General features: G+C 60.5%; 63 protein-coding genes and 1 pseudogene (2 of these 64 only partly in view). 48 read left to right on the forward strand and 16 right to left on the reverse strand.

Annotated elements, in window-relative coordinates:
• A protein-coding gene (locus HWW83_RS04760) for a terminase large subunit domain-containing protein (RefSeq protein ID WP_176589026.1) crosses the window boundary here: on the reverse strand, positions 1-320 show its start. The gene continues 1,480 nt to the left of window position 1, outside the view; only the first 320 of its 1,800 coding nucleotides appear in the window; it begins with the start codon at positions 318-320; its stop codon lies off the left edge, out of view.
• Positions 321-492: 172 nt separating this feature from the next.
• On the opposite strand from HWW83_RS04760, the gene HWW83_RS04765 reads away from it, so the two are divergent.
• The 21 genes from HWW83_RS04765 (at position 493) to HWW83_RS04860 (ending at position 16,726) form a co-directional block, all read left to right on the forward strand.
• Positions 493-1,380: a GPO family capsid scaffolding protein gene (locus tag HWW83_RS04765; protein WP_176589027.1), complete on the forward strand. Its 888-nt coding sequence runs from the start codon at positions 493-495 to the stop codon at positions 1,378-1,380.
• A gap of 58 nt (positions 1,381-1,438) precedes the next feature.
• Positions 1,439-2,491: a phage major capsid protein, P2 family gene (locus HWW83_RS04770; protein WP_141998400.1), complete on the forward strand. Its 1,053-nt coding sequence runs from the start codon at positions 1,439-1,441 to the stop codon at positions 2,489-2,491.
• 2 nt (positions 2,492-2,493) lie between these two features.
• The gene (gene gpM, locus HWW83_RS04775; RefSeq protein WP_176589028.1) at positions 2,494-3,297 is read left to right on the forward strand and encodes a phage terminase small subunit; all 804 of its coding nucleotides are present in this window, start codon (positions 2,494-2,496) and stop codon (positions 3,295-3,297) included.
• Positions 3,294-3,785 (forward strand): head completion/stabilization protein, encoded by a 492-nt coding sequence (locus HWW83_RS04780; protein ID WP_176589029.1) that lies wholly within the window; start codon positions 3,294-3,296, stop codon positions 3,783-3,785. The genes gpM and HWW83_RS04780 overlap by 4 nt, the downstream gene beginning before the upstream one ends.
• Positions 3,782-4,279 carry a phage tail protein gene (locus HWW83_RS04785; protein WP_176589030.1) on the forward strand — a complete coding sequence of 166 codons (498 nt, stop codon included), beginning with the start codon at positions 3,782-3,784 and terminating at the stop codon, positions 4,277-4,279. Before HWW83_RS04780 ends, HWW83_RS04785 begins: the two co-directional genes overlap by 4 nt.
• Positions 4,263-4,976, forward strand: coding sequence for a phage virion morphogenesis family protein (locus HWW83_RS04790; RefSeq protein WP_176589031.1), 714 nt, complete (start codon positions 4,263-4,265; stop codon positions 4,974-4,976). Before HWW83_RS04785 ends, HWW83_RS04790 begins: the two co-directional genes overlap by 17 nt.
• Positions 4,973-6,100: a DUF2586 domain-containing protein gene (locus HWW83_RS04795; protein ID WP_176589032.1), complete on the forward strand. Its 1,128-nt coding sequence runs from the start codon at positions 4,973-4,975 to the stop codon at positions 6,098-6,100. Before HWW83_RS04790 ends, HWW83_RS04795 begins: the two co-directional genes overlap by 4 nt.
• A gap of 6 nt (positions 6,101-6,106) precedes the next feature.
• A complete protein-coding gene (locus HWW83_RS04800; protein WP_060387965.1) occupies positions 6,107-6,562 on the forward strand; it encodes a phage protein in 456 nt (151 codons plus the stop codon).
• Positions 6,563-6,571: 9 nt separating this feature from the next.
• Positions 6,572-6,871: a phage holin family protein gene (locus HWW83_RS04805; RefSeq protein WP_060387966.1), complete on the forward strand. Its 300-nt coding sequence runs from the start codon at positions 6,572-6,574 to the stop codon at positions 6,869-6,871.
• A complete protein-coding gene (locus tag HWW83_RS04810) occupies positions 6,858-7,199 on the forward strand; it encodes a M15 family metallopeptidase (protein WP_060422324.1) in 342 nt (113 codons plus the stop codon). Before HWW83_RS04805 ends, HWW83_RS04810 begins: the two co-directional genes overlap by 14 nt.
• Positions 7,199-7,588: a hypothetical protein gene (locus tag HWW83_RS04815; protein ID WP_176589033.1), complete on the forward strand. Its 390-nt coding sequence runs from the start codon at positions 7,199-7,201 to the stop codon at positions 7,586-7,588. Before HWW83_RS04810 ends, HWW83_RS04815 begins: the two co-directional genes overlap by 1 nt.
• A gap of 116 nt (positions 7,589-7,704) precedes the next feature.
• Entirely contained in the window at positions 7,705-7,971 is a 267-nt protein-coding gene (locus HWW83_RS04820; RefSeq protein ID WP_060422330.1) for a putative phage tail assembly chaperone, read from the forward strand.
• A gap of 50 nt (positions 7,972-8,021) precedes the next feature.
• Positions 8,022-8,159, forward strand: a complete 138-nt coding sequence (locus HWW83_RS25835) for a DUF6890 family protein (protein ID WP_392396786.1) — start codon at positions 8,022-8,024, stop codon at positions 8,157-8,159.
• Positions 8,159-10,072, forward strand: coding sequence for a phage tail tape measure protein (locus HWW83_RS04825; protein ID WP_176589034.1), 1,914 nt, complete (start codon positions 8,159-8,161; stop codon positions 10,070-10,072). Before HWW83_RS25835 ends, HWW83_RS04825 begins: the two co-directional genes overlap by 1 nt.
• Positions 10,065-10,403, forward strand: coding sequence for a DUF2590 family protein (locus tag HWW83_RS04830; protein ID WP_060387971.1), 339 nt, complete (start codon positions 10,065-10,067; stop codon positions 10,401-10,403). Before HWW83_RS04825 ends, HWW83_RS04830 begins: the two co-directional genes overlap by 8 nt.
• Positions 10,393-11,577, forward strand: a complete 1,185-nt coding sequence (locus HWW83_RS04835; protein ID WP_176589035.1) for a baseplate J/gp47 family protein — start codon at positions 10,393-10,395, stop codon at positions 11,575-11,577. Before HWW83_RS04830 ends, HWW83_RS04835 begins: the two co-directional genes overlap by 11 nt.
• Positions 11,570-12,172 carry a hypothetical protein gene (locus HWW83_RS04840; protein ID WP_176589036.1) on the forward strand — a complete coding sequence of 201 codons (603 nt, stop codon included), beginning with the start codon at positions 11,570-11,572 and terminating at the stop codon, positions 12,170-12,172. Before HWW83_RS04835 ends, HWW83_RS04840 begins: the two co-directional genes overlap by 8 nt.
• Positions 12,173-12,262: 90 nt before the next feature.
• Positions 12,263-13,807, forward strand: coding sequence for a phage tail-collar fiber domain-containing protein (locus HWW83_RS04845; RefSeq protein WP_176589037.1), 1,545 nt, complete (start codon positions 12,263-12,265; stop codon positions 13,805-13,807).
• A 2-nt stretch (positions 13,808-13,809) separates the two neighbouring features.
• Positions 13,810-14,511, forward strand: coding sequence for a hypothetical protein (locus HWW83_RS04850; RefSeq protein ID WP_176589038.1), 702 nt, complete (start codon positions 13,810-13,812; stop codon positions 14,509-14,511).
• Positions 14,508-15,062, forward strand: coding sequence for a baseplate complex protein (locus HWW83_RS04855; protein ID WP_176589039.1), 555 nt, complete (start codon positions 14,508-14,510; stop codon positions 15,060-15,062). Before HWW83_RS04850 ends, HWW83_RS04855 begins: the two co-directional genes overlap by 4 nt.
• Entirely contained in the window at positions 15,059-16,726 is a 1,668-nt protein-coding gene (locus tag HWW83_RS04860) for a hypothetical protein (RefSeq protein WP_176589040.1), read from the forward strand. The genes HWW83_RS04855 and HWW83_RS04860 overlap by 4 nt, the downstream gene beginning before the upstream one ends.
• A gap of 558 nt (positions 16,727-17,284) precedes the next feature.
• On the opposite strand, the gene HWW83_RS04865 is transcribed toward HWW83_RS04860, so the two are convergent.
• Positions 17,285-17,800 carry a hypothetical protein gene (locus HWW83_RS04865; protein WP_176589041.1) on the reverse strand — a complete coding sequence of 172 codons (516 nt, stop codon included), beginning with the start codon at positions 17,798-17,800 and terminating at the stop codon, positions 17,285-17,287.
• A 295-nt stretch (positions 17,801-18,095) separates the two neighbouring features.
• Positions 18,096-18,308 (reverse strand): transcription antiterminator/RNA stability regulator CspE, encoded by a 213-nt coding sequence (cspE, locus tag HWW83_RS04870; RefSeq protein ID WP_004935122.1) that lies wholly within the window; start codon positions 18,306-18,308, stop codon positions 18,096-18,098.
• Between the two features lie 375 nt (positions 18,309-18,683).
• Between cspE and HWW83_RS04875 the strand changes: the two genes are divergently transcribed.
• From HWW83_RS04875 to HWW83_RS04885, 3 genes are all read left to right on the forward strand, one after another.
• Positions 18,684-19,061 (forward strand): hypothetical protein, encoded by a 378-nt coding sequence (locus HWW83_RS04875; protein ID WP_033643595.1) that lies wholly within the window; start codon positions 18,684-18,686, stop codon positions 19,059-19,061.
• A 508-nt stretch (positions 19,062-19,569) separates the two neighbouring features.
• Positions 19,570-19,779, forward strand: coding sequence for a hypothetical protein (locus HWW83_RS04880; protein ID WP_004935132.1), 210 nt, complete (start codon positions 19,570-19,572; stop codon positions 19,777-19,779).
• Between the two features lie 157 nt (positions 19,780-19,936).
• Entirely contained in the window at positions 19,937-20,944 is a 1,008-nt protein-coding gene (locus tag HWW83_RS04885; protein WP_033643596.1) for an NAD(P)H-quinone oxidoreductase, read from the forward strand.
• 43 nt (positions 20,945-20,987) lie between these two features.
• On the opposite strand, the gene HWW83_RS04890 is transcribed toward HWW83_RS04885, so the two are convergent.
• Complete coding sequence (locus HWW83_RS04890) at positions 20,988-22,040, reverse strand: SDR family oxidoreductase (protein ID WP_089197188.1); 1,053 nt, start codon at positions 22,038-22,040, stop codon at positions 20,988-20,990.
• Positions 22,041-22,150: 110 nt separating this feature from the next.
• On the opposite strand from HWW83_RS04890, the gene HWW83_RS04895 reads away from it, so the two are divergent.
• Positions 22,151-23,083 (forward strand): LysR family transcriptional regulator, encoded by a 933-nt coding sequence (locus tag HWW83_RS04895; protein ID WP_033650815.1) that lies wholly within the window; start codon positions 22,151-22,153, stop codon positions 23,081-23,083.
• 3 nt (positions 23,084-23,086) lie between these two features.
• Here the strand turns inward: HWW83_RS04895 and HWW83_RS04900 are convergent, their stop codons facing one another.
• The 3 genes from HWW83_RS04900 to HWW83_RS25660 all read right to left on the reverse strand — a co-directional run bounded on the left by HWW83_RS04900 (position 23,087) and on the right by HWW83_RS25660 (position 24,032).
• Complete coding sequence (locus tag HWW83_RS04900) at positions 23,087-23,476, reverse strand: YidB family protein (RefSeq protein WP_019453502.1); 390 nt, start codon at positions 23,474-23,476, stop codon at positions 23,087-23,089.
• 95 nt (positions 23,477-23,571) lie between these two features.
• The gene (locus HWW83_RS04905; RefSeq protein ID WP_004935146.1) at positions 23,572-23,820 is read right to left on the reverse strand and encodes a GlsB/YeaQ/YmgE family stress response membrane protein; all 249 of its coding nucleotides are present in this window, start codon (positions 23,818-23,820) and stop codon (positions 23,572-23,574) included.
• Between the two features lie 11 nt (positions 23,821-23,831).
• Entirely contained in the window at positions 23,832-24,032 is a 201-nt protein-coding gene (locus HWW83_RS25660) for a glycine zipper domain-containing protein (protein WP_033643599.1), read from the reverse strand.
• A 630-nt stretch (positions 24,033-24,662) separates the two neighbouring features.
• Between HWW83_RS25660 and HWW83_RS04910 the strand changes: the two genes are divergently transcribed.
• Complete coding sequence (locus HWW83_RS04910) at positions 24,663-25,583, forward strand: Kdo(2)-lipid IV(A) acyltransferase (protein WP_089194905.1); 921 nt, start codon at positions 24,663-24,665, stop codon at positions 25,581-25,583.
• Positions 25,584-25,759: 176 nt separating this feature from the next.
• The gene (locus HWW83_RS04915; RefSeq protein ID WP_033643601.1) at positions 25,760-26,179 is read left to right on the forward strand and encodes a VOC family protein; all 420 of its coding nucleotides are present in this window, start codon (positions 25,760-25,762) and stop codon (positions 26,177-26,179) included.
• A 15-nt stretch (positions 26,180-26,194) separates the two neighbouring features.
• Here HWW83_RS04915 and HWW83_RS04920 read toward each other — a convergent pair whose 3' ends face one another.
• Positions 26,195-26,389, reverse strand: a complete 195-nt coding sequence (locus HWW83_RS04920) for a hypothetical protein (protein WP_033643602.1) — start codon at positions 26,387-26,389, stop codon at positions 26,195-26,197.
• Positions 26,390-26,549: 160 nt separating this feature from the next.
• Here HWW83_RS04920 and HWW83_RS04925 point away from each other — a divergent pair, with 160 nt between their 5' ends.
• Both HWW83_RS04925 and kdoO read left to right on the forward strand, forming a co-directional pair.
• Positions 26,550-28,103, forward strand: a complete 1,554-nt coding sequence (locus HWW83_RS04925; RefSeq protein ID WP_060660554.1) for a sensor domain-containing diguanylate cyclase — start codon at positions 26,550-26,552, stop codon at positions 28,101-28,103.
• A gap of 494 nt (positions 28,104-28,597) precedes the next feature.
• Complete coding sequence (kdoO, locus tag HWW83_RS04930; protein WP_089194906.1) at positions 28,598-29,491, forward strand: Kdo hydroxylase KdoO; 894 nt, start codon at positions 28,598-28,600, stop codon at positions 29,489-29,491.
• Positions 29,492-29,534: 43 nt separating this feature from the next.
• Here kdoO and paaZ read toward each other — a convergent pair whose 3' ends face one another.
• Positions 29,535-31,601, reverse strand: a complete 2,067-nt coding sequence (gene paaZ / locus HWW83_RS04935; RefSeq protein WP_176589042.1) for a phenylacetic acid degradation bifunctional protein PaaZ — start codon at positions 31,599-31,601, stop codon at positions 29,535-29,537.
• Positions 31,602-31,917: 316 nt separating this feature from the next.
• Between paaZ and paaA the strand changes: the two genes are divergently transcribed.
• The 13 genes and pseudogenes from paaA to paaY all read left to right on the forward strand — a co-directional run bounded on the left by paaA (position 31,918) and on the right by paaY (position 43,211).
• Positions 31,918-32,856 (forward strand): 1,2-phenylacetyl-CoA epoxidase subunit PaaA, encoded by a 939-nt coding sequence (gene paaA / locus HWW83_RS04940; RefSeq protein WP_033643607.1) that lies wholly within the window; start codon positions 31,918-31,920, stop codon positions 32,854-32,856.
• Between the two features lie 21 nt (positions 32,857-32,877).
• The gene (paaB, locus tag HWW83_RS04945) at positions 32,878-33,165 is read left to right on the forward strand and encodes a 1,2-phenylacetyl-CoA epoxidase subunit PaaB (protein WP_004935173.1); all 288 of its coding nucleotides are present in this window, start codon (positions 32,878-32,880) and stop codon (positions 33,163-33,165) included.
• Positions 33,166-33,173: 8 nt separating this feature from the next.
• On the forward strand, positions 33,174-33,932 hold the full coding sequence (paaC, locus tag HWW83_RS04950; RefSeq protein ID WP_089194909.1) for a 1,2-phenylacetyl-CoA epoxidase subunit PaaC: 759 nt from the start codon (positions 33,174-33,176) through the stop codon (positions 33,930-33,932).
• A gap of 9 nt (positions 33,933-33,941) precedes the next feature.
• On the forward strand, positions 33,942-34,439 hold the full coding sequence (gene paaD, locus HWW83_RS04955; RefSeq protein ID WP_033643609.1) for a 1,2-phenylacetyl-CoA epoxidase subunit PaaD: 498 nt from the start codon (positions 33,942-33,944) through the stop codon (positions 34,437-34,439).
• A 13-nt stretch (positions 34,440-34,452) separates the two neighbouring features.
• Positions 34,453-35,511 (forward strand): 1,2-phenylacetyl-CoA epoxidase subunit PaaE, encoded by a 1,059-nt coding sequence (gene paaE / locus HWW83_RS04960; RefSeq protein ID WP_033643610.1) that lies wholly within the window; start codon positions 34,453-34,455, stop codon positions 35,509-35,511.
• 8 nt (positions 35,512-35,519) lie between these two features.
• On the forward strand, positions 35,520-36,293 hold the full coding sequence (paaF, locus tag HWW83_RS04965) for a 2,3-dehydroadipyl-CoA hydratase PaaF (protein WP_033643611.1): 774 nt from the start codon (positions 35,520-35,522) through the stop codon (positions 36,291-36,293).
• A gap of 3 nt (positions 36,294-36,296) precedes the next feature.
• On the forward strand, positions 36,297-37,088 hold the full coding sequence (paaG, locus tag HWW83_RS04970) for a 2-(1,2-epoxy-1,2-dihydrophenyl)acetyl-CoA isomerase PaaG (protein WP_176589043.1): 792 nt from the start codon (positions 36,297-36,299) through the stop codon (positions 37,086-37,088).
• Between the two features lie 2 nt (positions 37,089-37,090).
• Positions 37,091-38,623 (forward strand): 3-hydroxyacyl-CoA dehydrogenase, encoded by a 1,533-nt coding sequence (locus tag HWW83_RS04975; RefSeq protein WP_163965650.1) that lies wholly within the window; start codon positions 37,091-37,093, stop codon positions 38,621-38,623.
• Entirely contained in the window at positions 38,620-39,060 is a 441-nt protein-coding gene (gene paaI, locus HWW83_RS04980; protein WP_033650803.1) for a hydroxyphenylacetyl-CoA thioesterase PaaI, read from the forward strand. Before HWW83_RS04975 ends, paaI begins: the two co-directional genes overlap by 4 nt.
• The gene (gene pcaF, locus HWW83_RS04985) at positions 39,057-40,262 is read left to right on the forward strand and encodes a 3-oxoadipyl-CoA thiolase (protein ID WP_108681033.1); all 1,206 of its coding nucleotides are present in this window, start codon (positions 39,057-39,059) and stop codon (positions 40,260-40,262) included. Before paaI ends, pcaF begins: the two co-directional genes overlap by 4 nt.
• A 15-nt stretch (positions 40,263-40,277) precedes the next feature.
• The gene (paaK, locus tag HWW83_RS04990; RefSeq protein WP_176589044.1) at positions 40,278-41,585 is read left to right on the forward strand and encodes a phenylacetate--CoA ligase PaaK; all 1,308 of its coding nucleotides are present in this window, start codon (positions 40,278-40,280) and stop codon (positions 41,583-41,585) included.
• 78 nt (positions 41,586-41,663) lie between these two features.
• Positions 41,664-42,602 (forward strand): annotated as a pseudogene (paaX, locus tag HWW83_RS04995) (phenylacetic acid degradation operon negative regulatory protein PaaX).
• 12 nt (positions 42,603-42,614) lie between these two features.
• Complete coding sequence (gene paaY, locus HWW83_RS05000) at positions 42,615-43,211, forward strand: phenylacetic acid degradation protein PaaY (protein WP_033643617.1); 597 nt, start codon at positions 42,615-42,617, stop codon at positions 43,209-43,211.
• 38 nt (positions 43,212-43,249) lie between these two features.
• On the opposite strand, the gene HWW83_RS05005 is transcribed toward paaY, so the two are convergent.
• From HWW83_RS05005 to HWW83_RS05025, 5 genes are all read right to left on the reverse strand, one after another.
• Entirely contained in the window at positions 43,250-44,647 is a 1,398-nt protein-coding gene (locus HWW83_RS05005; RefSeq protein WP_122016272.1) for an amino acid permease, read from the reverse strand.
• A gap of 20 nt (positions 44,648-44,667) precedes the next feature.
• On the reverse strand, positions 44,668-45,855 hold the full coding sequence (locus HWW83_RS05010; protein WP_176589045.1) for an amino acid aminotransferase: 1,188 nt from the start codon (positions 45,853-45,855) through the stop codon (positions 44,668-44,670).
• A gap of 58 nt (positions 45,856-45,913) precedes the next feature.
• On the reverse strand, positions 45,914-46,285 hold the full coding sequence (locus HWW83_RS05015; protein ID WP_046687377.1) for a RidA family protein: 372 nt from the start codon (positions 46,283-46,285) through the stop codon (positions 45,914-45,916).
• A gap of 1 nt (position 46,286) precedes the next feature.
• On the reverse strand, positions 46,287-47,084 hold the full coding sequence (locus HWW83_RS05020) for an alpha/beta hydrolase (RefSeq protein WP_047025408.1): 798 nt from the start codon (positions 47,082-47,084) through the stop codon (positions 46,287-46,289).
• A gap of 147 nt (positions 47,085-47,231) precedes the next feature.
• Positions 47,232-48,143 carry a LysR family transcriptional regulator gene (locus HWW83_RS05025; RefSeq protein ID WP_176589046.1) on the reverse strand — a complete coding sequence of 304 codons (912 nt, stop codon included), beginning with the start codon at positions 48,141-48,143 and terminating at the stop codon, positions 47,232-47,234.
• Between the two features lie 98 nt (positions 48,144-48,241).
• On the opposite strand from HWW83_RS05025, the gene HWW83_RS05030 reads away from it, so the two are divergent.
• Both HWW83_RS05030 and HWW83_RS05035 read left to right on the forward strand, forming a co-directional pair.
• The gene (locus tag HWW83_RS05030) at positions 48,242-48,859 is read left to right on the forward strand and encodes a glutathione S-transferase family protein (RefSeq protein ID WP_033643625.1); all 618 of its coding nucleotides are present in this window, start codon (positions 48,242-48,244) and stop codon (positions 48,857-48,859) included.
• A gap of 4 nt (positions 48,860-48,863) precedes the next feature.
• A complete protein-coding gene (locus tag HWW83_RS05035) occupies positions 48,864-49,778 on the forward strand; it encodes a pyridoxamine 5'-phosphate oxidase family protein (protein ID WP_176589047.1) in 915 nt (304 codons plus the stop codon).
• 42 nt (positions 49,779-49,820) lie between these two features.
• Here HWW83_RS05035 and HWW83_RS05040 read toward each other — a convergent pair whose 3' ends face one another.
• Complete coding sequence (locus HWW83_RS05040; RefSeq protein WP_004935234.1) at positions 49,821-50,036, reverse strand: glycogen synthase; 216 nt, start codon at positions 50,034-50,036, stop codon at positions 49,821-49,823.
• Between the two features lie 211 nt (positions 50,037-50,247).
• Between HWW83_RS05040 and gabD the strand changes: the two genes are divergently transcribed.
• From gabD to HWW83_RS05055, 3 genes are all read left to right on the forward strand, one after another.
• Positions 50,248-51,723: an NADP-dependent succinate-semialdehyde dehydrogenase gene (gabD, locus tag HWW83_RS05045; protein WP_176589048.1), complete on the forward strand. Its 1,476-nt coding sequence runs from the start codon at positions 50,248-50,250 to the stop codon at positions 51,721-51,723.
• 97 nt (positions 51,724-51,820) lie between these two features.
• Entirely contained in the window at positions 51,821-52,234 is a 414-nt protein-coding gene (locus HWW83_RS05050) for a GyrI-like domain-containing protein (RefSeq protein ID WP_033643629.1), read from the forward strand.
• A gap of 22 nt (positions 52,235-52,256) precedes the next feature.
• Entirely contained in the window at positions 52,257-52,625 is a 369-nt protein-coding gene (locus HWW83_RS05055) for a glyoxalase superfamily protein (protein WP_033644308.1), read from the forward strand.
• Positions 52,626-52,631: 6 nt separating this feature from the next.
• On the opposite strand, the gene HWW83_RS05060 is transcribed toward HWW83_RS05055, so the two are convergent.
• Positions 52,632-53,027, reverse strand: a complete 396-nt coding sequence (locus HWW83_RS05060; protein ID WP_033643630.1) for a (R)-mandelonitrile lyase — start codon at positions 53,025-53,027, stop codon at positions 52,632-52,634.
• 173 nt (positions 53,028-53,200) lie between these two features.
• Between HWW83_RS05060 and HWW83_RS05065 the strand changes: the two genes are divergently transcribed.
• Positions 53,201-53,827, forward strand: the 5' portion of a protein-coding gene (locus HWW83_RS05065) for a LysR family transcriptional regulator (protein ID WP_101453176.1). Its footprint extends 267 nt past the window's final position; 627 of the gene's 894 nt are visible here — the first part of the coding sequence; it begins with the start codon at positions 53,201-53,203; its stop codon lies beyond the right edge, outside the window.

Raw genomic sequence — 53,827 nt, forward strand, 5'->3', positions numbered from 1 at the left:
GCTGCTTGCGCGGCCGCCAATTTTTCCGCGTGCTTGTTTCGCTGGGCAATTAACTTGACGTGATGCTCTATCAGCCGGTCAAGTTCCTGCATCTCCAGATCGTTTTTTTTATCGCGGTGCGTCAGTGTCCTGATCCGGCGCTGAATGCAATCCTCGACGGTTTCCTCAACTAATAATTGGTTCCAGCCGTATCTCTCCGCCCAATGATAAACAATGCGGGTGGATGTTAATTTCAATTCGGCGGCGATCTCTTTCGGCGTCCAGCTTTTTAAATAAAGCGAACGCGCCACCTTTTTAATCGAGTCGGGGTATATAGCCATATTTGCATTATGCCGGGCAAATTATGGTGCAGTGATAAATAATAATCGGTTGGGTTCGGCTAACGGGTTATATCCGAAATTATCAGAATAAAACCATTCGCAGCATAAAAAAATATTCGCAATACTCAAAATCACTTTATTCGAGCGCAAATATTTAACCGGGATTTACTCCATGAGCGGCAAATCATCGCAATTAATGACTGACTGGATTTGCATTGCAACCGAAGGCGAAACCGTCGACGGTCGCGAGATCCCAGCGTCATGGCTAACCGAAATGGCCGAAACCTATGATACGGCATTATATACCGCATTGATCTGGCCTGAGCATGAACGCTACTGGGGGAATTCCGGCGAAGTGCTGGAGCTGAAAGCGGAAGCCACCGACGCCGGGCTGACAAAACTGTATGCCCGCCTGTGTCCTACCGATGACCTGATTTACTCGAACCGCCGCAATCAATTGCTGTTTGCCTCAATCGAGCCGGTCGAGAACTTCCGCAATTCTGGCAAAACCTACCTGAAAGGGCTGGGCGTGACGAACACCCCGGCCAGTATTGGCACTGACCGCATGCGGTTCGCTGCTGAACAAAACAACGCAATCTACGGTGCTCCGGTGCCGTTTGTAATCGATATGGTCACAAAACGGCCGGGAGATAAAGATATGTCTGACGAAAAGAAACCGCTTTGGCAAAGTATTTTTGGTGCAAAACCACAAGAGCCGGCAACCCCTCCGCCTGCTTCGCAGCAAGAAAATAAAGAATTCACCGAAGCGATGAAAGGCATGGCACAAGCCGTGGTGGATCTGGAACAAAAATATAATGCTCTGAGCGGTGACAAAGAAAAGATCGCCCAATTGGAAAAGACCGTCGGCGATATCAAAGAGCAAATCACCGAAATCACTCAGCTGTTTAATACCGAAAAGGCCAAAGAGCAGGTTAAAGAATTGTTTACTGCCCTGCCTGATCTGCTGCCGAAATTTAAAAAGCTGGATGAGACCTTCAGCAAATTGCCAGACCCGAACCCAGGCGAGAAAGAGAAAACCACCGCCTCAATGATTTGCTAATCGCTTATCGCATCAACTCATAAAGCTGCCGACGGCGGCGGGAAGAAGGAAATAGATTATGTCGCAACAAGTCTCCGTGTTGAGCGATAGCGCCCGCAAGGCGATGGACGCTTATTTCAGCACGCTGTTTAAAAACCTTGGTCAACCGGAAAACTCCGACCGCACCAAGTATTACGCGGTCACGCCGCCGATGGAAACCGCCATCCGCAAAACGCTTCAGGAGTCGCTCGACTTCCTGCAGTTCATCACCATGAAAGACGTGGATCAGATGAGCGGCCAGGTGGTTGATGTGGGCGCGTCGCGTCTGCATACCGGCCGCTCCGCAACCGGGCGATTCCATCGCAACATTGGCGTAAGCGGCAACGTTTACACCCTGGCGAAAACCGACTCAGCGGTCGATCTGGACTGGGAAACCCTGTCGAACTGGGCCAACAGCGGCGACGTCAACGAGTTCATGACCCTGGTGAACGCGTTCACCATGCAGGCGTTTGCCCTCGACATCCTGCGTATTGGCTTCAACGGCATCAGCGTGGCCGCAACCACCGATCCGGATGCTAACCCACTGGGCCAGGACGTTAACAAAGGCTGGCACCAGCTTGCCAAAGAGTTCAACGGCGGTTCTCAGATCATCACTGACCCGGTCACCATCGGGCCGAGCGGCGATTACAAATCGCTGGACGCCGCCGCGGCCGACATCATCAACACCAAGATCCCGCAGGAATTCCGTAATGACCCACGCCTTACGATCATGGTTGGTGCTGACCTGGTGGCTGCTGAGCAATTCCGCCTGTATGGCAAGGCCGACAAGCCGACGGAGAAAATCGCCGCGCAGCTGCTGGCCGATTCTGTCGCCGGCCGCCGCTCTGCCATCCCGCCGTTTATGCCTGGCAAGCGCCTAGCGGTCACCATCCCGGCCAATTTGCAGGTGCTGACCCAACGCAACACCCGTCAGCGCAAGGTTGAGTTTGTGGAAGACCGCGCACAGTACGAAAACAAATACCTGCGCAACGAAGGTTACGCGCTGGGCTATCGCGAGTTGTACGGCGCGATCGATGAATCAGCCGTCACCATCGTGGGCGAAGAAGCCGTCACGCCGCCGGCTGGGGGCTAACGATGAGCATGTCGCCCGGTCTACGGCATAACGCCCGGATTGCCGCACAGCAAACGCTAAGCCAGGGGCAGGCGCTGAGCGCCAACCCTGACAGCTTGCACATCCAGTTGCGCGAGCTGCAGCTTGATGTCGAGCGCCTGCGCCAGCTGCCGACAATCCGCGACCGGGTAGACATGAAACGCCGCAAGCTGCTGCCTAAATGGGCGCCGACCGTCGAGCGCTATCTGAGCAGCGGCGAGCATTACACCAACATGGTGTTTTCGTACTGCGTGATCTGGCTGTTCGACATCGGCGAATTTGATCAGGCGCTAGACTGGGCCGACATCGCCATCGAGCAGCACCAGCCCACGCCGGACAACGTCAAACGCACTTTCTCGGCCTTTGTCGCCGACACCGTGCTGGCCTGGGCAGAAAGTGAAGCCGAAGCCGGTCACAGCGTTGAGCCGTATTTCTCGCGCACCTTTACGAACGTGCGTGAGAAATGGCGACTGCATGAAGAAATTAACGCGAAGTGGTTCAAGTTCGCCGCCCTGCTGCTGCTGCGTGACAGCAACGGCCGGCCGCTGCCGTCAGCGGTCGAGGACGTCAACATCCTGCAGGCCGCCGAAGAACTGCTGGCGCAAGCGCATGCCTATCACGCCCCCGTGGGGGTGAAAACGTTGCGTGAAAAAATTGAGATGCGCATTCGTGCGCTGAACAAACGACTGCCGCACGGCGGAGCGGACGCAGCGGAGGGTGACGCCGATTTGGCTAATCACGCCGTGGATGCTGGCCAGTCCGCTTCTTTAACAGGGGGTGCGCTGTGAGTTCTCTCAGCTTCAGCGGTAAGAGCCTGGACTATCAGGACGAAACCATCACGCAGGAGCCGGGCAGTTTCTGGCCGGATCTGAACCTGGGCGAGTTCCAGCTGCAGCGGAAAGTGCCGCCGCAGCTGCAGGGGGATACCGCTATTCAAGCGCTTCTCACTGCGATCGGCGACATCAACCGCCGCCTGAGCAATTTCGAGGCGACCAAACGGGCCGAAGGGTTCGCCGCCGCCAAAGATTTGCCTGGCGCCCGAGCCGGCAACGAGAACCAGACGACAGCGCAATATAAAAAAGCGGTCTATGCGCTGGCAAAGGCCGATCTGATCGGCGAAGTGACCAGCGTCAGCCGTGTAAGCAAAGCCACTGCGCCGGAGGGAACCGGCAGCGATGCCGCCGAATCCTTTACCCGTAGCGGGTTGCTGGCCGAGGCCAGCCAGGCAGTGCGCGCGATCCTGGGGCTGGGGCGCGCGACGGTTTCCTTGTCATGAGCCAGTTATCGGAATTGACGGCGTTCATGGCCGCGCACCTGCCGCCACGGGTGCCGACCTTCGCCAGCTGGATGGACAACCAGAAGCTGACGCCAGCGCTGAAAAACCTCGGTAAAGGCCAGCGGCGGATCGGGATAACCACCTATGACGGCGTGCTGGAGTGGGACAAGTATCCGTACCGCGAGTTAGATCCGGCCGTTCTGTTCGCCCTGGTGCTGTCCTGGCTGATGGAAGGCGCCAACGAGGCCCGCGGCGATCTGAACCTGAGCGACCCGGATGTCGACATCGAGCTGTACGACGAAGAGTCGGCCCTGGTCACGATCACCATCCCACTGGTCGATGAGATTGTCCTGTTGCCCAACAAGGACGGCGAGATCCCCCTGGACGGGCAAGCGTGGGGCGTGGTCGATGCGGTTTACGACCACGCGCAAGAGGCGGTGATTTTCGGAGCGGACGCCACCGGCGCGCCGGTGAAAGATGGCGACGATCGTTGATGGCGAGCTGAATAGAAACCAGCTGCGCGCGCTAAAGCAGGCGCTGAAAGACAACGAGATGCCCAGAGCGAAGCGCCAGCGGCTGCTATGGCGCATCGCCAAACGCGGGATCATCACGGCATCAAAACGCAATGCCCGCAAACAACAGGCACCTGACGGCACGCCATGGGCACCGCGCAAACGCGGGCGGCGCAAGATGTTGCGCCAGCTGCCGAAGCTGCTGAAGGTGCGGGAAATGCCGGAGATCGAAGCGGTGCGCATCTACCTGCAGGGCGGCAATTATCGCAGTGGTTCGAAGCGTATGCCGGCAGGGACGATCGGCGCCATTCACCACGAAGGCGCGCAGATAACCGCCAGGGCGATCAGCTACCAGGGCCAGCCGAGCCAGGAAGGCAAACCGGCAACCCGGCGGCAGGCCAAGCGCCTGCGCGACCTGGGTTACAAGGTGTGGTGGAACGGGAAGTACGTCAAGCCGGCAGTGAGTTACATCACCGCAGAGCTGTCGATGAAAAAAGCCGGCTTTCTGATTAAGAAACTGGCGCGCAAACCGAGCAAGCAAACGTGGACGATTGACCTACCCGCCCGCGCCTTCCTCGGCGTAAGTGACGATGAATTTAACGTGATCCTGGCCCGCCAGCTGCAAGGCATCGGGTTCGGCTGGGAAGTCAAAGCACAGGATATCAAGGGGAAACTATGACCTGGCCGAGTGTAGATATTAACCAGCTGAACCAGTACCAGGGCACGCCGACCGAAATCGAGCGGGTTGTCCTGTTCGTCGGCATCGGCGCCACCAATGCCGGCACGCTGCAACCGCTGAACAGCAACACCAATCTGGACACCGTGCTGGGCGCCGCCGACAGCGTGCTGAAAAGCAACATTGCGGCCGCCCGCCGGAACGCCGGCAATAACTGGTTTGCCTATGTCGCCATTCTGGCCGCAGATGCAAAAACCGCCGACTGGGTGGCCGCCGTCAAAAGCGCCCAGCAAACCGCCTCAGTGGAGGGGTTTGTCCTGTGCATGGACATTGCCGACAAGGCGGACATCAACGCGGCGATCACCCTGCGCGCCGATCTCATTGCGAAAAACAGTCGCTGGCTGTGGGCGATTTTGTCCGTGGGCGGCCCCGACGAGGCTAAGTCTGAGACGTGGGCGCAATACGGCGCCCGCCTGGCAACCCTGCAAAAAGACATCGCCGGCCCCAGCGTGCAACTGGTGCCGCGCCTGTGGGGGAATGAGCCGGGCGTCCTGGCCGGCCGCCTGTGCAACCGTTCGGTAACCATCGCAGACAGCCCGGCCCGCGTTCGCACGGGCGCGCTTATCGATCTGGGGCGCGACGAGTTGCCAACAGACGGCGCCGACGTACCGCTGGATCTGTCTGTGCTGCAGGCGCTGAACGCCAACCGCTACAGCGTGCCAATGTGGTATGTCGACTACGCGGGCCTGTACTGGTCGGACGGCCGCACGCTTGAAGTTGACGGCGGTGATTACTCGGTGATCGAGTACCTGCGCACGGTAGATAAAGCGGCGCGCCGGGTTCGCCTACTGGCTATCCCGAAAATCGCCGATCGGTCGCTGAACTCGTCGGACAGCAGCATCGCCGCACATGAAACCTATTTCAGCAAGCCGATGCGAGAAATGGCGATTTCATCCCAGATTAACGGGGTGACGTTCCCCGGTGAGGTGAAACCGCCAAAAGACGGCGACGTAACGATCACCTGGCTGAACAGCACCAAGGTGCAAATTTTCATGACCGCGCGGCCGTATGCCAGCCCGAAAGAAATTTCGATCGGCATCCTGCTCGACACCAGCCTGACGGAGTAACGACCCATGAGTAAACGTATTTCAGGCATGAGCTTTGATTTCGATATGGAAGGCGCCGCCATCCATGCCGAAAGCATCTCACTGAATATCACCGACAACACCGCCGTAACCAAAACCCGCGGCGTGCCGGACGGTTACACCGACGGCGATGTCGAGGCGGACGGCGAGATCGAGCTGGACAGCAAAAACCTGATCGTTGCCCAGAACGCCGCACGCAGTGCCGGCAGCTGGCGCGGCATTCCGCCGAAAGATTTCCTGTTCTACGCCAAGGCCGGCGACGAGGAAATGAAGGTCGAGGCGTTCGGCTGCAAGATCATGATCTCCGATCTGCTGAACATCGACCCGACCAGCGCGGACAAAAGTAAGCACAAAATCAAGTACATCGTCACGTCGCCGAACTTTGTGCACATCAACGGCATTCCGTATCTGTCCGCGGACGATACGCGCGATCTGTTGGGCTAAGGGGACGGCATGCAAGACCACGAAAAGAAAATCCTGACCCTGGCCGCCATCGGCGCCGTTATCGCACTGGGGCAGGTGTTGAACAGCAAAGACCCGATCACCCCGCGGCTGATGATTGGCCGCATCATCCTGGGATCTGCTGTCTCGATGGTGGCCGGCGTCGCGTTGGTGCAGTTCCCTGACCTGTCTCCGGTGGCTATCAATGGCATCGGGTGCGCCCTGGGGATTGCCGGTTATCAATTCGTTGAACGCTGGCTACGCCGCCGCGGCAACAAGTGGGTACAAGGGGAAAACAATGACGTTAAGTGAAAAGCAGCAGTTGTTTACCAAACTGATCGCCCAGCTGATTTTATGGGCCGATGAGAAAGGCTATCGCCTGACGTTCGGTGAAGCGTACCGCACGCCGGAACAAGCCGCGCTCAACGCCAAAAAAGGCAGCGGTATCCGCAACAGCCTGCACACCAAGCGCCTGGCCGTCGACCTGAATCTGTTCATCAACGGCCAGTACCAGACCAACAGCGCGGCATACCTGCCCCTGGGGGAATACTGGGAGAGCATCGGCGGCAGTTGGGGCGGGCGTTTCCGCGACCGGCCGGACGGCAATCACTTCAGCCTTGAGCATGAAGGCGTGCGCTGATGAGCCAGGCGAAGCCGTTCATTCTGCTGGCGCTGCTGGCCGCCGTATTTTGGGCGGGCTGGTTCACTGCCGGGCTGTACAGCGACAGCCAGCAGCTGATCATTGAGCGAGCCGCCACCGCCGGCGCCGAAAAATCGCGCCGGTATACCGAACAGATAGCGGGCGAGTCGGCCAGGCTGCTGGAAAGCAAATTAGCGGAGCTAAGCGCAAATGAAACGCACACCGAACGGGTCATTCGCACCGAAGTGGTTAAGCCGGTTTTCAGCAACGTGTGTGCTACTGCTGAGTATGTCCGGCTGTTCAACGCCGCCACCGACCGCGCCGAGCGTACCCTATCAGGCCAATTTGTTGGCCCGCTGCCCGGAAACGCTGCCGAGGCTACGCAGTAACACCGGCGAAGCGTTCGCCGCGGCGCTGGAAGAGTACCGCAAGATTTACCCACCGTGCGCGGCCAGACATAACCAGCTGGCCGCTGAAATAGAGCAGAGAGAAAAAGGATCACCCCATGAGCGATAAAGTAAAAATCGAGATTAAGGTCAACGGTCTGGATCTGGTATTCGAGCCGAATGTCATCGCCTTCAACAAATTTATTAACGAGATGTCGACCGACAACAAAGTCGCGCCGGCGTCCAACTTCCTGCGCCGCATCGTTCACCCTGACAGCAAAGACGCACTGGACAAGATCCTCGCCCTGCCAGGCGGCGCGGTAAAACTGGCCGGCAAGGTCAACGAGATTTACTCGCCAGAGCTGGAATTTGAAGTAAAAAACTAGCGCGCCGCGCGCAGGCGATCGACGACAACCAGCTGGAACAGCTGCTAACCCTGCGCCGGCGATACCTGCCGGGCGAGCCTGACGATGACGAATCGCTCGCCCGCGCACTGTGGCTAGACAATCGATATTGGCAAAACATGGCGATCGCGGTGAATAACGGCATCGCCAAGGCGTTCAAGGGTGCGTGATGAAACAGCTGGAAGTGATGCTATCGCTGGTCGACAAGTTCTCGCGCCCTCTCAAGATGGCCGGCGGCGAGTTGACAAATTTCGCCGGCAAATCACGCGCAGCCTTCGGGCAGATGGTCGCCGGCGGCGCTACCTTATGGGGCGTCGCGCAATCGATCATGGGCATTCTCGGCCCTGCTGACGAACTGCAGCGCGCGCTCGCCGAGGTGAAATCCATCGGCGTGGCCGACACCGCACTGAAGAACCTCAGTAACACCGCGATCCTGTTCAGTATGAAATACGGTGAATCCGCCGCCGGGTTCGTGGCGTCGGCCGCCTCTATCGCAGGTGCGATCGATGGCCTGGCAGATAAAGAGCTGCGCACCTTTACCACCGCGGGATCGATCCTGGCAAAAGGCACCCGTGCCGACGCTGACACCATCACCAACTATATCGGCACCATGTACGGCGTTTTCCAGAAAACGGCCGACGCGATGGGCCGTTCCAGCTGGGTGGAGGTGATGACCGGGCAGACGGCCGAAGCGGTGAAGATTTTTAAATCGGACGGTAAACAGATGTCCGATGCATTCACATCAATCGGCGCCAACGCCACCGCCGCCGGGATCGGCATGGCGGAGCAATTCGCCGTACTCGGCCAGTTACAGGCCACCATGAGCGGCAGCGAAGCCGGGACAAAATACAAAGCCTTCCTGCAGGGCGTCGGCAAAGCCCAGACAGTGCTAGGGCTGAATTTTGTCAAGCAAGACGGCTCAATGAAGGGCATCGCCGACATCATGGGCCTGATCCAGCAAAAATACGGCGATATCAAGAAAGTTGCCGACTCGGATTTGATTAAGAAAGCGTTTGGCTCCGATGAGGCGGTCTCCCTGATTAAGCTGCTGGCGCAGAACGTCGAAGGCCTGAAAAATAACATCGATCAGATCGGCAAAATTAACGGCATGGACAACGCCAAAAAGATGGCCGCCGACATGACAAACCAATTTGACCGGCTGCTGCAGGTCTGGAAAGGCATGCGCATCGCCGTGGGCGGCGCGCTGCTGCCTGTCATCAACCCGCTGATCGAACGCATGTCGGACATGGGAACCCAGGGCGCCGCCTGGCTGCTGAAATTTAAGAATATCGCGCGCTGGATAGGCTACGTCTCTATCGCGCTCACGTCGCTGGTTGCTGTCTTTGCCCTGGCAAACATCGCCGTCGCCGCCGGTAAATTCCTGTGGATGGGCTTCCTGATCATTCTCAAGCTGCTGCGCCCGGTGCTGTTGATGCTGCGCCTGGCCTTCTTCCTGACCGGCCTCGCCGCCAACTTCATGGGCCTGCCGATCACGCTGGTGATCGGACTGATTGCGCTGTTGGTAGCGGCTGTCTGGGCCGTCGTCGCCTATTGGGATGAACTGAAAGCCGCCATCATGGACACCGCCGCATTTCAGTGGTTGATGGGGATCGTGATGGTGGTCGGCGCCATTTTCCGCGTCACCTGGGCGCTGATTAAGGCGGGCTGGCAGGACGTGATCAACTTCTTCACCGGCCTGTCGCCCGTGCAGGCGTTCACCGACTTCAAAAACACCATCACCGACGTATTCAAGGGGCTATGGGACTACCTGAAAAACAGCTTCGCGCAGACCTACAACTGGATCGTGGAAAAACTGAACATGATCCCCGGCGTCGACATCGAGATGAAAAGCGTAGCGCCAGAAGCGAACCCAGCCGGAAGCCAACCCGGCAGCGCCCCGCTACTGACCGGCGCGAATACCGTTTCAACCGGGCGCGGCGGCATCATGGGCCAGGTGAGCCAGTCAACCAACAACAGCAGCAGCGCCAGAACCCAGACGATCGGCACCGTGCAATATAACGTGATGCAGCCGTTAACCCCGCAGCAGCTGCAAGAAAACATGGAGCTATACGGGCATGGCTGACGAAAAACTGTATATCGACCTGCTGATCACAGACCGCGATTTTACGCTGAATGCCGGCTTTGAGCCGGTGCTGTGCGACAACCTGGTCAGTATCGGCCAGGACATCAAGCACGCGATCATGGAAAGCGGCCTCGCCACGTTGCTGGTCGCCGAGCGCAGCCCGACGCTGCGCGCTGACATCCTCTTGCAAATTACGTTGCTGGTCGAGGATGACGTGAGGCTGGTTCCCAGTACCATCTTTGTGGCTGAGGAAACCCGCGGCCGCCTGCTGATCACCGCCGACACCTATGATTTTGGCCCGCTCAACACCGGGGTGACCTATGACCAATAAACCAGCCGTTGATTTTGAGGCCGCACTGCGCGCCGGCGGCATGCCGACCACGGAAGCCGAGGTCAAAGCCGAGTTTCAGAAGGTGGTCGACGCCGAGGGTTTGATCACCAACACCTCGAAAATGTCGCCTTTCTGGCGCCTGATAACGGCTATCGTGACCAAGCCTGTGATCTGGCTGAAAGACATCCTCGTTAACGTCGTGATGGCGAATATGTATCTCGCCACTGCTTCAGGGGCTTATCTGGACTTGTTCGCCTGGGCGGTCAACCTGTCGCGTAAAGATCCAACCTTCACCCAAGGCGCGATCACCTTCTTCAAGACTGACCAGACGCTGCTGATCACCATCCCCGCCGGCACCGTGATCCAAACGGAGCGCATCGACGATAAGGTTTATCGCGTGATGACCGTTGCGGAGGTGGTGATCCCCGCGGGAACGGCCAGCCAGGCAATTGCAGTAAAAGCCGAACAAAGCGGCACCGCCTACAATCTCGCGCCGGGCTACTTCCGCATACTGCCGACGGACATTCCAGGCATTGCGCGCGTTGAGAACCTCGACGACTGGCTGACGCAGCCCGGCGCCGATCGCGAGTCAGACGACGAGCTGCGCGACCGCTGCAGAAATCAATACAACCTCGTCGGCTCATACCATATCGACGCGGTCTATCGCAGCATGATCGCCAGCGTCGCCGGGTTGAGCACCGATCGCGTGTACTTCGAGCACGACGCCCCACGCGGGCCGGGCACCGCTAACGCCTATTTGCTGCTTGATACCGGCATTCCGGCGGACTCGTTCATCGCCGCGGTTAACGATCACATCATGGTGCAGGGCTACCACGGGCACGGCGACGACATGCGATGTTTTGCCATGCCGGAGACGCAGCACGATTTAACGGTCACCGCGTACATGTTCGCTACGCTGAACCTGAGCGACGAAGAACAGGCAGACTTGAAACAGGACATTGAAAACTTTGTCCGCTGCGCCTTCCGCGATAACGCCACCTACACGGTAACCAAAACCTGGCCGCACAGTCGCTTTAGCTTCTCGCGCCTGGCTGAAGAGCTGCACCTGCAGTTTTCGGCGCTGGAATCGGTCACCTTTTCGCTGGATGACATCATCAGCGGATTATCTATCCCGCGCCTGACCTCGTTAAATGTGGTGCTGACCAATGGATAAACCGCTGATCACCCTGCCCAGTTGGATGAACAAAGGCGAGCCGAAGAAACTGGCGGCCGCCTGCGTCAACTTCTGGGAGAAGGTCAAAGGCTGGATCTCGTTTCCACTGGCCCAGAGCGACCCGGAAACCTGCACGGTTCAGATCCTGAACCTGCTGGCGTACCAGCGCGATATCGATCGCTTTGAGGGCGAGCCGCTTTGGTTGTACCGCCTGCGAGTAAAACACGCGTTTGTTAACGCGCAGGACAGCGGCAGCTTTATCGGATTCAAACGCATTTTTGAACGCCTGAAAATCGGCGATATGCAGCAGCTTGAGCGCCAGCCGGGCGTCGATTGGGACGTCATCATTATTCGCGTCAACGACAACCAGCTGGCCGCTAACGCCACGTTGATGAATGAGATCATCAGGAAATACGGCCGCACCTGCCGCCGGTATCGGTTCGAGGTGCTTAACGTCGCACCGCTGGGCATGCGTGCCGGTTGGTTCGACAACGATCACCAGCTGATCGCCGCGCGGCCAGGCAAAGACGCCGCAATTATCACCGAAAGCCGGCTGTATATCATGACCGAAGCCGGCCAGATTTTGACAGTTTAACCAGGTGGCATAGTTGGATTTGTCTGTTATGGCCAAAGTATCGAGCACAGACAATCACAGCGATGCTGCAGCACTCTGAAAGGGGCCGAGATGTCAGCCATTATCACCAGAAAATACGAACAGTGGGCGGCAAGCCAGGCGGCCAATAATCTGCCGGCGCGCCCGGATACATTCGTTTTTGCCTATATTCCAGGGCAAGACCCTGAAGCCGAGATCAGCCGCGACGAGCCATTGCCGGCGCCGGCCAACATCGTGCACACCGCACCGGTTATGCAATACGGCATGCTCAACACTGACGCGGTGGTTTTCTCTGTGGTGCTGGACACCTCAGTCGGCGATTTTGATTACAACTGGATCGGGCTGGTTGACCAGGCCAGCAATACGCTATGCATGATTGTGCACACCCGCACCCAGCGAAAAATCGCAACCAGCGGCCAGGAACAGGGGAACACCCTAACCCGCACGCTGGCGATGGAATTCAACGGCGCCGCCGGCACCACGCAGATCAGCGTGACCCCGCAGACATGGCAAATCGATTTTTCAGCGCGGGTATTCGGCCAGGACGAACAACTCCGCCTGGCTAATTGGGACGTCTACGGCGAAGGCGCCTTCTTCGGCGATGCCTTCCTTGTCGTGCGCAGCGGCGACACGTTCACCGCGACCGCAGGAAACGGATACGTTGGCGGTATTCGGGCTGAGCTTGAGACTGACACCCCCATCGACGTAACCAAATGGACAACCACGGTCTGGGCCGATGTAAGTTGGCAAGGCGCTACAACCAGCCGCTGGTCGGCGCGTATCGCGCTGACCACCGCTGACACTCTGGCCGACTACACCGACGCCCAGGGATTCAGGCATTACGTCACGGCGATCGCGCGTATCGGCGCTGACGGCGCGGTGACTGACCTGCGAAAAAAAGGCTCTCAAGGTGAGCAGGAAGCCAGCCGGCTGTTTCTGCGCAAAGCCGCCAACCTGTCGGACATGACCGACCCCGCCGCCGGACGCGAAAATCTGGGCCTGGGGGAGTTGGCAACAAAAGATGTGCTGTACGCGCACGACGTCGGCGCCTACACCCAAGGCGAAACCGATCAGAAGTTTTTCCCGCGCACAGGCGGAACAATCAGCGGCCCGATCAATGTCATCGGTGACGTTGGCACACAAGGTGGCGTAGTTGTTTTCCGTCACGCGGACGGACATCAAACGGCCGTTATGGCAGCTTACGACGACGGTTCGCTGGCCGTGGGCCGCAGTGACAACGGCCGCGGCTTTGGTATTAACGCAGACGGGAATTTCTACACCTCGAACGGAGTGCCGATTTTCGAGTCGGGGCAGCGAGTCTACAGCCCGAACAACCGGCCGGAAGAACTGCACGTCGATGGCGCTAACTGGTGGTCGCGGGATTCCAGCGGGAAAATAACCCAAGGCGGTATCGTCAACCGGTCAGATAATTCAAACGCCGTATCGTTCAACCTGCCATTTCCTAATGCGGTGCTATCGATCCAGCTGACATTACGCCAGGTCAGCGAAGCCGGATCGGAGCGAAATATTATCGCCCAAGGCGCAACAAATAGCGGCTTTTGGTGTTGGATGAACGAAAACGAGCTTTCAGCCTACTGGATGGCCGTGGGGTATTGATCATGTGGCAACGCGTAACGCTGGGGTTTCCCGACAATCTCGCGCCGATCAGCTGTTCACTGCTGACGGTCAACCCGTGGACGTATGGCGCCGGCCAGGTGACACCATCCGGGAACTACCTCAGCCCGGAGAACGCCGTAAAGTTTTTGGCCGGCAAGTTAAAGGCCGCCGGCGGCCCCCCTGGCGCCGTTGGCTTCCTGATCACTGCAACACAAAGCGACCGTTTTCTGGATGACCTGGCCGGGTTTGCGGCCTTGCTGCCGCTGCCAGATTTGCAAAAGACTGCCCGAAAAGCCGTGGCGCAAGCTGAGCTTGCGGTCAGTAAAATGCAGCTGCCGGGGCTGCAGGGCGTTGGCTTACCTGACGCCGCGCCGCTTTCGCTGAGCACGACCCGCACAGCGCAGAATGCCCAGCGCATCCAGGCGGCCGCCGAATCTGCCGCCGCCGGCCTGTCATTTGACGACATCACCAGCGCGCTGCAGAGCCTTGACGAAGCCGCCAGCCAGGCGCAGCAGGCAGCAGAACAAGCGCTAACTGACCTGAAAGGCCGCCGTGTCGACGCCTGGATGTTCACAGATGAGGGGCATCCCTCCAACATCGCTAACAACATGCTGAACGGCATCCCCGAACCTGACGCGATTTTCACCCTCGGCGCGCTGTTTGTGGGCGATGTCGGCGAGTTATTACGGATGGTAAAACCATGACGATCATCATGCTTGCGCTCGATGGCGAAGGAATCCCGCTCAAGTCAATCAAGGTTTCCCCGAAAATGACTATCGAAACCAAGGACAAATCGGGGCAATCATCCAGCACCACGCAATCAGAAAACGGCATCAAGGCCAAAGAGCTGAGCGTGTCCGGCCTGGTCGACTTCAAGGATAAAGCCCTGCTGTCGCGCATATTCGCGCTGGCTGAAGCCAAGGACAGCGGCGGCGCCGGGCGACGCTATCGCATCGCCAGCCCGGTGGCGCAGGCGATCAACATGAAACAAGGCATATTTACCGGCACGATTGAAGCCACCGAGCAGACCGACAAATTAGCCTGGCAAGTCAGTTTTACGCTGACGGAACAACTCAGCACCGCCGAGAAGGCCAAAGGTCGCAAGGCCGCCAACGCCCCAGCCAGCACCACGAAAACGCAAACGGCCGCCGGCACCGCCGCCGCACCGTCAGATGACGCCGATGAGCAGGAAAAGGAACTGACCGGATTTGAAAAAATCTTGAAACGTGTTGATGACCAGTTGGGGGCGCTATGAAACCCGTCGTTACGCTAAAAATCGGTGCCGTCGATGCCACCGTGTCGGCCTACGAGGTGGTAACCGACCTGAACGATACCGGCCGCGGTTTTGTCACGGCAAAAATTGAGGGCGACGCCACCGGCGCGATCGTCCGTCTCGATCTGGGGTACAACGATAATTCGTATCGCTGGTTTACCGGGTATGTTGAGCGCGATCAGGTATCCGATAACGGATTCCGCCGGCTGTTCGTGCGGGAAATGACAGGGATATTTGAAAAGCGTTGGCCGCTTTCAATGCAGCACCCAACGCTGCGCCAGGTCACGCAGGCGCTAAATCAGGCGAGCGGGATAGAATTTGTCTTACCGGTCGCGGATTATGTCGACACACCGATCCCGCATTTTGTCCATAGCGGCACCGGGTGGCAGTTGCTGAACACCCTGGGCCGCGCCTTTGGGATCGATGATTACATTTGGCAGCAGTTGCCTGACGGTTCGGTCTGGCTGGGCCGCTGGCAAGATTCGCGCTTTGCCGGTTTGCCGGTCGACATCCCGGCCGAGTTTGCATCGAGCACCGGCGCAGGTAACTCGTTGACCGTGCCGCTTATCCCTTCGGTTCGCCCCGGCGTCCTGGTCAACGGCCAGCGTATCACCCGCGTCGCGATCAAAGACGGCGACATGACGCTAACCTGGACACCGCTTGACGCCAGCGGCCAACCTAAAATCAAGCCAGCATTCCAGCGCCAGCTTGAACAGTTGAACCCTGAGATCGCCGCCGGGCTGCACTTGCCGAAGCTGGCGCGCGTGGAAAACTACAGCGAGCCGGCCGCGCTGGGCGACATTGCTGACCCATTCCGGCCAAAGTATGCCGTCGGGGTGCAGCTGCTTGACGAGAACGGCCAGGACAGCAAAGGCACCCCAACCTATCCTGCAGTACAGCTACCGGTGACGATGGGCGGCGACGAAAGCGGCTTCATGCAATACCCACCGCCTGGCACGCTGGTAGAGCTGGCATTCCAGGACGGCAGGCAAGACAAGCCCTTCATTCGCCAAGTGTTGCCCAGCAATGCCAGCCTGCCCGCCATCGCGCCGGGCGAGCAGCTGCAGCAGCAGCGCGCCGAGGTATTCCAGCGCGTAACCGCGCCGGGTGACTGGCATCGTGAAACTGACCAGGCAATCAGGGAAGTCTCAGCGTCACGCACCGTCGAGGCCGACAAAGAAACGCGTAAGGTTATCGATCGCGAGATCACCGTCCAAGCCGACGACAGCAAGACCGTGCTGGGAACGGCGAGAACCACCGCCGGCGCCGTGACGCATATTGCCCGCGGCGACTACACAGTCGGCACCAGCGCAAACTTGAAGACAGCAGCCAAGGCCGCCGACGAGAAGATAGCCCAAAGTAAAAGCGTTGATATCGGTGGCGCGCTGACCGAACGCATCGCCGGTTTACGTCAGAGCATTTCCACCGCGCTGCAGCTGCAGGCCGGTAAAACCACGATCGGCGACGGAACCACAAACCTGTTGACGTTGTTGATGGAAACCCTCGACCTGATCAACACCCTGGCACAGCGCACCGCAGAGCACACCCACAGCAACACCGGCACCCCAACCAACGCCAGCGAGATAGCGCAAGCATCCTCGACCGCCACCGCCCTGAAAGGGAAATACGGTCACCTCATCGGCTAACCCAGCCACCGCCAAAACCAGACCCGCATTTAAACGCAGCCAGCGCCCCACCACGGGGCGCTGATGCTTTTGCGCGTCCGCACCGGCTGAATCTGAGAACGCAGCACGACGCCACGCAGAGCGCACGGAAACCCACGGCACGGAGCCGCAGCGCCACGGAAACGGCGCTACACCGCACCCGCCTGCCCGTTTCGTGTTGAGAAATTTTTGCAAAGGATCTTTTCCGCAATTGTCATTGCCAGCCCGCGCCACGCCTGGGGCTTTGCGCGCAGATCGCCGTTGCACGCATTGCAATGATTTTCAACGATTTGCAAAAGCAAAGACGCGAGAAGCCAACCGGAGAAAAGTTAACTCAATGAATAAAAAGGATCTGTTTTGCTTTCCGTGAGGATCTAAGCGGCAAAGTGCAAGAGAGGCGCAAGGTAGATAAAACGCGGTAAAACTAGACACGGCGCGGCTTTGCGGGTGATGTTGGCAGAGGTAGAAGTTTTGCAAAGTTGCAGAAAAAGGATCTTGCCGGAGATTTGGAAAATGCCCGCCGGACAGCGGGCGAAGAAATCAAAGTTTGCCAGTATCGATTTTAAAATCGACAACCTCTTTTGCCTTCCAGTCGAAGGTACAAAAATAAGTCATCGTCGATTTAGCGTTGAAACCATTGGTAAATTTAACTTTATCGCCTATGTAAGTGATCTGGTTCTTCGACGCATCATTCCGCATATGTGAAAACATTGGCGTCATGATCCCATCCGTCCATTCGAAATCATATTTCGATGATTTTTCCACCAACTCACGACAAGGGATCGCGGCGTCTACCATGTATTTGTCAAATAAGCATTGAGCGTCGGCCGCTGTACACTCTTTCACTTCGGCCGTTTTTTCTGGCTTTGTTTTGTCCTTATCGTCACCACGGCCGAAGATGAAATAGAGAACGCCGACTAAAATCACCAACCCCAAGCACCCCTGCCTGGTTTCTTTACCGAGGTTTCTCGCGGGTTCCTTTACGCCACAATGAGGGCAAACCTTCGCTTTGTCTGATACCTCTTTTTTACACTCTTTGCATGTAGTCATTGCCATGTGAAAAAAACTCCATTTATCCCAAGGGTATTATTATGCGGACAAATATTAGCGGGACTCATGCACGGGAAGGAAGCGCAAAGGCGCTATATTTTTTACTGGTTGTTTTAGGTGTGGTCAATATGTGGGATTGAATAATAAAAAACACAATTAATTCAATCAGTAAAACAACTAAAAAATGTTTAACAAGGAACTTTTGCCCGCAGACTTGCGGGCTTTTTTTTATGCGCCGTCAAATTGCAGGCATAAAAAAACCCGCCTCGGCGGGTTTTATTCAATCAGCGGTAGACGCCAATTAGATAGCGGTAACGTTAGCCGCAGATGGACCTTTCGCACCGTTCTCGATAGAGAACTGTACGTTCTGGCCTTCAGCCAGGGTCTTGAAGCCTTGATCCTGGATAGCAGAGAAGTGTACGAATACGTCTTTGCTGCCGTCTGCTGGGGTGATGAAACCAAAACCTTTAGCTTCGTTGAACCACTTCACTTGACCTTTGATCATGTTGGACATGTCTAATTTCCTTCAATAATAATGTTAGCCGCCATGGGCGAGATAGCCGGTCATCAGTTACTTATGGAGGCACTGGAAAGGAAATTCGTCAGAGAAGGGCTATCCGGGATAACGCTTTAAATTTGAACTACTTTACTCAAAATGTCGTGCATAAATAGGTCTGTACCACAGGCCGACATCATTAACTCACGAGCGAGCGGCAATAGCAACCTTTTTCGCCGTGCAGGGGCGTTAATCTCGGCTAAACGCACAGGATTTGACCCCGTCTGCCTACGGGATCGCCAGCTGAATCCCCATTACGCCGCAGGCAAATGATAGTAATTCTCGTTTTACTGTTTTATAGTTGCCCGGCGTAATCATCCAGGGAGACCCACCATGCCGAGATGGCTCACATTACCGGCCGCCAGCGCCGCCGCCCTGCTGGCCTTTGCCGCTTACAGCGCTCCGCTTGGCGCGCTGGAGCTGAATTATCAAGCCCCCGATCCCAGCGTCGCCCCTGCGCCCAAGCCGCCGACGTCGCCTGGGCCCGCGCCCAAGGCCGAGAAACCGCCGATCACTTGGGCAGAGGCGCGAGATAAAAACGGTTTTCGCGTCGACATCGAGTGCGATCATCCGGGCTGCAGCAAGCCGCGCACCAAACCTTATCCCGCGTATGACGGCCCGGTGAAGAAAACCGATCGCCGCCGCCAATCCGATCCTTATTCCACCAACCAGGATCCCGATTACAACATTCAGTTAGGCTATGAGTGGTAATGACGCTTTCGGAGAATGCCTATACCTCACGCAATCACGGCCGCTTAGAATGGCGTCAGTTCACCACTCCTCCTGGTGTTGAACATGACAAGCTGTGTTGCAAATCTTTATGCGCCTCCCTATAGGCGCTTTTTTTTGCCCTTCTCGCATCTCGCCTTTCCGATTACAGATTGGTCTCATTGCCCTGCAAAGTGATGAATGTCACAAATACGCCTCCTTGCCATTCTTATTCGGAGGTGATGTTCATGGCCACAGGATCTCTTACCCTCCTGGCCGTCTTGGCCGGCATTGCGGGCTATGCGCTCTATAAACACTTCAAATCTCAGAAGAAAAGCGCATTCGTTCGCCCGCACGATCGGTAACCGACAACGCATTTTCACCGCAAAGGCGCGGCACGCCGCACGCCGCGCCTGCGGTTATCGTCATCCTTTCATCACAAAACTGTCACAATATGGCCATATGATGATTAGCGATTATCCGTTCTGGCTTAACACCAAGGATTTCGCCCATGACCATAATTAAAGCTGCAAACCACCAGGAAGCAGAAAAGCTCATCCGCGCCGGCACAGCCAAGAAAATTGAACTGGCTTACGACATCGGCAGCGACGATTTCTTCCAGCTTGCCAGCCTGTGGTGCGATAAAGGCGCCAAGATCTCCAAGGGAAAAGAACACTTTATCGTTTCATTGAAAGGGTTCCGCATCCCCCCTAACGATTGATGCCCAGCCGCCCATCGCGGCGGCGTCTCCTCCTCATTCCTCGCAAAACCGCTCTATTCGACCACGCGCACCTCATTCGATTTCGCTAAGCTAACAGCAGACTTTATTGTGGACGCGCCACCTGATAACCGCGTCCGCCACGATGAGGAGAGTAACCATGTCAACGAATGCACCGCTGCCCGACACGATGAAAGCGATTGAGATCAGCCAACCCGGCGCCCCCGAGGTTCTGGTCGTCGCCGAACGTCCGGTGCCGGTTCCGCAAGCGGGCCAACTTCTGGTGAAAATCGCCGCCGCCGGCGTTAACCGCCCCGACGTGCTGCAACGTCAGGGGAACTATGCGCCACCGCCCGGCGCCTCGGATATTCCCGGCCTCGAAATTGCCGGCGAAGTGGTAGCCATCGGTGAAGGCGTGACCCGCTTCGCAATCGGCGATCGGGTTTGCGCCCTCATCGCCGGTGGTGGCTATGCGCAATACTGCGCCGTGCATGAAAGTAATGCGCTGCCGGTTCCGGCGGGCCTGAGCCTGACCGAGGCCGCCGCGCTGCCGGAAACCTTCTTTACCGTCTGGGTCAACGTGTTCCAACGCGGTCACCTCAAAGCCGGCGAGACCGTGTTGATCCACGGCGGCACCTCGGGTATCGGCACGGTCGCCACCATGCTGGCGAAAGCCTTCTGCGCCCAGGTGATCACCACCGTCGGTTCAGAAGAGAAGCGTCAGGCGAGCCTGGCGCTGGGCGCCGACGTGGCGATTAATTACCGCAACGAAGACTTTGTCGCCCGCACCAAAGACGCCACTAACGGCAAAGGCGCCGACGTGATCGTCGATCTGATCGCCGGCGACTATGTGGCCAAGAACTATCAGGCCGCAGCGATGGAAGGCCGTATCGTGCAAATCGGCACGCAAAACGGCGTGGTAAAAGAGCTCAACCTGATGCCGCTGCTCTTGAAACGCTTGACCCATACCGGTTCGACGCTGCGTTCGCGCAGCGTCGCGGACAAAGCGCAGATTGCCGCCGAGCTGCACGAGAAAGTTTGGCCGCTGCTGGAGCGCGGCGTGCTGAAACCGCAAATCTTTAAAACCTTCCCGCTTGAAGAGGCGGCCGCTGCGCATGCGCTGATGGAATCCAGCGAGCACATCGGCAAAATCATGCTGACGTTCTGAGACCTTTCCCCGCAGCGGGGCTGCGGGGACATTTATGCCGCATTCAGGGAATGATGCGGCGACGACGGAATGCATCGAACAGCGAGAAAAACATGGCTTCGGTTTCGACAAACTGATGGAAACCGAAACGCCGCGCCTTGCTGCCGTCCGCGAACATGTCGTAGTCCCAGGAAAAGACGAAATCGGCGAAACGCCAGCCGGCCACCGCCCGGTAATCGGGCTCGGTCAAGGAGTGCCGTTGCGCCAGCTCGCGCCACAGCGGTGCTTTGTCCGCCATCATGTTTTCCAGCGTCATCGGCAACGGCGACGCACATTCCAGCCCGAAGTACGCGGCGATTTTCGGCCACATTTCGCTCCAGCGAAACAGATCGCCGTTGTTGATGTTAAACGCCTGATTGGCTGCCGCAGGTTCGGTCGCCGCCCAGAGCGTGGCGCGCGCCAGCAGTCCGGCGTCGGTCATTTCCAACAGGCTGTGGTAAGCGCCCGGCTTCCCGGGAAAGCGCAGCGGCAGCCCGAGCGCTTTACTGATCGAGGCGTAAACCGCGATGCTTAACGCCAGATTCATCGGGTTGCCGAGCGAGAAGCCCCCCACGACGCTCGGGCGAATGGCGCTCCAACGCCAGCGCTTGCCTGTTTGGCACTGCTCCAGATACTGCTGCTGCGCCACGTTAAACTCCGGCGGCATATGCCCGGCATCGCTTTCACGCGCCGGCGTTTTAAACGGCCCCAAATGCGCGCCATAAACTTTATAGCCCTGCATCAGGCTGATATGTTCCAACGCCGGCGCAATCGGCTCCAGCCCTTCGACAACGTGTTGCAACATTTGCAGGTTCGGCGCCACCAGCCCCGCCCAATCCGGAGCATCTTGATAGGCGGCATAGAAAACGTGGCTAATCGCGCTCAGCGGACGCAGCGCGTCCCGCGTCGCCGCCGCATCCAGCAGGTCAACCTGCAGGTGGCGCACCCCAGGCGCCGGTTCGCCGCCCCGGCGCGAAACGCCCACCACTTGCCAACCTTGGTCAATCAGCTCCTCAATCAATCGGCGCCCAATCACGCCATTGGCGCCGATCACCAGCGCCTGTCGCTTTGCGTTCATTTTGTCACCCCTCGGATTATCGATACCCTGAGTGTTATTGATTAGCGATACTTGCGGTAGATGAGGGTTTCCACTAACACTAATAAGAAATATCTATAGGCAAAATCGACATGGATAAGCTGAACGCAATGAAAACCTTTATGCGGGTGGCGGAGCTGGGCAGCCTGTCGGCCGCCGCGCGCGATCTGCGTTTGACGCAGCCGGCGGTCAGTCAGCAAATCGCCGGTCTGGAACAGCAGTTGGGGGCGCAGCTGCTGTTTCGCAGCACGCGGGCGGTCACCCTGACGGAGGCCGGCAATGATTACTATCAGCGCCTCAAACCGATTATGGCGGCGGTCGACGAAGCGGAAGAGGCGTTGCACGGCCAGCACCACCAGCTGCAGGGCAATTTGCGCCTGCATGCGCCGACCGGATTCGGACAACGGCATATCACCCCTTTGGCCATCGCGTTCCAAAAACGTCATCCGGATCTCACCATCGAGCTGCTGCTGGACGATCGCCGCGCCGACGTCATCGGCGAAGGCATCGACGTGGCGCTGCGCTTCGGCGAATTGCACGCGCCCGGCATGGTGGCGAAACGGTTGGGTGAGCTGCAACGCCTGCTGGTCGCGTCGCCGGCCTATCTGGCCAGGCATGGCGCCCCTCGTTCGCCGGCGGATCTGGTGAAACATGCGCACATTCGCTACAGCGGCCTAAACGATGGCGATACGCTCACCCTGCTCGGCCCCCACGGCGCCGAGATGGTCGCGCTGCGACCCACGTTTCGCGCCAACAATACCTTATCGCTGCTGGCGGCCATCGAGGCCGGGGCCGGCATCGGTGGCGCTCAGCGGCCGCTGATCGGCGAACAGCTGGCGACGGGGGCGCTGGTTCCCGTCTTGCCGGAATACCGCTACCCGCCCATGGCGCTGCATGCGGTCTATCCCGCTTTACGTTTTATTCCGCAGAAAGTGCGCGCCTGGGTGGCGCATTTGCAACAGGCGTTGACGGCGATCGAGGGAATTAGCGGAGTGAATGCCCCCGGCCAGACGCCGGGAGCATAATCATTATTTGAACAGTTTGCCGACCATGTCACCCAGTTCATTGCTGTCTTGCTGCACTTCACCGTTTGGCGAAGCGGCATCCGCTACCGTCGGCAAGAACTGTGCAATGGTGCTGGACGCCTGGGCCGGATCGACGCCCAGCTTTTCAGCCAATTGATTGATCGCATCGCTGCCCAACGCCTGCTGCACATGATCGCCGGTAATCGGCTGGTTTTCGCCGTTACCGAGCCAGGAACCGACGATATCGCCGAACTGCCCCTGGCGGAACTTGTCCAAAATGGCCTGCAGGCCGCCTTGTTGCTCGACCCACTGCATAATGGCGATGTAGTCGATGCCTTTGCCGTTGGCGCCGCCGCCCAGAATGTTACCCAATACGCTATCGAACAGACCCATGATATTCCCCTTTCAGCCGCTGCGGCCCGTGCCGCACAGCCGGATTGATTTCACGAAAAAGGGCCGCCGCGGCGACCCTGTTGAGCAACGGCTGCTTAGCCTTTGATCTTCCTGTAGACAAAAAGCACCACCAGGGCACCGATGACCGCCACCACGAAGCTGCCCAGGTTAAAACCGTCAACGCGCCCCATACCGAAGAAGGTGCTGATATAGCCGCCGACGACGGCGCCCACGATCCCCAGTATAACGGTAACAATAAAGCCGCCGCCGTCTTTGCCCGGCATAATCCATTTAGCCAGGATACCGGCGATTAAACCAAAAATGATCCAGGAAATGATGCCCATTTTTACTCTCCCTATTGCCTTTTGCCTAACAGAAATCCTATTACCAGGCCCACGACGGCGCCGGCGCCTACCCCTGCCCAAGGGTTATCCTTGATGCAGGCACATGATTGCTCGAGCGCTGCCTTTACGCCGCTGCGCACTTCGCAGGCGGTGGTTTTAACGTAGTCGCTCGGTTGCTCAACACCGCTTAGATCGTCATTTTCATATGACATGTCAAATCCTTACAGACCCGCCCTCTGAGAACTTCGTCACCTGTTTCACGTCCGGCGCTGCCCGTTCCGCGATCTTGCTCTGGACACTCTGCCCACAGCCGTTCAAGACGGGGCGTACGGCGACAAACGCACAACATCACACTATGACTATAGTAAAAAATCAGCGGTTTACCCATTTCCGTCCGTCTGAATTTCACCGCGTCAAAAGCGATCGCATTTCATCCCATTGTCATCTGGGCAGGCTAAACTTTAAACACAGCCTCCTGGAGGAAACGCCGATGTTCAATGCCCCTTTTGTCCTGATTCTCGCGCTGCTGTATGCGCTGGCGGCCGTTTGGGACGGTTCCGCCGCGCTGCTGTTTCTCTAAGGTTACATAGTGGTTGTCACTTTTGCGATGCGCTGAATTGTGTCCTTATTTTTCAATGTCGCCAGCCGGTTGAAATAGCGGTGAATATCCGCCCTTCCCTCGGTAAAAATCTCATTTCGTTCCGTTTTCCGTCTGCGCTTAAATAAAGCGTAAAAAAAAAAGCATGAATGGAAAACCCGGTCTCACAAAAAATGCTCTATCATTTCGCCCATAACAATTTGGGTTAAGGTCCCATTGCGAAATTAAAGGAAGAACAGAAAAAATGATTTTAAACCAACGCTTTGAGCGCGAATTCTTGCGCCCTCGTTATTGGTTGCTGTGGATAGGGCTGGGAATACTCTATCTATTGGTGTTATTGCCCTATCCGCTCATTTATCGGCTTGGACACGGCCTTGGCAGAATCGCCATGCCCCTGATGAAACGCCGGGTAAAAATAGCGCGCCGTAATTTAGAACTCTGTTTCCCTGAGATGCCCGCCGCCGAACGAGAGGCGCTGATTGTCAAAAATTTTGAGTCCGTCGGCATGGGCCTGTTCGAAGTCGGCATGGCCTGGTTCTGGCCTGACTGGCGCATCGCCCGTTGGTTTAAGGTGAGCGGCATGGAAAACATGCAGTTGGCGCGTCAGAACGGGAAAGGCGTGCTGCTGATCGGCCTGCATTTCCTCACTCTGGAGCTGGGCGCGCGCATCTTCGGCATGCAAAACCCCGGCATCGGCGTACACCGCCCGCACAATAACAAGCTGATGGAATGGGTGCAGACCTGGGGCCGGCTGCGCTCGAATAAATTCATGATCGATCGTAAAGATATCAAAGGCATGATCCGCAACCTGAAGCAGGGTGAAATCCTGTGGTACGCGCCGGACCACGATTACGGCCCGCAAAGCAGCGTGTTCGCACCGTTCTTCGCCGTGGAAAACGCCGCCACGACGACCGGCACCTATATCCTGGCGCGTATGGGGCGGCCGTCGATCGTGCCATTCGTGCCGCGCCGCCTGCCGAATGCCTGCGGCTACGAGCTGATCGTGCAGCCGCCGCTGACGGACTTCCCGCTGGACGATGAAACGCGCGCGGCGGCCATGATGAACCGCGTGGTGGAAGAACAGGTGCTGCTGGCGCCCGATCAATACATGTGGTTGCACCGCCGCTTTAAAACCCGCCCACCCGGCGAACCTTCGCTGTATTAACCGCCTTCGCGCCTTCGCCCGCCCTGCCGGCGGCGAAGGCGCTCACCTCGCACGAGCATTCTACGTCAGGGGGACTACACTAATAAGTCACCGACGGCAATTATTGCCGCCAGCAATCATTTCTTCCCGCCCGAGGGCCGGTCGTTGCCTGTCGGGCCACAACCGAGGTCAATGTCATGCTGGTACAACCCTATTTGTTCTTCAGCGGTAACTGTGAGCAAGCGATTAACTTCTATGTACAGCAGTTGAATGCCAAAATTGAAATGGTCATGCGCTTTAAAGACATGCCCGAAGAAGCCCGCCAAGGCGGGCCGCAGGACGTCAATCCTGAAGCGATCATGCATGCGCGTCTGCTGATTGGCGACGGCGTGCTGATGGCCTCCGACGGCTGTCCGCAGGATGACAGCGGCGGCGCTTCCCACAAAGGCTTCTCGCTGTCGCTGAACCCCAGCGACGCGGAACAAGGACGCAAACTGTTCGATAAGCTGGCGCAGGGCGGCCAGGTGACGATGCCTTATCAAGCCACCTTCTGGGCCAAAGGCTTCGGCATGCTGACCGACAAATTCGGCGTCAACTGGATGATCAACGTCGAATAACCCCGCATGGCGCCGCTAGCTGTAGCGGTGCCAGTCATACGCCGCTTTGGCGAACAGCGCGAACAACACCGTCAACAGCGCCAGCCCCAACCGCCAGTAAGGCGACCGTCGCCGCCGCCAGGCGAAGAACATCATCACCGCCAGCGCCCCCAGCGTGAGGGGGTAATACACCGCCAGCGTCAGTAAAGCGATAATGATGTAATCCGACATGGCTCTTTTACTCCTTCGCGTTCATACCGCCGCAAATGCGGGGTGCGAGGCGCCTTTCTCCCTATCGCCACGTTAAGGGCTAGAGGTCTGGCGCATTTATGCATAAAATATAAGATTGCTCTTAACTCAAATTGAATAGTAATCAAACAACAAGGGTGACATGACTCAGCAGCAACCCATACAGGATGCCGCGGCGCCGCGCAGCGTTAAAAGCTCCCCATTATTATTTCAGGCCGGCGTGTTTGTCATCATCGTTGCCGCCACGCTGATCCTCTTTAACAGCTGGCAAATCTGGAACGCGCACCAGCGGGATCTGCGCAGCGCCGAGCATGAATCCGCCAACCTAGCCCGTTCGCTGGCGCAGCATGCCGACGATACCTTCATGCAGGTAGACGGCAATCTGCTCGATCTGACCGAACGTCTCCAGAACGACGGACTGGGGCCCTCGCAATTGACCCGGCTGCAACGGGTGATGCAAACCCAGGTCGGCAACCTGCCGCAGCTGCACGGGATGTTTATCTACGATGCGAGCGGCCGCTGGCTGGCGACCTCCTCGGGCAAATTCATCAAGAACGCCAACAACGCCGATCGCGATTACTTCAAATATCACCAAAACCGCGATGGCGGCGGTCTGTACATCGGCGAGGTGATCCGCAGCCGCACCACCGGCGATCTGATCATCCCCGTTTCGCGGCGCTTCAACAACCCGGACGGCAGCTTTGGCGGCGTGGTGCTGGCGACGTTGTACGTCGATTATTTTCGCCAGTTTTACGACAGTTTCGCCCTCAACACCGACGCCTCGCTAAATCTGCTGCTGGCGGACGGCACCATCCTCTACCGCCGCCCTTACTCGGCGGCCTCGATCGGTAAAAATATCGCCAAGGGCGTGTTGTTCAGCGAAATATTGCCGCATTCGGAATTCGGCAACGCCACCATCACCTCGCTGTACGACAAAGTGGAGCGCATCTACGGCTATTCGCGGGTCAACCGCTTTCCGCTGGTGATCGCCGCCGGGCTGTCGAAACGCGACGCGCTGGCGGACTGGCGCACCGACGCCGGCCTGTTCGCCGCCGGCGGCCTCTCTCTGCTGATGATCCTGCTGGCGATGGGCGCGGTGCTGCTGCGGCAAATCAAGCACAGCATGCAAACCGAAGCCGAGCTGATGCGCACCCGCGATCAGCTGACCAGCATCAACCAGATGCTGGAAGAACTGGCGCTGCTGGACAGCCTGACCGGCCTGGCCAACCGCCGCCAGTTTGACATTGCGCTGAAGAACGAGCTGGCGCGCGCCTCGCGCAACTACCGCAGCGTGGCGCTGCTGATGCTGGATATCGACTACTTCAAGCAGTACAACGACAGCTACGGCCACGTCGCCGGCGACCAGTGCCTGCAGCAGATCGGCCAGACGCTGAAAGGGTTGGCGTGCCGCAGCAACGATATTCTGGCGCGCTACGGCGGTGAAGAGATGGGGATTATCCTGCCGGATACCGACGTGCAGGGCGCGCTGATTTTCGCCGAACGCGTCATCCAGGCGGTGCGCGATCTGAAGATCCCGCATCAGGGCAACCCGCACGGCATCGTCACCATCAGCATCGGCATCTGCGCCAAAGTGCCGCATATGTATAACGATACGCCGATCAGCTTTATCAATGAGGCGGACAGCGCGCTGTATCAGGCCAAGAAAAAAGGCAAAAACTGCATTTACGGCGCTTAATCACTCATCGGGCCACCAAAATTGGGCGGCCCGATTTATTCCCACGACAAAAATGAAATAATTTCCCGCCGAAACATTATTTCCCCAATTTGCCCCGCTCTCGGAATGAAATAACGCCAATAAATAAGCAGCATATTTATTTCCATTACAATTCAATAAGATAAAAAATGCGCTATTCCGCGGACAATTCGTGCCATTTTTGATTATTCGTGCCTACGCCGAGCCTCGTTTAGCCTCCGTTTACTTTTCATTGGCATTGCCGGTGATACCCTTAGCAGGACTATTCTATATATCAGGAAGCCATCGCACGCTTCGGCGCACTGCGCCCTGCTGATACATCCATAATAGAACCCATAAATTTCACGTTGCATTTGGGCGACCGACGCAAAGACTTTTGGCGTCGCTCCAGCCAGCCACGGCGCAAGCCAGTGCAGCCAACCACGCGGCAACCTGAAAGGCGGGAATAAAGCGATATAGATTTGCGAGGAGATCTCATGCCTACTGGCGATATTATGCGTGAACAGGCCGTCCTGACGCTGCCGTTGCGACAATGGGCGGCAGCGGAAGCATCCAGCGCGGTCAGCGAACTGGAACAGGGCAAGGTGCTGTTTCTGCCCGAACTGGCCTTCACCCTGTCTGAGCAGGAAATGCCGCTGCTGGATCCGGCGCTGGTCGATCCGAAGCGCAAAAACATCAGCTATCAACCGCTGTCCGGCAAGCTGACCGGCGTCGCCGTCGCGGAGCGCCGGCAGCAGGTTCAGCAACTGCTGGAACGTTATTACCAATCTTGCCGCCAGCTGATCGCCGGGCTGTTGCCCGAGTATCAGGAGGCGCTGCACCATCCGACCGGCAGCCTGCGTTTGCATCCGGTTTCGGCCTGGCGCGCAAGCAGCTCCTGGCGCAAAGACGACAGCCGGCTGCACGTCGACGCTTTCCCGTCGCGCCCGAACTACGGCGAACGCATTCTGCGCATTTTCACCAACATCAATCCGCACGGTGAACATCGCCAATGGCGCGTCGGCGAACCGTTCCCTGAGCTGGCGCAACGCTTTATGCCGCGTCTGGCGCGCTACTCCGCCTTCAGCAGCTGGCTGCAGCACCGGGTACGCATCACCAAAACCCGCCGCAGCCATTATGACCACCTGATGCTGCAGTTGCATGACGCCATGAAGGCCGACGGCGATTATCAACAACAGGGGCCGCAGCTGGCGCTGACGTTTCCGCCGGGCAGCAGCTGGATTTGCTTCTCGGATCAAACGCCGCACGCCGCGATGGGCGGCCAGTTTATGCTGGAACAGACCTTCTTGCTGCCGGTGAACAAGATGCAGGATCCGCAGCGCTCGCCGCTGAAAGTGCTGGAACAGCTGCGCGGTCAGCCGCTGATCTGAATAGATTGCCGCCGCCGGCAGCTCCGGCGGCGGCAAGCGCGCATCACGCCTCGAAGTCCCCCTGTTGGCGCGCCACCAACGTCAGGATGCTGTACAGCGCCACCGGCTGCTGTTCCTGATTCAATACTTGCACATCCCACACCACCACGCCGTGCGGCCGATCTTCGGCGGTTTTCTGCGGCTTGCGGATCTTCTTCTTGCAGGTCAACCGCACCTGAATGGTGTCGCCGATCTTCACCGGTTCGATAAAGCGCAGATTCTCCATGCCGTAGTTGGCGATCACCGGCCCGACGGCGGCATCGACAAACAGCCCGGCCGCGGCGGACACCACAAAGTAACCGTGCGCCACCCGCTCGCCGAACAGCGAATCGGCGGCGCCGATCTTGTCCATGTGCGCGTAGAAATGATCGCCGCTCAGGCAGGCGAAGTTGACGATATCCGCTTCGGTCACGGTACGGCGCGCGGTCAACAGGCTGTCGCCCAGCTGCAGCTGCTCGAAGTATTTCCGGAACGGATGTACCGGGTGCTCGGCGACCGGCGCGCCGCGCACCCATTCACCGCCGATGGCCGCCAGCATCGCCGGGCTGCCCTGGATCGCCGTGCGCTGCATATAGTGCTTCACCGCACGCAATCCGCCCAGCTCCTCCCCGCCGCCGGCGCGCCCCGGGCCGCCGTGCACCAGCATCGGCAGCGGCGACCCGTGGCCGGTGGACTCCGCCGCCGCCTGTTCATCCAAAATCAACATGCGGCCATGGGCGCACGCCGCCGCGCGAATGAAGCGCTTGGCCAGCGTCGGGTCGGCGGTCACCAGCGAGCCCGCCAGGCTGCCTTGCCCCAGCAACGCCAGCGCGATCGCCTGCTCGGTATCCGCATACGGCATCAGCGTCGCCACCGGGCCGAAGGCCTCGGTGCCGTGCACCGCCTGATGGGTGAACGGATCGGCGCAATACAGCAGGGTCGGCGGATAAAACGCCCCGCCGCGCGCGCCGTCGCCCAGGATTTCCAGCTTATCCAGCGACGCGCCGCACAGCGGTTCGCAGCCGTTGCGCAGCAGGAACTCCACCTTGCTTTGCACATCATCACGCTGCTCGTGGCTGACCAACGCCCCCATGCGCACCTGCTCCAGCTGCGGGTCGCCCACCGTCACCCCAGCCAGGCGCTGCAACAAGGCCTGACGCACCGCAACCACCTGCGCCGCCGGCACGATGATGCGGCGGATCGCCGTGCATTTCTGCCCCGCCTTGGCGGTCATTTCACGGCACACCTCTTTGATAAACAGCGCAAACTCCGGCATCTCCGGCGTTACGTCTTCCGCCAGCACGCAGCAGTTGAGCGAATCCGCCTCCATGGTGAAGGCGATCGATTTCTCCAACAGCCGCGGGTGCGCGCGCAGCCGCTGCCCGGTCTGCGCCGAACCGGTGAACGTCACCGCATCCTGATAATCCAGGTGCGCAAACATGTCGCCGACGCCACCGCATACCAACTGCAGCGCCCCTTCCGGCACCAGCCCGCTGTCGACGATCAGCCTGACCATCGCCTGCGTCAGCTGCGCGGTGGCGGTGGCCGGCTTGATGATGGCCGGCATGCCCGCCAGCCAGGTCGGCGCCAGTTTTTCCAGCATGCCCCAGCAAGGGAAGTTGAAGGCGTTGATATGCAGCGCCACGCCCGGGCGCGAGGTCAATACGTGGCGAGCGGCGAACTGCGCCTGTTTCGACAACGGGATCAGCTCATCCTCCGGCCACAGGGTATCATCCGGCAGATCGCGGCCGGCCATGCCGGCATAGGCGAACAGCGTGGCGATGCCGCCTTCGATATCGACCCAGCCGTCGCTGCGCGTCGCCCCGGTTTGATAGGAAATCTGATACAGCGCCTCTTTGTGCGCCTGCAGGTGTTTCGCCACCGCTTTGAGCATCTGGGCGCGCTGCTGGAACGTCATTTGCGCCAGCGCCGGCCCCCCGTGGCGGCGGGCATAGCTCAGGCTCGCCGCTAACGGCAGGCCGTCGGAGCAGACCTGGTACAGCGCCTCGCCGGTCACGGCGTGGCGGATCTCGCGGCTCTCTCCCTGCCCATACACCCAGGCGCCAGAAAGATAACTGTGTAACTGCTGCATGTGCCCTCCAAAATTCATAAATTTTCACCCTACAGCTTAATTACGTATCACATAAATGCCAGTTTACGCCAAACCAATTTTAACAAAAAGAGAACAAGAAGCGCGTTCAAGCCGCTTTCCCTGTCGTTAACACAGAGTCATTGATTTTATTTATCGAATTAAATCAATAATATAAACAATTCACTTGTGAGTGCGCTCGCAAAACCACATGAATCTCGTTTGATCTTTTTGTTATCAGTTTGTAGCCTTATGGTTAGTTAAAGTGATTCACATTTTTATATTCAATGTGAAAAATACGAATCACCAAGAGGCGAGCATGACAACTGAAGCACAGTATCAGCAGCATTTCGACGCCAAGATCGCGGCGGATATCGCTATCGAAGCCAAAGACTGGATGCCGGACGCTTACCGTCAGAACCTGATTCGGCAGATCGGCCAACACGCCCATTCGGAAGTCATCGGCATGCTGCCGGAAGCCAACTGGTTGACGCGCGCCCCCACGCTGCGCCGCAAAGCGGTGCTGCTGGCCAAAGTGCAGGATGAGGCCGGCCACGGCCTGTACCTCTACAGCGCCGCCGAAACCCTCGGCTGTTCGCGCCAGGACATCTACCAAAAGATGCTCGACGGCAAAATGAAGTACTCCTCGATCTTCAATTACCCCACGCTCAACTGGGCGGATATCGGCGTGATCGGCTGGCTGGTCGACGGCGCCGCCATCGTCAACCAGGTGGCGCTGTGCCGCGCGTCCTTCGGCCCCTACGCGCGGGCGATGGTGAAAATCTGCAAAGAGGAAAGCTTCCACCAGCGCCAGGGCTACGAGGCGGTGATGGCGATGGCCCACGGCAGCGATGCGCAGCGCGCGATGTTGCAGGACGCCATCGATCGCTTCTGGTGGCCGGTGCTGATGATGTTCGGCCCGAGCGACGCCGACTCCCCCCACAGCGCCCAGAGCATGGCCTGGAAAATCAAACGCCACAGCAACGATGAACTGCGGCAAAAGTTCGTCGACAACACCGTGCCGCAACTTGCGGCGCTGGGCATGACGGCGCCGGACCCGAGTCTTACCTGGGACGAGGCCGCCGGCCACTATCGCTTCGGCGAGATCGACTGGAGCGAACTGCATGAAGTGATCAAAGGACGCGGCCAATGCAACCACGAACGCCTGCAGGCCAAACGCCGCGCCTGGGAAGACGGCGCCTGGGTACGCGACGGCGCCATGGCCCACGCCGCGAAAAACGCCGCTTCCGCCGCATAGCCAACATAAGGAACCGAGATCATGAGCCACGTTGAATGGCCGCTGTATGAAGTGTTTATCCGCAGCAAACAAGGGTTGGCGCATCGCCACGTCGGCAGCCTGCACGCCGCAGACGACCAAATGGCGCTGGAAAACGCCCGCGACGCCTACACGCGCCGCAACGAAGGCTGCTCGATTTGGGTGGTGCAATCCCGCCATCTGATCGCCTCGCAGCCGGAAGATCGCGGCGCGTTCTTCGATCCGTCCGAAGACAAGATCTACCGTCATCCGACGTTTTACACCATTCCCGACGGCATCAAGAACATGTAGAGGCGACCATGACGGTTAACGATCCGCGCATCAGCTATTTGCTCCGCCAGGGCGACACGCCTTTGATCCTCGCCCAGCGTCTGTGCGCCTGGTGCGGCCACGCGCCCGAGCTGGAAATCGATCTGGCGTTGGCCAACATCGGGCTCGATCTGCTCGGCCAGGCGCGCAACTTCCTGAGCTACGCCGCCGAACTGGCCGGGCCGCCCTGCAGCGAAGACAGCCTGGCCTTCGGCCGCGACGAACGCCAGTTTCATAACCTGTTGCTGGCGGAACAGCCGAACGGCGGTTTCAACGACACGTTGGTGCGCCAGTTCCTGCTCGACGTCTACCACGTGCAGCTGCATCAGGCGTTGAGCCGCAGCCGCGATGCGCAGATCGCCGCCATCGCCGCCAAGTCATTGAAGGAGGCCGATTACCACCTGCGCTTCAGCCGCGGCTGGATGATCCGCCTCGGCGACGGCAACGACATCAGCCACCGCAAGATCCAGCAGTCGCTGGATAACCTGTGGCGCTTCACCGCTGAGCTGTTCCACGCCGACGCGCTGGAGCTTGAGCTGGCGGAACAGGGCATCGCCGTCGATCCGCGCCAGCTGCAGGCTCCCTGGCAAGCGCAGGTGGAGGAGACGCTGCGCCAGGCGACGTTGACGCTGCCCGCCGAGCAGGCGTTCCGGCACGGCGGCAAACAAGGCCGACACAGTGAACACCTCGGCCCGCTGCTGGCGGAGATGCAGTTCCTGCAGCGCGCCTATCCAAACAGTCAGTGGTAGGAGGCCGCGATGAACGTCACTCGTTTGCAACCCGCCGAAATCCCGCAGATTTGGCACTGCCTGCAGCAGATCAGCGATCCCGAACTGCCGGTGCTGTCGATCACCGATTTGGGCATGGTGCGCGACGTGGTGCGCGACGGCAGCGGCTGGCGCGTGACCTTCACCCCAACCTATTCCGGCTGCCCGGCCACCGAATTTTTACTCAACGCCATCGAGCAGCGGCTGACGGCCGCCGGCTTCAGCCCGGTGCGGGTGGACATTCGCCTCAGCCCGGCCTGGACCACCGACTGGATGAACGCCGACGCCCGCGAGCGGCTGCGGCAATACGGCGTAGCGCCCCCGCAGGGCCACACCTGCGATCGGCCGCACGCCCACGGCCCGGTCGCCTGCCCGCGCTGCGGCAGCACCCACAGCGAGAAGATCAGCGAGTTCGGCTCCACCGCCTGTAAAGCGCTGTACCGCTGCTGCGACTGCCGGGAACCGTTCGACTACTTCAAATGCATATAGGAGCGCTGACACCATGACGGTCTTTCATCGCCTGAACGTCGCCGCCATCGAGCGCGAAACGCCGGACGCCGTAGCCATCACCCTGCGGGTGCCCGAAGAGCTGCAAAACCAATACCGCTACACCCCCGGCCAGCACCTGACGCTCAAGGCGCGGGTCAACGGCGAAGAGCTGCGGCGTTGCTATTCCATCTGCAGTTCACCGCAGGAAGGCCTGCTGCAGATCGGCGTAAAAGCGATTGATCAGGGCCGTTTCTCCGGCTTCGTCAACCGTATGCTGAAAGTCGGCGATGCGCTGGAAGTGATGGTGCCGCAGGGGCGCTTCGGCTATCAGCCGCAGGCGGAGCGCCGCGGCAATTACCTGGCGATCGCCGCCGGCTCCGGCATCACGCCGATGCTGTCGATCATCAAAGCGACGCTGCAGCTCGAACCGGGCAGCAGTTTTACCCTGATCTACGGCAACCGCAACAGCCGTTCGATGATGTTCAAAGAAGCGCTGTCGGATCTGAAAAACCGCTACCCGCAGCGTTTTCAGCCGCTGTACCTGTTCAGCCAGGAGAGCCTCGACAGCCCGCTGCTCAGCGGCCGCATCGATCGTGAACGCCTGACGGCGATCGGCGGCGCGCTGCTGGATTTCCGCGACTATGACCACGCCTTCATCTGCGGGCCGGAATCGATGATGGACGACGCGCAGACCGTGCTGGAACAGGCCGGCGTCCCGGCCAACCACATCCACAGCGAACGTTTCAACACCAGCGGCCTGGTCGCCCGACCGCGCCACAGCGGCGATCGCAACGCCGCCAGGGTGACAATCCTGCTCGACGGCCGCCGGTTGGATATCGAGCTCGGCGAACAGGACGATAGCATTCTCGACGCCGCGCTGCGCCAGGGTGCCGACCTGCCCTACGCCTGCAAAGGCGGCGTATGCGCCACCTGCAAATGCCGTCTGAAGGCTGGCCAGGTCGAGATGGGTGTCAACTACAGCCTGGAGCCGGATCAGTTGGCGGCGGGCTATGTATTGAGCTGCCAGTCGTGGCCGAAAGGCGACGGCGTGGTATTGGACTTCGACGTCTAGGAGCCGCGATGGATACCCCCTTTATTTTGCGTCAGCAGCAGCACCGCGTGGTCACGCTGACGCTGCACCGCCCGGAGGCGCGCAACGCCCTGAGCACCCCTTGCCTGGAGCAGCTGGTGTTTCTGCTGGATCAGGCCGATGCCGACAGCGGCGTGGGCGCCGTGGTGATCGCCGGCGCGGCGCGTTTCTTCGCCGCCGGGGCCGATCTGCACGAGCTGCAACGGCAGGATCTGCCGGCCGCGCTGGCGGATCGCCGTCCGCAGCTGTGGCAGCGGCTGGCGCAGTTCAGCAAGCCGCTGCTGGCGGCGGTGAACGGCTATGCCCTGGGCGCCGGCTGCGAGTTGGCGCTGGCCTGCGACATCGTTATCGGCGGCGAAAGCGCCCGCTTCGGCCTGCCGGAGATCACCCTCGGCCTGATGCCGGGGGCCGGAGGCACCCAGCGCCTGATCCGCTGCGTCGGCAAGTCGCGCGCCAGCCAGATGGTGCTGACCGGCGAAGCCATCGACGCCCGCACCGCGCTGCAGGCTGGCCTTATCAGCGAAGTGTGCGTCGATGCCCTGACGCTGGAGCGCACGCAGCAGATTGCCGATCGCATCAGCCGTCAGGCGCCGCTGGCGCTGCGCGCCGCCAAGCAGGCGCTGAAACAGGCCGAGGAAACCGGCCTTAGCCAGGGGCTGGCGATGGAGCGTCAGCAGTTCGTCACCCTGGCCGCCACCGACGATCGCCGCGAAGGCATCGCCGCCTTTTTCGAAAAACGTACGCCAAACTATCAGGGGCGCTGATTTATGGATAACGCATTGATTCTCAGTCATCTCGAGGCCGGCGTGTTGACGCTGACCCTCAACCGGCCGGATCGGCTCAACAGCTTTAACGACGAGATGCATCGCCAGCTGAGCGAAGCGCTGACGCAAGCCGAGCGCGACGACAGCGTGCGCTGCCTGCTGATCGCCGGTGCCGGGCGCGGTTTCTGCGCCGGGCAAGATCTCAACGATCGCAACGTCAGCGCCGATCAACAGGCGCCGGATCTCGGCCTGTCGGTCGAACGTTTCTACAACCCCCTGATCCGCCGCCTGACCGCCCTGCCGAAACCGGTGGTATGCGCAGTCAACGGCGTGGCGGCCGGCGCCGGCGCCGCGCTGGCCCTGGCGTGCGATATCGTCATCGCCGCCGACAACGCCGGCTTTATTCAGTCGTTCTGCCGTCTGGGGCTGGTGCCGGATTCCGGCGGCAGTTGGTTCCTGCCGCGGCTGGCCGGCCACGCCCGCGCGATGGGCATGGCCTTGCTGGGTGACAAAATCAGCGCTCAACAGGCGCTGGAGTGGGGCATGATCTGGCAGGTGGTGCCGGCGGATGAATTGGCCGACCGCACGCAAACGCTGGCGCGCCATCTGGCCACCCAGCCGACTTACGGTCTGGGGCTAATCAAGAAAGCCATCTACAGTTCGGCCACCAACAGCCTCGATCAACAACTCGATCTGGAGCGCGATCTGCAGCGATTGGGCGGCCGCAGCGACGACTACCGCGAAGGCGTCAGCGCGTTCTTCGCCAAACGCACGCCAAACTTCAGCGGGAAATAGCCATGAACGCGCCCCTTCTTAACGGCCAGGTGGCGGTGATCGGCGCCGGCACCATGGGCATCGGCATTGCGCAGGTGGCCGCCGCCGCCGGTCACCCGGTGCGGCTGTTCGATATCGCCCCCGCCGCCGCCCAGCGCGCGATCGACGAACTCGCTCGCCGCCTGCGGCAGCGGGTCGACGGCGGCAAGGCCGACGCAAACACCACCGAGGCGCTGCTGGCGCGTCTCGAACGCGCCGATTCGCTCGAGCAACTGGCCGACAGCGCGCTGGTGATTGAAGCGGTGGCGGAAAATCTGGCGATCAAGCAGAGCCTGTTCCGCGATCTGGAAGCGGTCTGCTCGCCCACGGCGCTGTTCGCCAGCAATACTTCCTCGCTGTCGATCACCGCCATCGCCGGCGCCTTGCAACACCCGCAGCGCATGGCCGGGCTGCACTTCTTCAACCCGGCACCGCTGATGAAGCTGGTGGAGATCGTCAGCGGTCTGGAGACCGGGGCCGAGACCCTCGCCGCGCTGCAAGCCCTGGCGCAGCGCTGGGGTAAGCAGAGCGTCGTGTGCCGCTCGACGCCGGGATTCATCGTCAACCGCGTGGCGCGGCCGTTCTACGCCGAAAGCTTGCGCGCGCTGGAAGAACGGGTGGCCGACGCCGCCACCCTGGATGCGGTAATGCGCGACGCCGGCGGTTTCGCCATGGGCCCGCTGCAGTTGACCGATCTGATCGGCCAGGACGTCAATTACGCCGTGACCGACTCGGTGTATCAGGCCTTCTACCAGGATCCGCGCTTCACCCCCTCGCTGGTGCAGCAGGAGCTGGTGGCCGCCGGGCGCCTCGGCCGCAAATCCGGCCGCGGCTTCTACCGCTACGACGCGCAACGCCCCACCGCAGAGATGATCGCCTTTGCGCCACCGGCGCAGGCCGCGCTGCCGCAGCGCGTTACGCTGCACGGCGACTGGTCTTCGCTGGCCGATTTGGCGCAGCTGTTAAGCGAAAATGCGGGGGCGATCAAACAACCTGGCCAGACCAGCCCGCACGTCACGATCGACGACGTTACACTGATGTTAACCAATGGTAAAACCGCCGGCCAACTGGCCGACGAACGTGGAATGCCCGTGGTGCTGTTCGATCTCTGTGCCGACTATGCGCATGCCTCCGCCATCGCCATCAGCTGCGCGGCGCAAAATGGCGCGCAACACAATGCCAAAGCGATCCGTCTGCTGCAGTCCCTCGGCAAACGCGTCATCCCGTTGCCGGATTACCCCGGCCTGCTAACGATGCGCACCCTGGCCATGCTGGCCAACGAAGCGCTCGACGTGGTGAACAAAGGCGTCGCCAGCGCCGAGGATACCGATCTGGCGATGCTGCGCGGGGTCAACTATCCGCGCGGCCCGCTCGCCTGGGGCGCCGCGCTCGGCTGGCGCCACATCCTGACGACGCTGGAAAACCTGCAACGCTATTACGGCGAGGCCCGCTATCGCCCGATGCCGCTGCTGCGCCGCTACGCTTCCCCCGCCGCTTTCCCAGGAGCCGAACAATGAACGCCAATACGCCGCGCGCGCTGGCTCAGCGCTGCGCCGAACAGATGTTCCAGCAAGATACCTGCGCTCAGGCGATGGGGATGCACATCGATGCCGTCGACGTCGGGTACGCGCAGGTCAGCATGACCGTCGGCCCGCAGATGCTCAATGGCCACCAGACTTGCCATGGCGGCCAACTGTTCAGCCTGGCGGATACCGCCTTCGCCTACGCCTGCAACAGCCAGGGGCTGGCGGCGGTGGCTTCCGGCTGCAGCATCGACTTCGTCCGCCCGGCGCTGGCCGGCGATCGCCTCACCGCCAGCGCGCAGATGCGCCATCAGGGCAAAGCCACCGGGCTGTATGACGTCGAAATCGTCAATCAACAGGGCAAAACCGTCGCCTGGTTTCGCGGCCGCGCGCACCGCCTCGGCCACAGCATTTTAGGAGATCGGGCATGAATCAGGCATTTATCTGCGACGGCGTGCGCACCCCGATCGGCCGCTATGGCGGCGCGCTGGCCCAGGTGAGGGCCGACGATCTCGCCGCCCTGCCGCTGCGCGTGCTGCTGGAGCGCTATCCACAGGTGGATTGGGCGCAGCTGGACGATGTGATCCTCGGCTGCGCCAACCAGGCCGGGGAAGACAACCGCAATCTGGCGCGCATGGCGCTGCTGCTGGCCGGATTGCCGGTCGGCGTTTCCGGCACCACGGTGAACCGCCTGTGCGGTTCGGGTCTGGACGCGCTGGCGATGGCGGCGCGCAGCATCAAAGCCGGCGACGCCGGGCTGATGCTGGCCGGCGGCGCGGAATCGATGACCCGAGCGCCGCTGGTGATGGGCAAGGCCGACAGCGCCTTCAGCCGCCAGGCGCAGTTGTACGACACCACCCTCGGCTGGCGCTTCGTCAACCCGCGCATGCAGGCCGAGTTCGGCACCGATTCGATGCCGGAGACCGCCGAAAACGTCGCGGCGCAGTTCAACATCAGCCGCGCCGATCAGGACGCCTTTGCGCTGCGCAGCCAGCAGCGCGCCGCCCGGGCGCAGGCGCTGGGATACCTGGCGCAGGAGATAGCGCCGGTCAGCCTCACCGGTAAAAAAGGCGCAGTCACCCTGTTCAGCCAGGATGAACACCCGCGCGCCGACACCACCTTCGATCAGCTGCAGGCGCTGAAAACCCCGTTCCGTCAGCCCGGCAGCGTCACCGCCGGCAACGCCTCGGGGCTGAACGACGGCGCGGCCGCGCTGATCGTCGCCTCCGAAGCGATGGCGGCGCGCCAGGGCCTGACGCCGCGCGCGCGCATCCTTGCCACCGCCACCTGCGGCGTGGAGCCGCGGCTGATGGGCATCGGCCCGCTGCCGGCCACCCGCAAGGTGCTGGAGATCGCCGGGCTGAGCCTGGCGCAGATGGACGTCATCGAACTGAACGAAGCGTTCGCCGCCCAGGCGTTGGCGGTGATGCGCCAGCTTGGCCTGCCGGACGATGCCCCGCAGGTCAACCCCAACGGCGGCGCGATCGCTCTGGGGCACCCGCTGGGCATGAGCGGCGCGCGCCTGGCGCTGGCCGCCCTGTTTGAACTGGAACGGCGAGCCGGCCGCTACGCTCTGTGCACCATGTGCATCGGCGTGGGCCAAGGCATCGCCATGATCATTGAGCGTGTCTGACCCCTGAGGCTAACCATGACAATAAATCCACAGCCCCTCGAAACGATCGAATTCGCCTCGCGCGATGAGATTGAAGCGTTGCAGTTGGCGCGTTTGAAGTGGACGCTGCACCACGCCTACGACAATGTGCCGATGTACAAGCGCAAGTTCGATCAGGCGGGCGTACACCCCGACGATCTTAAGCAGCTGAGCGATCTGGCGCGCTTCCCCTACACCACCAAGCAGGATCTGCGCGACAACTACCCGTTCGACACCTTCGCGGTGCCGATGGAACAGGTGGTGCGCATCCACGCCTCCTCGGGCACCACCGGCCGCCCGACGGTGGTGGGCTACACCCAGCGCGACATCGATAACTGGGCCGATATCGTCGCCCGCTGCCTGCGCGCCGGCGGCGCCACCGCCAAAGACAAGGTGCACGTCGCCTACGGTTACGGCCTGTTTACCGGCGGCCTGGGGGCGCACTACGGCGCGGAGCGGCTCGGCGCCACGGTGATCCCGATGTCCGGCGGGCAGACGGAACGCCAGGCGCAGCTGATCCTCGATTTCAAACCCGACATCATCATGGTGACGCCGTCCTACTGCCTGACGCTGATCGATGAACTGGAGCGCAAAATGGGCGGCGACGCGCGCGGCTGCTCGCTGCGGCTCGGCGTGTTCGGCGCCGAACCCTGGACCGAAGCCCTGCGCCACGAAATCGAAACCCGCATGGGCATCAAGGCGCTGGATATTTACGGCCTGTCGGAGGTGATGGGGCCGGGCGTGGCGATGGAATGTCTGGAAAGCGGCGGCGGCCCCACCATTTGGGAAGACCACTTCCTGCCGGAGATCATCTGCCCGGAGACCGGTATCGCCCTGCCGGACGGCGAGCACGGCGAACTGGTGTTCACCACCCTGACCAAAGAGGCGCTGCCGGTGATCCGCTACCGCACCCGCGATCTCACCCGGCTGCTGCCGGGCGACGCGCGCCAGATGCGCCGCATGGGCAAAATCACCGGCCGCTCCGACGACATGCTGATCATCCGCGGCGTCAACGTCTTCCCGTCGCAGGTGGAAGAACAGATCATGCAGTTCGAGCAGCTGTCGCCGCACTATCAACTGCAGGTCAGCCGCAGCGGGCATCTGGACACGCTGGCGGTGCGCGTCGAGCTGAAAGAATCGGCGCTCAGCCTCAGCCATCAGCAGCGTTGCGATATCTGCCACCAGCTGCGCCACCACATCAAATCGATCGTGGGTGTCAGCACCGACGTCAGCATCGCCAACTGCGGCGATATTCCGCGCTCGGAAGGCAAGGCGCTGCGCGTGGTCGATCTGCGGCCGCGCTGAGGCGCACGGCGTCACGGATGACGCCGCCCCAAATTATGTTAATGTTGTGGCTCATCGAAGGCTAACCCATGGAAAAATATGGAACATAAACTGGATGAGTTCATTCGCCATGCCGTCGACGCCCAGCCGATCAGCGGCACGTCGCTGATCATTTCGCTGTACGGCGACGCGCTCAGCCACCGCGGCGGCGAAGTGTGGCTCGGCAGCCTGAGCGCGCTGCTGGAGGCCTTCGGTTTCGGCGATCGCTTCGTGCGCACCTCGGTGTTCCGCCTGCAGAAAGAGGGGTGGCTGGCGGTGGAGAAAATCGGCCGCCGCAGCTTCTACCGCGTGACCGAGTAGGGCATGCGCCAGTTCCGCCACGCCGAATCGAAGATCTATCTGCGCGAGCAGCCCGCCTGGGACGGCAAATGGGAGCTGTTGCTACTGGAATGCGCCGAAAAAAACGCGCGCGCGCGGCTGAAAAAAGAGCTGGGCTGGCTCGGGTTCGGGCAGATCGCCAACAACCTGATGGCCGCCCCCACCCATGCGCAGACCGACGTGACGGCGCTGCTCGGCGAATTGAACGCCAGCGAGCAGGTGATCTACTTCCGCGCCGATTACCCCTACAATCGCTCCGAGCAAACGCTGCAGAAACTGGTGGCCGACTGCTGGTCATTGAGCGAGGTAGCGGCCGGTTATCATGAGTTTATCGTCTCTTTCCGGCCGCTGATGGCGCTGCTGCGCGAAGTCGACCCGGCGGCGCTGACGCCGCTGCGCTGTTTCCAGATTAAGCTATTATTGATTCACTTCTTCCGTCGCGTGGTGTTGAAAGATCCGCTGCTGCCGGACGCGCTGTTGCCCGCCCAGTGGGAGGGCCAGATCGCCCGCAATCTGTGCATCAATCTCTATCAGCAGGTCGATCGCGCCGCGACGGACTACGTCAGCGCGCTGGCGGAGACCACCATCGGCGCCCTGCCCGCGCCGGCCGCCGGCTACTATCGGCGCTTCGGCGGCCTGCCGCGCGACCCTACATGTTAAGGAACTCACGCTATGCCTGTGTATCAGATTGACGGCCTGACGCCGGTCGTTGACCCCAGCAGTTACGTGCACCCGACGGCGGTGCTGATCGGCGACGTGATCGTCGGCAAACACGTGTATATCGGCCCGAACGCCAGCCTGCGCGGCGATTTTGGCCGCCTGGTGATCTGCGACGGCGCCAACATTCAGGACAACTGCGTGATGCACGGCTTCCCGCAGCAGGACACGGTGGTGGAAGAAGACGGCCATATCGGCCACGGCGCCATCCTGCACGGCTGCCGCATTCGCCGCAACGCGATGGTGGGCATGAACGCGGTGGTGATGGACGGTGCGGAGATCGGCGAGAACACCATCGTCGGCGCGATGGCGTTCGTCAAAGCCGCGGCGGTGATCGAAGCCAACAAGCTGGTGGTCGGCAGCCCGGCGCGCGTGCTGCGCGATCTGACCGAACAGGAGCTGGCCTGGAAGATCGCCGGCACCCGCGAGTATCAGGATTTGGTGCAGCGCTGCAAATCCTCGCTGCACGAAGTGGCGCCGCTGACCGAAATCGAACCGGGCCGCCGGCGCCTGAGCTTCGGCGACCACCTGATCCCGAAAAGCCAGCTTTAGTCTCAGGGGCTGAAGGCGCGCCTCAGCCCCTCCCCTTATTACTCCACCTCCGGCGCCTTGAACGGCGACGGCGCAACCGCGCGGCGACTCTGGAAGTGATAAGCCGCCACCAGCAGCAAGGTGAACGGAATACCGAACCACAGCGTCATGCGGAAGAATTCGGTAAACGCCGTCGAGATCATCAACGCCGCCATCAGCCCGGCGCCGAGCAAGGTGGTATAGGGAAAGCCCCACATGCGAAATTTCAGGTGGGTCTGCCGATGCCGGCGGCGGAAGAACAGGTGGGTGACGAAAATCATCAGCCAGGTAAAGCAGGCGCCATACACCGAGATAGACATCATGGCGGCGAACGAGGTTTCCGGCGCCACCAGGCTCAGCACGATAGACACCACGATACCGATGCACGACATCGCCAGCGCATTGACCGGAATACCGCGCCGGCTGACGCGCCCCAACGCCGCCGGCGCCTGCCCGGCGCGCGACAGCGAGAACATCATGCGAGTGGTGATATACAGCTGGCTGTTCATTGCCGACAGCGCCGCCACCAGCACGATAAAGTTGAAAATACCGGCGGCGGCGGGCAGATGGATCACGTTCATCGCCATCAGGAACGGGCTTTCGCCGGTGCCGGACTGGCGCCAGGGCACGATGGCCAGCATCAGGGCGATCGACAGCATGTAGAAGATGAACAGCCGCACGATGGTGCCCTTGAACGCCGCCTTCACCGCAATCACCGGATTCTTCGCCTCGCCGGCGGCCACCGCGATCATTTCAATGCTCAGGTAGCTGAAGATGGACACGATCACCGCGAACCACATGCCCTTGACGCCAAACGGCATAAAGCCGCCGGCGGTCAGGTTGCGCAGACCATAGGCCGGGTTGCCCGAGAACGCCAGAATGCCGATGCCGATCAGAATAAACGCCACGATCGCCGTCACTTTGACGGTGGACAGCGCGTATTCCACCTGGCCGAACGATTTCACGCCGATCACGTTGACAACGATCACCGCCGCCGAGAACAGCAGCACCCACGGCCAGGTCGGCGTCGCCGGGAACCAGAACTGCATGTACATGCCGATGGCGGTGACTTCGGTGCCCACCGCCAGCACCACGCAAGACCAGTAAGAGTAACGCACCAGAAAACCGAACAGCGGGCCGAGATAGAATTCGGCGTAGTCGCCGAACGAGCCGGGCGTCGGGTGTTCGGAGGTCATTTCCGCCAGGCTGCCCATCAGCAGCAGCGCAATGACGCCACCGATCAGGTAGCTCAGCAATACCGACGGCCCCGCCATCTGAATGGCGTAGGCGCTGCCGAGAAACAGCCCGGTGCCGATGGCGCCGCCGATCGCCAGCATTGACATCTGCCCGGCGGTAAGATGCTTGTTCAACCCGCCCTGGCGGCGGGCGATATGCTCAAAATCATTCATCTGTGGCATGGCTGTGCTCCCGGGCGGAGTTAGGCGGTACGGGTGACGTCGAGGATCGCGGCGGTCACATAGTCGATGTTGCCGGGGTTAAGCCCCGGCAGACACATGCGGCCGGGCGAGACCAGATAGATGGCGTAGCGCTGCCGCAGGGTCTGCAGCTGAGCTTCGTTCAGGCCGGTATAGCTGAACATGCCGCGCTGCTCGCGAATGCGCCGGTGATCCAGCGAAGAGCCGCCCTGCGCCAGCCCGGCGGCCAGCTGTTCACGCATTTGCTTGATGCGCGAGCGCATTTCCGCCAGCTCATCGCGCCAAAGCTCGCCGAGTTCGGCATCGCCAAGCAGGGTTTCCACGATCTGGCTGCCGTGCGTCGGCGGGCAGGAATAGCTGCGGCGGATCAGCGTTTTTAACGCCCCTTTGACGTTGGCGGCATTTTCCGCGTCGGCGCAGCGCACCGACAGCGCGCCCAGACGCTGGCCGTACAGCGCGACGTTTTTGGAAAACGAATTGCAGACCAAAAACGGCAGATCGGTTTTCAGCGCTTCGCGCAATGCAAAGCAGTCCTCCTCCAGCCCGTCGCCGAAGCCCTGATAGGCGATGTCGAACAGCGGCAGCAGGCTGCGTCGCTGCAGCACGGCGAGCGTGGCGCGCCACTGCTCCGCCGTCAGATCGGTGCCGGTCGGGTTATGGCAACAAGGGTGCAGTAAGACCACGCTGCCCGGCGGCAGGCTGTCCAACGCGTCGAGCATGGCGGCGAAACGCAGGCCGCCCGCCGCTTCATCAAAGTAGGGATAGGTATTCACCTGCAGCCCGGCGCCTTCGAAAATCGCCCAGTGATTGGCCCAGGTAGGATCGGACACCCAGATTTCGCCGCGCGTCAGAAAGTGACGCAAAAAATCCGCCGCCAGCTTCAACGCGCCGGAGCCGCCGACGGTCTGCACCGTGGCGATCTCGGCCGCCTGTTGCTCACCGAACAGCAGCGCCTGCACCTGGCGGACGAACTGCGGCGAACCTTCGATCGGCGGATAACCGTGCGGGCGGCGCAGCGCCAGCAACCGCTGCTCGGCCGCCTCAACCGCCTGCATCAGCGGAATATTCCCCTGCCGATCGTAATACAGCCCAATGCCTAAATTCACTTTTTTCGGATTGGGATCCTGCAAATAGGCTTCCATCAGCGACATAATAGGATCGGCGGCGGAAGGTGCAATCTGTTTAAACATGACGCATCCTTAACTCGTTATTGAATTAATATGAAGACAGGCTTAAGGAGAAATTAAATCAGGCGATGGCGCTGACGGTAATTTCTATTTTCATTCCGGGCACCACCAATTTCTCGACGATAACCGTGGAGCGATTGGGATAAGGATAATTAAAGTATTTCCGGTAAATATCATCGAGCCATTTAACGTCGTTAACGTCGGTAAGATACACGATCACCTGCAGCACCTTATCGCTGTGGCTGCCCGCCACCTTCAGCGTCTGCGCCAGGTTATCGAAGGTCAGCGCAATCTGTCGCTCCGGCGCGCCGGTGTCGATGCTGCCGTCCGCCCGCACCGGGCCATGGGCGGTAAACAGCATGCCGCCGCCCCGGGTGGCCCAGGAAAAAGGCTGGCCGATATCCGGCAGCCCGGTCTCTACAATCTCGCGCATGTCAGTGGTTCCCGTGGTGGTCAAGTTGGCGAAGCAGCGCGCCGTCGGCGGCGAACAACGCATCCAGGATGGTGAAATGGTTGGCGCCTGGCACCGCGACCAGTTCAGCCGGCAGCCCGCGTTGGCGCAGCGCCGCATGATAGTGTTGCGACTGACCTCTCAGTTCCGGCAGCTCCAATGCGCCGTAATACAGCGTAAGCGGCTTGCCGCGCGTCGGCAGGCGGCGCGCCGGGCTGAGCGTTTCAATTTGCCGCGTGGTCAACTGCAGCGCCCGATTGACATAGCTTTGTTGCAGCGGCGCCAGCTCGAACAGGCCGCTGATGGGAAAGACGGCATCCACCAACGCATGCTGCTGCCAGAGCGCCGCCAGCTGCCCGCCGGCGGAATGGCCGCACAGATAAACCGGATGGGCGTAGTGCGGCGGCAGGCGGCGCTGAATGGCATCCAGCGCCATTCCGATCTGTCGGCATATTTCGTCGAGATCCACCGCCGGCGCGAGCGCATATTCCACCAACACCACGTCAAAACCCAACGCCAGCGGCCCGGCGGCGATAAAGGCGAAATCCGCCTTATCGCAAAATTGCCAATAGCCGCCGTGAATAAAAATTAACGTCCCCTGATGCTGCCTTGCAGAATAGAGCCAATCAAATGTTTCGCGTTCGCCGTTGCCATAAGCAATATTATTTTCATGGCGCGTCTGTTTATAAACAGCCGCGCTGCGGGTTTGAAATGAAGTCAAAATAGCCGCTTCATTATCCACCGTGGCGCCGTTGTCATAACTCCCCGCAAGTGGTTTCATATATTAAACTTCGTTTATTATTTAAGATGTGAATTAACTATTAGCACCGACAAAATTATTGTCAAGACGGGCGCATCAGCAATGCGCGCCCGGTAAAATAAAACCTGATGAATAATGAAAAAGTTTAACCCATGAAACTTTTTGCGTTTATTTCCCCCGCCCGTCCAGCTGAATTTGCGGCAAGGCGCTGAGCCGTTCAAATGCATAATCCCAAAAGGCGCGCACCTTCAGCGGCATGTGCTGCGCCTGCTGCGCCACCAGCTGTACCGGCATCGGCAACGGCTCATGATCCGTCAACAGCCGCACCAGCGTGCCGGCGGCCAAATCGTCCGCCACCTGATACGAGAGCAACCGGGCGACGCCCTTGCCGGCGCGCACCGCCAGCAGTTGCGCTTCCACGTCGTTGAGCAACAGCCGGGGCGTCAATCGCACGCGCTCGCCGTTTTCCTGCGGGCCGAAGCGCCATTCGCGCAGCGACGGCCGCTGGGTGCCGACGATGGTGGCGTGCTCCGCCAGCTGCGCCGGCGATCGCGGTTCACCGCAGCGCGCCAGGTAATCCGGGCTGGCGATCGTCACCCGGCTGACCTGCCCCAGCCGCCGCGCCACGCGGGAAGAGTCCTGCAGATGACCGATGCGCACCGCGATATCCAACCCTTCGTCAATCAGATCGAGATTGCGATCGTTCAATACCATTTCGATCTGCATCTGCGGGTAATCATCGAGAAATGCCATCACCACCGGCGCCACGTACCGGCGGCCGAACTGCACCGGCGAGGTAATGCGCAGCAAGCCGCTCAGCTGCGCTTCGGCGGTATCCTGCACCACCGCCTGATAATCCTGCAGCAGCCGTTGCGCGCGCTCCAACAGCCGCGCACCCGCCTCGGTGGGCGCCAGCCGCCGGGTCGTGCGCTCCACCAATCGGGTGCCGAAACGCTGTTCCAGCGCGGCGATGGCCCGGGTGATCGCCGGCGCCGAACGCCGCAGTTTGCGCCCGGCCGCCGCCAGGCTGCCTTGCTGCACCACCGCCACGAAAATCGCCAACTCGTCTAACCGATCCATAGATTCTTCCGAAAAGTGAAATTATCAATTTCCACATTGCCGGATTTCGCTCGTTCAACGCAAGAGTATGCTGACAAAAAGCACTGAGGAGAAACGCCATGTCCACCATCACACTCTACGGCACCCCGCTTTCCGGCCACGTTCATCGCGTGGCGTTGCTGCTGCACATGCTGGCGCTGCCCTATGCATGGGTCGAAGCCTCGGCGGACGTACGGCAGAGCGCAGCCTTCCGCCGGCTCAACCCGTTCGGCCAGATCCCGGTCTTGCAGGATGGCGATCTGACGCTGGCCGACAGCAACGCCATTCTGGTCTATCTGGTGAAGCGCTATGCGCCGGACAGCCACTGGCTGCCGGAACAGCCGGCCGCGGCGGCGCGAGTGCAGGCCTGGCTTTCCAAAGCCGCCGGTGAAGTCCGCTACGGCCCGGCGGCCTGCCGACTGATCGCCCAATTCGCCGTGCCGGAGGACTATCAGGCGGCGCGGGCGGTCAGCGATCGTTTCCTGCCGCAGATGGAACAGCATCTGAGCGAGCGGGACTACCTGGCCACCGAACACCCCACCATCGCCGATCTGGCCTGCCACAGCTACGTGGCGGTCGCGGCTGAAGGCGGCATTTCGCTGTCGCCTTACCCTGCGATACGTCGCTGGGCGGCGCGCATCGCTGCACTGCCCGGCTTCTTTGCCATGCCGGCCCTGCCGGAACCGGCGGGGAGCTGACGCCATGATCCCTCAACTGTTCCATCCCGATGAGCTGCGCGCGCAGACGCTGGCCGGGTTTGGCGGCGTAGGCGGCGGCATCTACCCCGCGATGCCGGATCAGCATCGCGCGTTTTTCGCCGCGCTGCCCTACCTGTTTGTCGCCACGCTGGATGAACAAGGCTGGCCCATCGCCACCCTGTTCACCGGCCCGCCCGGATTTTTACGCACGCCGGACGACACGCATTTACGCATCAGCGCGCCGCGCCGCAGCGACGATCCCGCCCAGGCGCTGTTGCTGCCCGGCAAGCCGGTCGGCACGCTGGGGCTGGATTTCAGCAATCGGCGGCGCAACCGCGCCAACGGCGCCGTCGGCCGCACCGACAAAAACCGGGTGGAAATCCTCGTTCAGCAAAGCTTCGGCAACTGCCCGCAGTACATTCAGCGCCGCGAACTCTACCCGGTGGACAGCCGGCCGCAGCCGGTTGAGCATTTGGCCGTGCTGGATGCGGCGGCGCAGGCGCTGATCCGCGCCGCGGACACCTGCTTCGTCGCCAGCTGCGCGCACCTGACACTGCCGCAGGGCGGCGTGGATATTTCCCATCGCGGCGGCCGCCCCGGCTTTATCCATCTGGAAGGCGACACGCTGTGGATGCCGGACTTTCGCGGCAACCGCTACATGAACACGTTGGGCAATCTGCTCGCCGAACCGCGGGCGGCGCTGCTGTTCATCGATTTCGATCGCGGCGACGTGCTGCATCTGCAGGGGGAAACGCAAATCCTCTGGCAGGCGGAAGGGGATCCCGGTGTCGAAGGGGCGGAACGCTATTGGCGGTTTGACGTGCGCCGCGCCTGGCGTTTTGCGGCGGCGCTGCCGTGGCGAGGGCGCAATCTGGAGTATTCGCCGGCGACGCTGGCGACCGGGGTGTGGCGCCGCTGAGCTGAAATGAAAAGCCCCGCGGCGGCGGGGCTGGATCGGAAATTACAGGCTGTGTTCGGCCGCCGATGCGGCCTGATAAAGCTGACGAAAATAATTCAACCGCGCAAAGAACAGGCGGCTTTGCTGCTCCGACATATTGCCGGCCACCTGCCCGGCGTCAATCTGCCGCCCTTGCCATTCCATCAGGGCGATGCTCGACGCCAAAAAATCCATTTCGCTGCCGTAGGCCGCGAGATGTCTGTCTACTGATTTCATCATTCGCACACTCCTTTTAATCACATCGAAAAGGGTCATATGCCTGCTCTTTCAGTATCGACCCGACGGTGGATATTTTTTGTACAGAAGATGCGCAGTGAGAAAACGGCCATCTTGTCGTCGCGTTGGCAAACGGCGGCGGCAAAGTTTGCTAGGGTAAAGGGTAGCCGTATGGAATAGACCACTACGTTGAACTCAGCAAAGGAAGAGACTCATGAGCATCAGTATCCGCGCCACCCTCAAGGATCCCACGCTGTTCCGCGAGGCCAATTACATCGACGGGCAATGGTTGCCGGCCCAGGAAGGCCGCACGATCGCCATTCATAACCCCGCCAACGGCGAGCGGATCGGCCACGTGCCGGCCTTCGGCGCCGAAGAAACCGCTCGCGCCATCGCCGCCGCCAAAAAAGCGCTGCCCGCCTGGCGCGCGCTGACCGCCAAAGAGCGCGCCGGCAAGCTGCGGCGGCTGTTTGAGCTGATGATGGAAAATCAGGAAGATCTGGCGCGCATCATGACGGCGGAACAGGGCAAACCGCTGGCCGAAAGCCGCGGTGAAATCGCCTATGCCGCCTCCTTTATCGAATGGTTCGCCGAGGAAGGCAAGCGGGTGTATGGCGACACCATTCCACAGCCGCAGGCCGGTCGCCGCATCATCGTGCAAAAAGAGCCGATCGGCGTGTTCGCCGCCATCACCCCGTGGAACTTCCCGGCGGCGATGATCACCCGTAAAGCCGGCCCCGGCTGGGCCGCCGGCTGCACCGGGGTGATCCGCCCCGCCAGCCAAACGCCGTTCTCGGCGCTGGCGATCGCCGTGCTGGCGGAGCGCGCCGGGTTGCCCGCCGGGGTGTGCAACGTGATAACCGGCCCCAGCAAAGGCATCGGCGGCGAACTCACCGCCAACCCGGACGTGCGTAAACTCTCCTTCACCGGCAGCACCGAAGTGGGGGCGCAGCTGCTGGCCCAGTGTGCGCCCACCATCAAGAAAACCAGCATGGAGCTGGGCGGCAACGCGCCGTTTATCGTGTTCAACGACGCCGATCTGGACGCCGCCGTGGCCGGCGCGGTCGCCTCGAAATACCGCAACGCCGGCCAGACCTGCGTCTGCACCAACCGTTTTCTGGTGCAAGACGGCGTATACGATGCCTTCGCCGCCAAACTGAAAGCCGCCGTCGCCAAGCTGAAAGTCGGTAACGGCCTGGATGACGGCGTCACCATCGGCCCGTTGATTAACCCGGACGCGGTGGAGAAAGTGCGCGAGCACATCGCCGACGCCGTCGAGCACGGCGCCTCGGTGCTGCTGGGCGGCAAGCCTGACGCGCTGGGCGGCAATTTCTTCAGCCCGACCATCCTGACCGACGTGCCGCGCACGGCGAAAATCTTCCGCGAGGAGACGTTCGGCCCGGTGGCGCCCCTGATCCGCTTCAGCCAGGAAGCCGACGCCGTCGAACTGGCCAACGACACGCCGTTCGGCCTGGCCGCTTACTTCTACAGCCGCGACATCGGCCGGGTGATGCGCGTGGCCGAAGCGCTGGAGTACGGCATCGTCGGCATCAACGAAGGGCTGATCTCCACCGAGGTGGCGCCGTTCGGCGGCATGAAGCACTCCGGCTTGGGCCGCGAAGGCTCAAAATACGGCATCGAAGACTATCTCGAGATCAAATACCTGTGCCTCGGCGGTTTGGACGCCTGATGCGAGGGTCCCCGCGTCTGCGGGGGCCCTGTCTGGCGGTATTGGGGAGCCTTTGCTACCTTAGGCATCTTTTCAGCGGTTAAAAGGAATTGCCTCTATGCAGCCTCTCTCGGTACACCTGCCCGGTTTTTACGTCGTCGGCCTGACAATCAGAACCACCAATCAGGACGAAACCCAGCCCGAGACGGCTAAAATCCCGGCGCTGTGGTCAGACTTTTTCGCCACGTCGCCTGCCATGCCGGTTTACGGGGTCTACTCCAATTACGCCTCCGACGCCAGCGGGCCGTTTGACGTCACCGCCGGCAGCGCGGCAGAGAGCGGTTTGCACATCCAACCCGGCCGCTATCTGGTGTTCCAGGCCCGTGGCGCCATGCCGGCGGCGGTTATCGCAGGCTGGCAAGCCATCTGGGCCTACTTCGAGCAACACCCGGAAATCGAACGTCGCTTCCTGACCGACTTCGAAGCCTATACCGGCCCCGACGCAGCCGATATCCATATCGGCTGCCGCTAACGCGACAGTGAGGTCAACAATGATGACGCTTTCCCCCGCCATTCCGATCCTGCGTATCTTTTCAGTCGACAAGGCCAAAGAGTTTTATCTGGATTTTCTCGGTTTCACGCTGGCGTGGGAGCACCGTTTCAGCAAAGATCTGCCGCTGTACATGCAGATCGCCCGCTCAGAGCTGACGCTGCACCTGAGCGAACACTATGGCGACAGCACGCCCGGCGCCGCCATTTTCATCCCGGTGCACGATATCGACGCGCTGCACCAGGAGCTCACGGCCAAAAACTATCGCTATGCCAGGCCGGGGCTGGAGGTTGTCGACTGGGGCAAAGAGCTCAACCTCACCGATCCGTTCGGCAACCGCCTGCGGTTTTGCGAACAGAGCCCCCCGGCCTGATCGGCGTTATGGTCGGTAGTCCGCCTCGCTGACCGGCTCCAGCCAGGTCACCGGGCTGCCGTCCACCGCTTCGGCGATGGCGATATGGGTCATGGCGGTGTCCGGTGTCGCACCGTGCCAGTGTTTGACGTCGGCCGGTATCCAAACGATATCGCCGGGGTGCATCTCCTGCGTCTTCTCGCCCCACATCTGGATCCACCCGCGCCCCTGAGTGACGATCAGCGTCTGGCCGAGCGGATGCGTATGCCATGCCGTGCGGGCGCCGGGTTCGAAGGTGACGGTCGCGCCGCCCACCCTGGCCGGCGCATCACCGGCGAACGGCGCGTCGATGCGTACCTGCCCGGTAAAGTAATCCGCCGAACCGCGCTGTGATGGGATAGAACCGCTGCGTTGTATTTTCATCTGTCGTGTCCTCCGCGCCGGCTCTCACAGCCGGCGCTGATAATCATGAGTGAGTGATGTCAAGATAGCGCCATGCTTTTCCGGCGACTAGCGGGTAGAATGCGCAAGGAGCTATGAGCTCAATTCATAAATCTACGCGCGACAGTGCGCTCACCCTCCTCTTCGGTGCCGATATGTTGAAAGAAAACTTTAACGATCTGATCGCTTTCCTGATGGTGGCCAGGGAGCGCAGCTTCACCAAAGCGGCGGCACAGCTTGGGGTTTCCCAATCGGCGCTCAGCCACGCTATTCGCGGCCTGGAAGAACGCCTGGCGCTGCGTTTGCTCACGCGCACCACTCGCAGCGTCGCCCCCACCGAGGCCGGTGAGCGGTTGCTCAACAGCATTGGTCCACGCTTTGCGGAGATAGAAAACGAGCTGAACGCGCTGGGTGAAATGCGCGATCGGCCCGCCGGCAACATCCGCATCACCGCCGGCGAACACGCGGTGGATGCGGTGCTATGGCCGGTGCTGCGCACTTTTCTCGTCGATTACCCGGATATCAACGTGGAAATCACCGTCGACAACAGCCTGACCGACATCGTCGCCGGGCGATTCGACGCCGGAATCCGCCTGGGGGAACAGGTGGCGAAGGACATGGTCGCGGTGCGCATCGGGCCGGACATGCGCATGGTGCCCGTCGCCTCCCCTGACTATTTCGCCCGTTACGGCCTCCCCGCTACGCCGCAAGCGCTGCAAAACCATCGCTGCATCAACATGCGCCTGCCCACCCTCGGCGGGCTGTACGCCTGGGAATTTGCC

Source organism: Serratia ureilytica (assembly GCF_013375155.1).
GTDB classification, from domain to species: Bacteria; Pseudomonadota; Gammaproteobacteria; order Enterobacterales; family Enterobacteriaceae; genus Serratia; species Serratia ureilytica.

What these genes read in the sequence shown, in the direction of transcription:
- HWW83_RS04765 (WP_176589027.1), top strand. Translation starts at nt 493, where the DNA reads ATGAGCGGCAAATCATCGCAATTAATGACTGACTGGATTTGCATTGCA.
- HWW83_RS04770 (WP_141998400.1), top strand. Translation starts at nt 1,439, where the DNA reads ATGTCGCAACAAGTCTCCGTGTTGAGCGATAGCGCCCGCAAGGCGATG.
- gpM (WP_176589028.1), top strand. Translation starts at nt 2,494, where the DNA reads ATGAGCATGTCGCCCGGTCTACGGCATAACGCCCGGATTGCCGCACAG.
- HWW83_RS04785 (WP_176589030.1), top strand. Translation starts at nt 3,782, where the DNA reads ATGAGCCAGTTATCGGAATTGACGGCGTTCATGGCCGCGCACCTGCCG.
- HWW83_RS04790 (WP_176589031.1), top strand. Translation starts at nt 4,263, where the DNA reads ATGGCGACGATCGTTGATGGCGAGCTGAATAGAAACCAGCTGCGCGCG.
- HWW83_RS04795 (WP_176589032.1), top strand. Translation starts at nt 4,973, where the DNA reads ATGACCTGGCCGAGTGTAGATATTAACCAGCTGAACCAGTACCAGGGC.
- HWW83_RS04800 (WP_060387965.1), top strand. Translation starts at nt 6,107, where the DNA reads ATGAGTAAACGTATTTCAGGCATGAGCTTTGATTTCGATATGGAAGGC.
- HWW83_RS04805 (WP_060387966.1), top strand. Translation starts at nt 6,572, where the DNA reads ATGCAAGACCACGAAAAGAAAATCCTGACCCTGGCCGCCATCGGCGCC.
- HWW83_RS04810 (WP_060422324.1), top strand. Translation starts at nt 6,858, where the DNA reads ATGACGTTAAGTGAAAAGCAGCAGTTGTTTACCAAACTGATCGCCCAG.
- HWW83_RS04815 (WP_176589033.1), top strand. Translation starts at nt 7,199, where the DNA reads ATGAGCCAGGCGAAGCCGTTCATTCTGCTGGCGCTGCTGGCCGCCGTA.
- HWW83_RS04820 (WP_060422330.1), top strand. Translation starts at nt 7,705, where the DNA reads ATGAGCGATAAAGTAAAAATCGAGATTAAGGTCAACGGTCTGGATCTG.
- HWW83_RS04825 (WP_176589034.1), top strand. Translation starts at nt 8,159, where the DNA reads ATGAAACAGCTGGAAGTGATGCTATCGCTGGTCGACAAGTTCTCGCGC.
- HWW83_RS04830 (WP_060387971.1), top strand. Translation starts at nt 10,065, where the DNA reads ATGGCTGACGAAAAACTGTATATCGACCTGCTGATCACAGACCGCGAT.
- HWW83_RS04835 (WP_176589035.1), top strand. Translation starts at nt 10,393, where the DNA reads ATGACCAATAAACCAGCCGTTGATTTTGAGGCCGCACTGCGCGCCGGC.
- HWW83_RS04840 (WP_176589036.1), top strand. Translation starts at nt 11,570, where the DNA reads ATGGATAAACCGCTGATCACCCTGCCCAGTTGGATGAACAAAGGCGAG.
- HWW83_RS04845 (WP_176589037.1), top strand. Translation starts at nt 12,263, where the DNA reads ATGTCAGCCATTATCACCAGAAAATACGAACAGTGGGCGGCAAGCCAG.
- HWW83_RS04850 (WP_176589038.1), top strand. Translation starts at nt 13,810, where the DNA reads ATGTGGCAACGCGTAACGCTGGGGTTTCCCGACAATCTCGCGCCGATC.
- HWW83_RS04855 (WP_176589039.1), top strand. Translation starts at nt 14,508, where the DNA reads ATGACGATCATCATGCTTGCGCTCGATGGCGAAGGAATCCCGCTCAAG.
- HWW83_RS04860 (WP_176589040.1), top strand. Translation starts at nt 15,059, where the DNA reads ATGAAACCCGTCGTTACGCTAAAAATCGGTGCCGTCGATGCCACCGTG.
- HWW83_RS04865 (WP_176589041.1), bottom strand. Translation starts at nt 17,800, where the DNA reads ATGGCAATGACTACATGCAAAGAGTGTAAAAAAGAGGTATCAGACAAA.
- cspE (WP_004935122.1), bottom strand. Translation starts at nt 18,308, where the DNA reads ATGTCCAACATGATCAAAGGTCAAGTGAAGTGGTTCAACGAAGCTAAA.
- HWW83_RS04875 (WP_033643595.1), top strand. Translation starts at nt 18,684, where the DNA reads ATGCCGAGATGGCTCACATTACCGGCCGCCAGCGCCGCCGCCCTGCTG.
- HWW83_RS04880 (WP_004935132.1), top strand. Translation starts at nt 19,570, where the DNA reads ATGACCATAATTAAAGCTGCAAACCACCAGGAAGCAGAAAAGCTCATC.
- HWW83_RS04885 (WP_033643596.1), top strand. Translation starts at nt 19,937, where the DNA reads ATGTCAACGAATGCACCGCTGCCCGACACGATGAAAGCGATTGAGATC.
- HWW83_RS04890 (WP_089197188.1), bottom strand. Translation starts at nt 22,040, where the DNA reads ATGAACGCAAAGCGACAGGCGCTGGTGATCGGCGCCAATGGCGTGATT.
- HWW83_RS04895 (WP_033650815.1), top strand. Translation starts at nt 22,151, where the DNA reads ATGGATAAGCTGAACGCAATGAAAACCTTTATGCGGGTGGCGGAGCTG.
- HWW83_RS04900 (WP_019453502.1), bottom strand. Translation starts at nt 23,476, where the DNA reads ATGGGTCTGTTCGATAGCGTATTGGGTAACATTCTGGGCGGCGGCGCC.
- HWW83_RS04905 (WP_004935146.1), bottom strand. Translation starts at nt 23,820, where the DNA reads ATGGGCATCATTTCCTGGATCATTTTTGGTTTAATCGCCGGTATCCTG.
- HWW83_RS25660 (WP_033643599.1), bottom strand. Translation starts at nt 24,032, where the DNA reads ATGTCATATGAAAATGACGATCTAAGCGGTGTTGAGCAACCGAGCGAC.
- HWW83_RS04910 (WP_089194905.1), top strand. Translation starts at nt 24,663, where the DNA reads ATGATTTTAAACCAACGCTTTGAGCGCGAATTCTTGCGCCCTCGTTAT.
- HWW83_RS04915 (WP_033643601.1), top strand. Translation starts at nt 25,760, where the DNA reads ATGCTGGTACAACCCTATTTGTTCTTCAGCGGTAACTGTGAGCAAGCG.
- HWW83_RS04920 (WP_033643602.1), bottom strand. Translation starts at nt 26,389, where the DNA reads ATGTCGGATTACATCATTATCGCTTTACTGACGCTGGCGGTGTATTAC.
- HWW83_RS04925 (WP_060660554.1), top strand. Translation starts at nt 26,550, where the DNA reads ATGACTCAGCAGCAACCCATACAGGATGCCGCGGCGCCGCGCAGCGTT.
- kdoO (WP_089194906.1), top strand. Translation starts at nt 28,598, where the DNA reads ATGCCTACTGGCGATATTATGCGTGAACAGGCCGTCCTGACGCTGCCG.
- paaZ (WP_176589042.1), bottom strand. Translation starts at nt 31,601, where the DNA reads ATGCAGCAGTTACACAGTTATCTTTCTGGCGCCTGGGTGTATGGGCAG.
- paaA (WP_033643607.1), top strand. Translation starts at nt 31,918, where the DNA reads ATGACAACTGAAGCACAGTATCAGCAGCATTTCGACGCCAAGATCGCG.
- paaB (WP_004935173.1), top strand. Translation starts at nt 32,878, where the DNA reads ATGAGCCACGTTGAATGGCCGCTGTATGAAGTGTTTATCCGCAGCAAA.
- paaC (WP_089194909.1), top strand. Translation starts at nt 33,174, where the DNA reads ATGACGGTTAACGATCCGCGCATCAGCTATTTGCTCCGCCAGGGCGAC.
- paaD (WP_033643609.1), top strand. Translation starts at nt 33,942, where the DNA reads ATGAACGTCACTCGTTTGCAACCCGCCGAAATCCCGCAGATTTGGCAC.
- paaE (WP_033643610.1), top strand. Translation starts at nt 34,453, where the DNA reads ATGACGGTCTTTCATCGCCTGAACGTCGCCGCCATCGAGCGCGAAACG.
- paaF (WP_033643611.1), top strand. Translation starts at nt 35,520, where the DNA reads ATGGATACCCCCTTTATTTTGCGTCAGCAGCAGCACCGCGTGGTCACG.
- paaG (WP_176589043.1), top strand. Translation starts at nt 36,297, where the DNA reads ATGGATAACGCATTGATTCTCAGTCATCTCGAGGCCGGCGTGTTGACG.
- HWW83_RS04975 (WP_163965650.1), top strand. Translation starts at nt 37,091, where the DNA reads ATGAACGCGCCCCTTCTTAACGGCCAGGTGGCGGTGATCGGCGCCGGC.
- paaI (WP_033650803.1), top strand. Translation starts at nt 38,620, where the DNA reads ATGAACGCCAATACGCCGCGCGCGCTGGCTCAGCGCTGCGCCGAACAG.
- pcaF (WP_108681033.1), top strand. Translation starts at nt 39,057, where the DNA reads ATGAATCAGGCATTTATCTGCGACGGCGTGCGCACCCCGATCGGCCGC.
- paaK (WP_176589044.1), top strand. Translation starts at nt 40,278, where the DNA reads ATGACAATAAATCCACAGCCCCTCGAAACGATCGAATTCGCCTCGCGC.
- paaY (WP_033643617.1), top strand. Translation starts at nt 42,615, where the DNA reads ATGCCTGTGTATCAGATTGACGGCCTGACGCCGGTCGTTGACCCCAGC.
- HWW83_RS05005 (WP_122016272.1), bottom strand. Translation starts at nt 44,647, where the DNA reads ATGCCACAGATGAATGATTTTGAGCATATCGCCCGCCGCCAGGGCGGG.
- HWW83_RS05010 (WP_176589045.1), bottom strand. Translation starts at nt 45,855, where the DNA reads ATGTTTAAACAGATTGCACCTTCCGCCGCCGATCCTATTATGTCGCTG.
- HWW83_RS05015 (WP_046687377.1), bottom strand. Translation starts at nt 46,285, where the DNA reads ATGCGCGAGATTGTAGAGACCGGGCTGCCGGATATCGGCCAGCCTTTT.
- HWW83_RS05020 (WP_047025408.1), bottom strand. Translation starts at nt 47,084, where the DNA reads ATGAAACCACTTGCGGGGAGTTATGACAACGGCGCCACGGTGGATAAT.
- HWW83_RS05025 (WP_176589046.1), bottom strand. Translation starts at nt 48,143, where the DNA reads ATGGATCGGTTAGACGAGTTGGCGATTTTCGTGGCGGTGGTGCAGCAA.
- HWW83_RS05030 (WP_033643625.1), top strand. Translation starts at nt 48,242, where the DNA reads ATGTCCACCATCACACTCTACGGCACCCCGCTTTCCGGCCACGTTCAT.
- HWW83_RS05035 (WP_176589047.1), top strand. Translation starts at nt 48,864, where the DNA reads ATGATCCCTCAACTGTTCCATCCCGATGAGCTGCGCGCGCAGACGCTG.
- HWW83_RS05040 (WP_004935234.1), bottom strand. Translation starts at nt 50,036, where the DNA reads ATGATGAAATCAGTAGACAGACATCTCGCGGCCTACGGCAGCGAAATG.
- gabD (WP_176589048.1), top strand. Translation starts at nt 50,248, where the DNA reads ATGAGCATCAGTATCCGCGCCACCCTCAAGGATCCCACGCTGTTCCGC.
- HWW83_RS05050 (WP_033643629.1), top strand. Translation starts at nt 51,821, where the DNA reads ATGCAGCCTCTCTCGGTACACCTGCCCGGTTTTTACGTCGTCGGCCTG.
- HWW83_RS05055 (WP_033644308.1), top strand. Translation starts at nt 52,257, where the DNA reads ATGACGCTTTCCCCCGCCATTCCGATCCTGCGTATCTTTTCAGTCGAC.
- HWW83_RS05060 (WP_033643630.1), bottom strand. Translation starts at nt 53,027, where the DNA reads ATGAAAATACAACGCAGCGGTTCTATCCCATCACAGCGCGGTTCGGCG.